The following is a 54,581-nucleotide window of genomic DNA, read 5'->3' on the forward strand; positions in this document are numbered from 1 at the left end:
ATGCCATCCACCTTCAGGCCCTTCTCCTTCTGGAACGCCTTGCAGATCCTCTCGCTGTCGTCGCCGTAGTCACTGTCGACCGCGATGCTCCAGCCGCGGTCCTTCATCTGCTGCTGCCACTGACGTACCCGAGGGTCGTTGAACGTAGGGTTCGTCAACGGAGGCGGTTTGTAAGGTGGCGGTGCCGGCATAATTGGCCTCTCCTATTCCATATCGGACTGGACTGCTGGTCTGGTCAGCGGACGACTGACGCTATCCGTGCAGTCCCTCACAATCGCGGCCCTACCCGTCGCAACCAGCACCGATGCTGGTGATCTACCTAAAAACCGAATTCTGACTTACGTTTGATCGCATTTGACGAAATTGGTTCGAACAAAGGGACCCGGCTACGCGAGGGGAGGCAGGGCGGAGCGCGGGTCGACGCCGGAGAAGTGCAGGCCGATCACGAACGCCGCCGTGGCCTCCAGCAGGCCCGCCCGGTCGAGGCCGCCGGCGTCGGCCGGCACGCAGCCGAGGTCGGCGACCAGGGTCCGTACCCCCGCCAGGGCATCCGGGTCGTCGCCGCAGATCGGCACGGTCAGCGGGCGGCCGTCGAAGTGCGGTGGCGTCATCCGCCACACGCTGTCGGGGCACAGGTTGAACGCCTTGACCACGTGGGCGCCGGTCGCGTCGGCGATCTGCCGGGCGACGGACGGGCCGTTCCCGGTGGCGAGCGTGACGCCCGGATGCACGATGCCGTTGACGCAGTCGATCACCGTTCGCCCGCGCAGGGCATCCCCGACCTGTGCGAGGACGTCCTTGACGCCCTCGTACGCCACGGCGAGCAGCACGGCGTCACCGAAGCCCGCCGCGTCGCCGAGGCCGCCCGAGCGCACATCCGGCCCGATCCGTGCCGCGAGCCGCGTCGCCTTCTCACCGTCGCGCGCGCCGATGAGCACCTCGTGCCCCGCTCGCGCCCACTGGGTGCCGAGCGCGTCGGCCATGTTCCCCGATCCGAGAATCCCGATTCGCATGGACGCGACACTAGGGATTCCGATAGGCACCATTCGGTACCCGGCCGATGCGATAGGACGTAGGGATGACCGAGGAGCTCCTCGCCGACTGCCAGACCCGGCTGGCGCTCGACCTGCTGACGAACACCTGGAACGCCGTCGTGGTGCACGCGCTGCGCGACGGGCCGATGCGGCCGGTCGAGCTCCGCAAGGTGATCGGCGGGATCAGCGGCAAGATGCTGACCGAGACGCTTCGCCGGCTGGAGCGCGCCGGTCTGGTGGCCCGCAGGACGTACGCCGAGGCGCCGCCGCGCGTCGAGTACGCGCTCACCGAGGCCGGCCGCGGCCTGCTCGAGCCGATCGACGCGCTCGGCCGCTGGACCGAGCGCTACGCCGACGTCGTCGTGGAGGCCCAGGAGCGCGCGGCGGACCCGGTCTACCGGCCGCTGGTCACCCCGTAGTACTGCTCGTCCTGGACCTGGGGCGTGGAGGTCACGGTGAACGGTGAGGTGACCTTCGCCGTGACCGCGCCGTTCCGCGTCACCGAGACGCTGTTGGTGCCCGTCGTCAGCGGGAACGTCTGGACGTGGACGCCCGCCGGCGCGCTGTAGGTGTGCGGGGTGCCCCCGATGGTCGCGGTGACCTTCGCGGCCCCGGTGAGCATGGTGAGCACCTCGACCTGGTCGCGCGCGGGCGTGCTGCCGGAGCGCAGTGCCATGAGCCTGGTCTCGGCGACCTTCGGCCTGGCCGCGGCCGGCTGGGTCCGGTGCGTGACGTACACGACGTCCTTGGTGATGGCCGGGTACTTCCCGGTCTTCAGCCGGGTGAGGTAGTACGACGACAGGTCGAGATAGGTCCACCCGTGCTTCGCCGAGGGCGACAGCTGCGCGCCTTCGGAGTAGTCGTTCCAGGTGGGGATCTGCACCCAGTCGGCGCCGTCGATCGCCGCCTTCCACGTCAGCCGCAGGTTCTCGGTGTTGCCGGCCTCGTCGTACTTGCCCTGGTTCGGCCGTTCGTCCTGGACCGAGACCGGCTGCATCCAGATCTTGCCGAGCCTGTGGGCGCGGCTGATGTTCGCGGCGAGGCCGGTGTTGGCGGCCGGGTTCCGGTTGCCCCAGTTGGAGAAGCCGTAGCTGATGGCGGCGAAGGCGTCGGCGCCCGAACCGAAGTTGAGGAAGCACGGCACGAGCGCGACCTCGATGTCGTACCTGTCGCGCATGATCGTCATCCAGGACGACCACCACGCCGCGCTCTTGCCCTCGGCCTTGAACGGTGAGACGACGAGGCGCTTGTCGGCGAGGTGGTAGACGGCGGGCGACTTGGCGACGCTCGCGACGGCGGCGGCGAGCGCGTCGGCACTGACGTTCGCGAGGCCGTTCATGTCGGGCATCAGGACGATCTCGAAGCCGGGGTCGACCTGCTCGGCGGCCTTGATCAGCAGCTTCACGCGCGACCAGTTGGCGCTGGAGGAGCTCACGGACAGCAGGTCCACGGTGAAGCCGTCGAGACCGGCCGCGGCGGCGCGCCGTACCTCGGTCTTCATGTCCTCCAGCTGCCAGTCGCCGCTGAGGGGAGCGCGGCCGATCGGGCGGTCGCGGAGAAGTCCGCCGTACGCGGCGTGCTTGCCGCTCTCACCGGTCGGCGACAGGTAGTTCTTCGTGTAGTAGTCGCTCGCCGCGGCCTTGTTGTCCAGGGAGATCGGGTACGGCGTGAAGTAGTGCGCGAACACCTTGTGCTTCGAGGAGCGCAGGACGCTCTGCGCGGGCAGCCGGAACGGCAGCGGCCCCGGGTTCGCCGCCGCGGCCGTCGCGCCGGCGGCCGTCTGCGACGCCCGCTGTGCCGGAGAGCAGGCGGTCCCCGCGATCCCCATGGCCACGATCGCCGCCGCTGCGGCCGGCAACGGAGATCTCAAACGCATCGAACGACTCCTCGGTCGGGGTGCTCGCTTCATGATCATCGGAGCGTAGTGGGCCGCCATGCGGCGATTTCGGGAGTTACGGCAAGAAGGGTGCTTTGTGCGCTGTGTGTGACGAACCTGGACGGTTCTGTCGGGAGAAGTAGCCTTGAGGCGTGCCGCAGACCACCGCAATCCAGGCATCTGACTTCGCTTCACCGACGGCGTTGAGCGAGGCGCTGGACCGGCATGCGTACCTCGCCGACGAGGGCCTCGCCACCGCCTGCTTCCTCGGCCTGCGCATGAGGCGTCCTCTCTTCCTCGAGGGCGAGGCCGGGGTCGGCAAGACCGAACTCGCCAAGACGCTCGCGGCCGTCCTCGGCGTCCCCCTCATCCGCCTGCAGTGCTACGAGGGCCTCGACGCCGCGCAGGCGCTCTACGACTGGGACTTCCCACGCCAGCTCCTGCACCTGCGGGCGGCGGAGGCGGCGGGCGTGACCGACGTCGAGCGCCTCGAATCGGAGCTGTACGACCGGCGCTTCCTCGTCGCCCGGCCGCTGCTGCGGGCACTGGAGACCTCCTCGGCGGACCGCCCGAGCGTGCTGCTGGTCGACGAGATCGACCGCGCCGACGACGAGTTCGAGGCCTTCCTGCTGGAGGTGCTGAGCGACTTCACGATCTCGATCCCGGAACTCGGCACCGTACGGGCCGAGCACCCGCCCGTCGTGATCGTCACGTCGAACCGCACCCGCGAGGTCCACGACGCGCTGAAACGCCGCTGCCTCTACCACTGGCTCGAGCACCCGGCGTTCGACCGCGAGGTCGCGATCATCCGGCGGAGGCTCCCGGAGGCCTCCGAACGGCTCGTCCGCCAGGTGGCCGGCGCCACCGCCCGGCTGCGCGGCCTGGACCTGCTCAAGACCCCGGGCGTCGCCGAGAGCCTCGACTGGACCGAGGCCCTCGTCGCGCTCGGCGCACGAGACCTCGACCCCGACACCGCCGCCGTCACGCTCGGCGCCGTGCTGAAGTACCGCGAGGACACCGAACGGGTCGTCAAGGGCCTCGACGTCCTGCTCAACGGATCCTGACCATGGCCGAGCCGGAGTCCCCGCGTGACGTGGTCGGGACGCTGACCGGCTTCGCCCGTACGTTGCGCGCGGCCGGGGTGAACGCCGATCCCGAACGGCTCCAGGCGATGATCGGCGCGCTCGACCGCCTGGACGTGACGGACGCGCGCGACGTGTACTGGGCGGGCCGGCTCACCCTGTGCGCCGACCCCGCCGACCTGCCGCGCTACGACCGGTGCTTCGCCGCGTACTTCACGGGGGAGTCCGCCTCGGTCCGCCGGATGGCCCGGCCGCCGGTCGTCGCCGCGCGGCCGGTCGCGATGGCCGAGGCCGCCGGGCAGGAGGCGCGCGGCGACCCGAGCGTCGCGGCGGCCAGCACGGCCGAGGTCCTGCGCCGGCGCGACGTCGCCCGGCTCAGCGCCGAAGAACGGGACGAGGTGCACCGGCTGATCGCGCTCCTCGACGACGTCTCGGCGCGCCGCCGCTCCCGGCGGTTCACCCCGGCCCATCGGGGCCGCCTCGACCCCGGCCGGACGGTCCGTTCGATCCTGCGGCGGGGCGGGGAGATCTCCCAGCTCCATCACCGCGCGCACCGGACCCGCCCGCGCCGGGTCGTGCTGCTCGTCGACGTCAGCGGTTCCATGAGCCCGTACGCCGACGTCCTCCTGCGCTTCGCGCACGCCGCCGTACGCTGCGCCCCGCGCAGCACCGAGGTGTTCACCGTCGGCACGAGGCTGACCCGGGTCACCCGTGAACTGCGGCAGCGCGAACCCGACGCGGCGATGGGGGCGGTGTCGTCCGCGATCCCCGACTGGAGCGGCGGCACCCGGCTCGGCGAGGAGCTGAAGGAGTTCCTCGACCGGTTCGGCCAGCGCGGCATGGCGCGGGGCGCGGTCGTCGTCCTCGCCTCCGACGGCTGGGAACGCGGGGACGCCACGCTGCTGGCCGCGCAGATGGCGCGGCTGCGCCGGCTCGCCCACCGGGTGGTGTGGGCGAACCCGCACAAGGGCCGGCCCGGGTACGAACCGCTCACGGCGGGGATGGCGGCGGCGCTGCCGTATGTTGACGATTTCGTGGCCGGGCACAGCTTGGCGGCGCTTGAGGAACTGGCGGGAGTGATCGGCGATGCGTGACGTGCTCGAGGAGATCCGTACCTGGTATGCGGTGGGGGAGACGTTCGGTCTGGCGACCGTCGTCGACACGTTCCGCAGCGCGCCTCGCCCGCCGGGCGCCGCGATGGCCGTCTCCACCGGGGGAGAGGTGGTGGGCAGCGTCTCGGGTGGCTGCGTCGAGGGCGCGGTGTACGAACTGGCGCAGGAGGTCCTGGAGACGGGGCGGCCGGTCGTCCAGCGCTACGGCGTCAGCGACGACGACGCCTTCGCCGTCGGCCTGACCTGCGGCGGGCAGCTCGACGTGCTGGTCGAGGCGGTCGGACCGGCGACGTTCCCGGAGTTCGCGGAGGTGACGGCCTCGGTCGACCGGCACGAGCCGGTCGCGGTCGCCACCGTCGTCGCCGGGCCACGGGAGCTCGGCGCCCGGCGCGTCGTCTGGCCCGACCGCGTGGCGGGCTCCCTGGGGCTCGACCGCCTGGACGCCGCCGTCGACGACGACGCCCGCGGGATGCTCGCCCAGGGGATCACTGGCATCCGCCGCTACGGACCGGATGGCGAACGCCGCCGCGACGAGCTGTCCGTCTTCGTGCACTCCTTCGCGCCGCCTCCCCGCATGCTGGTCTTCGGCGCGATCGACTTCGCGGCGGCGGTCGTCCGGATGGGCCGGTTCCTCGGCTACCACGTGACCGTGTGCGACGCCCGGCCGATCTTCGCCACCGCCAAGCGCTTCCCCGAGGCGGACGAGGTGGTGGTGAAGTGGCCGCACCGCTTCCTGGCCGACACGGAGGTGGACGAGCGCACGGTGATCTGCGTGCTCACCCACGACCCGAAGTTCGACGTGCCGCTGCTGGAGGTGGCGCTGCGCACCCCGGCGGCCTACGTGGGGGCGATGGGCTCCCGGCGCACCCACGACGACCGGGTCAAACGGCTCCTGGACGCGGGCGTCACCAATGACGAGATCGCGCGGCTGCGCTCGCCCGTCGGCCTGGACATCGGCGCCCGTACCCCGGAGGAGACCGCCGTGTCGGTCGCGGCCGAGCTCATCCGGCTCCGCTGGGGCGGCAGCGGGCTCCCCCTCAGCGAGACGGACGGACGGATCCACGGGGGCTAGGCGTACATCAGCACCCGTACGGTTACGGGCGTACGCGAGGTCGGGCGTCCGGTCGCGGGCCGCCGGGCGGTCGAGAACCTCAGGTCCGGACCGGTCGGCGGCGTGCCCGCGGTGGGTGCGCCGGCGTGGTCGGGACGTGAGGTTCCTGCCCGTGGTCGCCAGGTCGGGTCAGAGCCGATCCGGCAGCGGTGTGGCGACGAATACCCCGTCGGGATCGAATTCCTTCTTCACCGCCGCGAGACGCTCGGCGTTCGGGCCGTAGGCGTGCGCCGTCTGGTCACGGTGTTCCCCTGCCAGCATGTTGGGATATCCGCCCGGTAGCGCGAGCGGTTCCAGCAGGTCCGCGGTGGTGTCCGCCCATCGCCGGTGCGCCGCCTCGTCGCCCTCTCCCGGCCGCCAGGACGCCAGGATCTCCACCATGAAGTGCTCGCGGCGCAGGCCGAACGCGGTGCTCGTCACCGGGACTCGGGTCGCCGCTCCGTGGAAGTGGTGGAGGCTGAGCGCGCTGAGCGGCGACGTTCGCGCCGTCGCCGCGGTGACGAGCGCCTGCGCCACGTCGGGCGTGAGCGCGGCCAGGTTGCGGGTGCGGCACGCGTAGTGCCGTCCGTCGCGGGCGAACGCCTCGTCGCCACGCCGAAGCGGTTCACCATAGTCCATCGTGGTCACACTCGACATGATCGGCTCGCCGAGGTCTTCGATGCGCTTGATCCAGTGCGCGCCCTCGTCGGGTGTGCTGCTCCAGGTCGGTTTGACGAACAACACGGGTGTGCCGTCCGGCGCGCTGATGACGCCGGTCTGCGCGGTCAGTTCGTCGGATGCCGACGCGACCAGTTCACCGAACCCGGCGAGCACATCGGGGGCCTGGGTGAACGGGAAGAGGATCGTGCCGCCGTAGACGAGCGGGATCGGCTGCAACCGGATCACCATGGACGTGACGACGCCGAAGTTGCCGCCACCGCCGCGCAGGGCCCAGAACAGCTCCGGCCGGCTGCCGTCGCTCGCGGTGACGACGGTGCCGTCGGCGAGCACGACCTCGGCGCTGAGCAGGTTGTCCGCCGCCAGTCCGGCAATGCCGCACAGCGGACCGTAACCGCCGCCCAAGGTGAGGCCGGCCATGCCCACCCCGCCGACGGTGCCGGTCGCCGCCGACTTCCCGGCCGGGGCGGCCGCCGCGATCAGATCGGCTGCTGTGGCGCCACCACCGACCCGCGCCACATCGCCGTCGATCAGCACGGTCCGCAGGCCACGCAGGTCGATGACCAGGCCGTCCTGCCGCACGGCTCGGCCGGCCCAGTCGTGGCCACCGCCCCTCACGGCCAACGGCAACCCCTCGGCGGCTGCCTGTCTGAGGGCGTCGCGCACCTCGTCGATGTCATGGCAACGCCGCACCACGGCAGGTCGTGCGGAGACGGCCCCGTTCCAGATGTCGAGTTCTTCCATGGCCGGTCAAGTTATCAGAGTCGGACTCTGATCTAAAGAGTCCTCCTCGACTGACTAGACCATCGGTCCGGTTGCTGGAATGTGTATCTTCTTACCCGTGCCGAAGACCACGCGCAGCAGCAGCCGACGAGCGGACTACGCAGCCCAGACTCGTCAGGCGATCATCGACACCGCGCGCAGCCTGTACGCCGAGACCGGGTTCTTCGCCACCAAGGTCGACGACATCGCGGCCGGAGCCCGAGTCGCGCCGGCCACCGTCTACGCGGTCTGCGGCGGCAAGCACGGGTTGCTGCGGACGTTGATGGAAGGTTGGCTCAACGCCCCGATCATCGAGACCACCTATCAGCACGTCGGTGCCCTCGACGACGGTGAGGAGATCCTGCGGCTGACCGCCGCCGGTACCCGCGAGGTGCGCGAGCAGTGGGGCGACGTCATGCGGGTGGTGCTCGCGACCGCGCCACACGACGCGCATATCGCCGAGTCGCTGGCCGCGGCGACCGACAGCTACCGTGAGGGCTTCGCCCTCACCGCTCGCCGCCTCGCCGACATCGGTGCGCTCAATGACGGTGTCGACGTCGCCGACGCCACCGACATCCTGTGGTTCTACTTCGGATACTCCTCGTACTTCACCCTGGTCGAGGAGAATCGCTGGAGCCTGCGGCGCGCCGAGAAATGGCTGCTGGACCAAGCTCGTGCCGCTTTGCTGTGACGAACGGACCGAGCCGTCGGTTCCTTCGATGAGCACGGGCTGGGCGCGCGACACGATCTGCGGATCCCTGACTTCGGCATATCCACTTCGCCGCGCCGACCGCCCTCACGCGCCTGCGGCCGGTCTCGAGTGCGCATAGGTGTGCCGTCCGGTGGGGCTGGCCCCACCGTCCAAGAGTCGACCTGGCCCTACTGCGCGGGCGTGGATCACGGCCGAGACTCGGAAGAGTCCAGACGAACGGGGAAGAAGGCCGATCGATCATGTCGCAGAACACCCGGAAGACCGTGATGCGCCGACTCGTCGTCGCGTCGCTGATCGGGGCCGCCGTGGCCGCTGGAACGGTGGCCGCTCCCGAACGTGCCACCCACGGTGTGCTCCCGCCCGTGGCCGGCCACCGCTGACCGATCTCGCGGCATACCGTGCCGTCTCTCCGCGTGCCGATGAGGCGTGACCGGGGCCACGCGGATGGATACGCTCCCCAGATGGGGATCAGGCACGCTGGCGCACCGGCGGGGCTGTTGCTCGCCGCGGGAGAGGGGCGCCGGCTCGGCATACCGAAGGCACTGGTCGAGATCGACGGCGTGCGGCTCGTCGACCGCGGGGTGCGCATGCTCCATGAGGCGGGCTGTACCCCGATCGTGGTGGTCACCGGCGCGGCCGCGGTCGACGTGGCCGGTGCGGTCGTCATCCACAACCCGGACTGGCGGACCGGCATGGCGTCGTCGCTGCGCGCCGGGCTGTCCGCGCTGGCGCCGGACTGCCCGGCCGTCGTCATCGCGCTCGTCGACCAGCCACGGGTGACTGCGGCGGCCGTGCGCCGGCTGCGCGCGGCGCACGAGTCCGGAGCGCGGGTCGCGGTCGCCACGTACGACGGCCGGCCGCGCAACCCGGTCCTCATCGCCCACGAGCACTTCGCGGAGGCCGCGGCCGGTGCCTCGGGAGACGTCGGCGCCCGCGGCTTCCTGCGCGCCCACCCGGAGCTCGTCGTCGCCGTCCCCTGCGACGACGTCGCCGCCGCGGACGACATCGACACCCCCGAGGACCTCCAGCGCCTCAGCTGAGACGGAGGTCGGATCGAGACGTCGGCGACGTCAACCGCCGGCGGGACTCGCGCGTCCTACCGAGGCACGGGGGGCCGTGTACGGTTCGGACAAGATCGCCAGGGCGCTATGCGCTCCGGCTGGGAAGGTAAGCAGCCCGCTATGACGTCTGCCTGGCCGGAGGAACCCGGCTACCACTGGGTGACCCACAATGACACCGCCGCCTCCCACCTGTTGAAGGCCGAGAACGCCCTCAACCAGATGCCTCCCGACCCGGCGCTGGCACAGGTCCACGCCACCCTCGCCCAGGCGGAGGCCACCCTCGTCGTGGTGCACACGCTCCGCGACATCATGGCCAAGATCCGCGAGCAGACCATGGCGATCGACGACCTGCGGCAGTTCATGGGCGTGGACGACCTGGGCGAGGACCGGCGCGTCGACGAGGCCGCCGCGCTGCACCCCGGCGCGGTGGCGGACCGGTAGGCCGACCGGATCCGGTCTGGGATCGCGGTCGACGCACTGGTGGGCCCGCCGATCTGTTCGCGCGCCGTGCCTCAGGGCCGGTGGCCCGCCGATCGGCCGATCGGTCCGTGCGTGGAGTCGTGCCTGGGGGGCCGGTGCGCCTGCCGATCGGCCGATCGGTCCGTGCGTGGAGTCGTGCTTGCGGGGCCGGTGCGCCTGCCGGTCGGCCGGCGCCGGGCCCTGAGGCCGACGGGCCGGTGGGCTCTCCGGTCAGTCGATCAGCTCGCGTACGGTGTCGCGGTCGACGGCGCCGCAGTCGACCGCGGACCGCAGCCGGGCGGTCAGCGCCGCGACGGTCGCCGGGTCGTCGCCGCCGTCGCCCTGCCCGGAACGATGGGCGCGGAGCCGTTCGACGGTGTCGTCCAGGCCGTTCAGCAGGTAGGCGTACACCGCGGCGTACCGGCTCGGCAACTGCGCGGCGTGCTCGTCCCAGCCCTGGTAGAAGCCGTGTAGCAGGGAGTAGCGAACCAGGCCCGCGTGCAGCCGCCATGCCTTGTGCACGTCCTTGGCCTCCTCGCCGGCCGGGACGACGTTCGCCGACCCGTCCGACAGCCGTACGCCGGTGCCGGAGAGGGCGACCTGCATGACGTGCCGGGCGTGGTCGCAGGCCGGATGGTCGAGGCGCTGCTCCGACGGGGGCAGCCCGAGGGCGGCCGTGTAGCCGCGCACGCCGAAGTGGGCGACGCTCAACCGCTTCCCGGCCTCGCCGAGGATTTCCGGCAGCTGATTGACCGACTGCGGGGTCTCGATCTGAACCTCGTAGCGCAGCAGTCCCTCCGGCAGGCCGATCTCCTCCTCGAACCGGCCGAGGAAGTCGCCGAAGATCCGCACATGCTCGGACGACACGATCCTGGGGAACGTCATCACGAAGCCGCCCGGCAGCCGGCCGAGCCGCTCGGCCAGGCCGGTGAGGAAGCCGTCGAGGGTGCGCATGGCCCGCTCGTGCCCGCCGTCCGCGAACGACTTCACCCGCAGCCCCCAGTAGTACGGCAGGGACCGCGTCTCGTACGCCTGGGCGACCGCCTCGACGGCGGCGGCGACGTGCCCGTCCTCCTCGGCGTCGTCGCGGACGCCGTACCCGTCGGCGAAGTCGATGCGCAGGTCCTCCACGGGATCGCGGGCGAGCTTGGCGGCGACCCGCTCGCGTACGGTGTCGCCGAGCGCCGCGTCGATGCCGAACGCGGTGGCCGCCACCGCGCCGCTGGGCGCGTGCGCGTCGAGCAGCCGCAGCGCCTCCTTGCCGAGGTCGGCGGCGGTCGTGGCGGTGAAGCGGTCCGCCGGGACGGACACGGTGTGCACCGGCCGGCGCTGCTCCGGCTCGCCGGGGTACTGGCGTTCGTACTCGGCTCGCGCCTCTTCGACACGGGCGCTCAGGTCGTCGACGGAGGACAGGGTCAGCTTCACGGAGTTCCTTCCCAAAGACACCGCGTCACACGTTACCGATCCGGGCCCGCCCGGCAGCGTTCGATCGCCGGCCGAGCGGACCCGGTCCGGCCGCACGTCTCGGAAGTCTGATCACCGCCCGCGCCCACCGGTTCCCGCGAGCACGCGGAACCGGTGTCACCCGCGTCGACACCGCCAACGGGTCCGCCCCGGTTCTCCGGGGATCGGAGTCGGTCTCTGCCGATGCCGTCGATGGGTCCGACCGGATCGCCGCGAACGCGCAGAACCGGTTCCCCAGGCGGGGCCGGTCCGGTTCCCCGTACGCGGAACGGGCGGTCAGGAGCCGACGATGCCCCAGGAGCCGCTGAACTCGGCGCCGGGCTTCAGCGTGATGAGGTCCGTGCCGGTGACGAAGGCGTTCGGCGGGCAGGTCATCGGCTCCGCGCCCAATCCCGCACGCCGCATCTCCGCGGGCGTCTCGTCGGCGGTGTAGATCTCCAGCCACGGGTGCGCCTCGTCGGCCCAGAGCGCGACCGAGTGGGTGCCGTCCTCCAGGCGCATCCACGCGCGCCCGTCCGCGTCACGGCGCAGCCCGGTGTACGGGTTGTCGATCTCCGTGGCGCCGAGCGGACGTCCCTCCCGGAAGTCGTACGGGGTGCCGGCCACGTCCCGGGCGGCCGGCTCGGGGATGGCGCGGTCGTCTACCTCGAGATACCGGTCGGCGGGAATCGTGAGGTCGCACTCGTCCAGCGGGCGGCCGAGGGTGAGGTAGGGGTGCGCGCCGTGCCCGTACGGCGCGGGCCGCGAACCGGCGTTGCGCGCCGACACGCGTACGGTCAGGCCCCGCTCGGCGTCGAGGGCGTACTCCAGGGCGAGGTCCAGCCGGAACGGATAGCCGGTGTGACCGAGCAGCCGGTACGTGAGGCGCACCCGGTGCGGCTCGTGGCCGGCCACCGCCCAGGACTCCTGGCGGATGAGGCCGTGGATCGCGTTGTCGCGTTCGTGCTCGTTGACGGGCAGCTGGTACGTCTCGCCGCCGAACTCATAGCGTCCCCGGTCGATGCGGTTCGGCCACGGCGACAGCAGCTGCCCGGAGGCCGCGGGCGGCATCTCGTCCGGGCCGTGCGTGAGGATCAGCGGCCGGCCGTCCAGGGAGAGCGCGCGCAGCGCGCCGCCCTGCTCGGTGACGACGGCGGCGTACGGCCCGGCGGCGATCTCGTACTGGTTCCCCGAGAGTGTCATGCGTCGATTGTCGTCGACTCCGGAGGCGACGTCGCACCTGCCGCCAGGTGCCGCCGCGCGGACCGCCAGATCTCCTCGGGGTCGAACTCTCCGGCCGTCCACATCGTGGCTCTGATCGAGCCGCGCACCCGGTACCTGCGCATGATCTCCACGTGGGCCGGCAGTTTCACGAAACCGCGGAGAGCCCTGCCGTCGGCCCACACGGACACCGAACCCACCCGCCGTTCCCGCGGTAGCGTCCAGAGCCACATGCCCACCGCGCCCTCCAGCTCCGGCCAGTACCGGCGCAGGCGGTACCCGGCACGGGCGATCCCCGGCAGATCGAGCAGCCGGTCGGCGGTGAAATCGGTGACGCTGACCAGCACCGATCCGCCCAGATCGGCGGCGGGGCCGGCCTTCCACGCGGAACGCAGCAGGTCCATGAGGCCCGAGCGTATTGATCACGACCGGCCCACCAGAAGAGCCAATGACGACGAACCGCGCTGGGCCGCTGCGCGTGGGACGGGGGAGGGGCGACGGTCAGCCGTCCGGACTGCGGTCGGCGTCCGGGCGCGGGGCGCTCAGCGCCAGAGCGGCGCGGCAGCCGGTGAGCAGGCCCCAGGCGACATCGGCGCCGGAGGTGTGCCTGATGTCGATGAGGCGGCGTGCGGCGGGCTCGAGGGGCTCCTGGCCGGCGATGCCGCGCAGCACGGCGGCGGTCTCCACGCTCGCCTGACCGCGCGCGGCGCACTGCAGCAGGGTCGCGGCCAGGGCGGTCGTGCGCTCGCACGCGTACGCGGTGACGGCGGCGCCCAGCCAGTCGGCGAGCCAGACGGCGCGTCCGCCGCCGGGCACGGCCCCGCCGAGCAGGCGCAGTGCGAGCAGGAGGCCGGCCAGCGCGTCGTCGCCGCTCGGCGTCAGACCCGGGCCGAGGCCGACGATCCGCTCGGCCGCGTCGACGGCATGGGCGAGGTCGCCGTCCGCGCAGCTGTCGGCGAGGACGCCCGGCACCGGGTGGCCGCTGAGGCCCCATGGTCCGGTCAGTTCGCCCAGCGCGTGGGCACCGTGCGCGAGCCGGGCCAGCGACAGCGGCCCGAGCACGGGGGTGGGGTCCCACCAGCGCCGGATCCGTACCCGCAGCCGCGTGGTGACCTCCACGCCACCGTCCCCGACGAACGCGACGTCACCCTCGCGGACGCCGCGGAACGGCTCCTGACGGGCCGGAGTGGCCAGGACCACGGCGTTCGGCGGCCGTACGGCGTCGGAGGTGACGAGCGCGAGGATGATCGGCTCGGTGGGGCCGTCGACGCGGAGATAGGCCGCTGAGGGGAACACGGCGACCGCGCGGGCGGCACGCCGCGGGCCGCCGAGCATGGCACGGACACCGAGGCTGGCGGCGCCGGGCAGGCTCAAGGCGGGCGGGGTACGCGGGCCACGCCGCCGCCCGGCGGTGGTGGACACCCTCATCCGGACCTCCCGCGATGCGCTGGGTCGGATCGTCCCGGGGCCCGTCCGCGCCGCACGGGATTCCGGGGATCGCCCCCGGCCACGGTCGTGAACGTAATCCGGCGCGGGCCACGGCCGTATGGATAATTCTGCCAACGATGGTTGCCAGCGTTCGTATTTCTCGTCATCGTGTGATCGTTACCGGCGGGAAACTTCGGCAGATGGGGCGGCCATGTCGTCTTTTTCGGTACCTCGTCCTCCGACTCTTCAAATCGACGGCGCCGGCACCCTGACCTACGGACTGTCCGTCGGGGAGATTCTGGGCCTGTCCACCCTCGCGGACGCCCGGCTCGTCGCCGGGGCCGGCGGGCTCGGCCGCGTCGTACAGCGCCTGAACGTCATGGAGGTCCCGGACGTCCTCGCCTGGGTCAAGCCCAACGAGCTCCTGCTGACCACCGGCTATCCGCTCCGCAACACTCCGGAATCCCTCGGCCACCTGGTCGCCGACCTCGACACGTGCGGGCTCGCGGCCCTCGCGGTCAAACCCGGCCGCTACCTCGACCGCCTGCCGGCCGAGATGATCGACCAGGCCGACGGGCTCGACCTCCCCCTCATCCTGCTGCCCGAGGACGTCGGCTTCGACGACATCCTCAACCAGGTGCTCACCGACATCCTCAACCGGCAGGCCGCGGTCCTGGCGCGCGGCGAGGAGGTGCACCGGGCCCTCCTGCAGATCGTGCTGTGCGGCGGCGGACTCCAGGAGGTCACCGACGAGGTCGCCACTCTCCTGGGCGCCGCCGTGGCCGTACTGGACGGCGAAGGCCGGCGGCTCGCGGCCTCCGGCGACGAGGCGCTCCTGGCCCGGCTGCGGGCCACACCGCCGGACGCCGGCGACCCCACGCCGCCCGACGCCCTCCCGCCCCTGGGGTCGGCCGCCGCCCCGCCCTTCCTCCCGGGAGCCGACGGGCCCACTCCGGCCATCGCGCCGGTCACGTGTGACGACCCGGGAACGGAGGAGTCCGGCGGGCACGTCGCCGCGCCCGTCGTGGCCGGAGGCTTCACGTACGGCCGGATGGCGGCGATCGGAGTGCCGGCACCCGATGCCGGCATCCTCGAACGCGCGGCCACCGTCGTCGCCCTCGTCATCACCAAGCAGCAGGCCGTGTCCGCCGTGGAGAGCAAGTACCGCGCGGACTTCCTGCGTGACGTGCTCACCGGCGACTCTGGTGACGACGAGCACGTCGTCGCCCACAGCGCGAGCTTCGGCTGGGACCTCGGCCGCCCCTCCACCGTCCTCGTCGCCGCCCTCGACCGCGGGACCGCGCGCGGCCCGGAGGAGCGCCTGCTCCAGGACCGGCTCGTCGCCGCCTGGACCTCGGCGGTCAGGCGCCGCGACCGCAGCGGCGCGGTGGCCGGTTTCTCGGGCGAGGTCGTCGCCGTGGTCGCCGCCGACGCCTGCGACGTCCAGGCGCTGGCCAAGGACGCCGCCGCGGTCTTCGCCGACCAGGAGCGGACCTTCTCGGTCGGGGTGAGCCGCGTCGCGCAGGTGTCCGCCGACCTGCCGTCCGCCTACGACCAGGCCGTCAAGGCGGTACGGGTCGGACGGCAGATGCACGGCGACGGGGCCATCGTGCACTTCGACGAGCTCGGCGTCTTCCGGCTGCTCAGCCTGGTGGAGGACACCGCCGAGCTGCACGCCTTCGTCCAGGAGACCCTCGGCGAGCTCGCGGGGGACCAGGACCCGGAGGCGGTCGACCTGCGGCGCACGCTGCAGGTGCTGCTGGAGACCAACCTCAACGTCGCCGAGACCGCCCGCCGTCTGCACTTCCACTACAACACGCTCCGGTACCGCATCGGCAAACTGGAGCGCCTGCTGGGCCCGTTCACCGACGACGCGAATCTCCGCCTCAACCTCACCCTCGCGCTGCACGTCCTGCGCATGCGCGGGATCTGAGGCCACCACGCCCGCGGCGACACCGCAGGTGTAGGTTTCGGCTTCGTCGAGGCCCACGGCTGTTGGGGGATCGGTGACACAAGGGACGGTCTCGACCTCTCTCGCGCGGTTCGTTCTGCACTCGTTGCGGGGGTTCGGCGTCGACGCCGCGGCGTTGAGCCGCCGGGTGGGGTTGCCGGTCTGGGCGCTGGGCGACGACACCGCGCGGGTGCCGACGCCGCAGATGACCAGCGTGTGGCGGCTCGGCCACCTGGAGTTTCCCGATCCCCACCTTGGGCTGCGGGTATCGAGCCGGTGGACCCGGGGACGGCTGTATCTGACCGACTACCTGTTCGAGACGGCCGCGACGCTGGGCGAGGGGTTCACCACCGCCATCGGTTACTCCCCTGTCGTCAGTGACGACGGCAGCACCGACGACGTCGATGTGATCGGCGACGACGGGCAGCTGACGGTCCGGTATCAGGTCCGGAGCCCCTTCCCGGAGACCAACGCGTTGATCCGTGAATTCGCGCTCGGAGTGCTGTTGCACCGAGCCCGGGACACACTCGGGGCGGAGGTCTCACCGGTGCATGTGGGTTTCTGCGGGGATCCGCCCCGCAGTCACCGCGACCTGGTCGAGGCGTTCGGGACTCCTCGGGTCGATTTCGGCCAGGACCGGACCACGATGACCTTCGCCCCGGCCGATCTGGAGCAGCCGCTGCCGGGCGCCGATCCCGTTCTGGCCCGGATCCTGCGCGCGCATGCCGATGCGATCACCGCGGCGCCCGGCCGTGTGCCGGGATGGCGTGATCTCCTGCGGGAGGCCATCACCGCCGATCTGCCTGGCCGGACGGTGTCCCTGCACGCGGTGGCGGGGCGGCTGGCGATGAGCCCGCGCAGTCTCCAGCGCCGTCTGGAGGAGGCCGGCACGAGCTGGCGGCAGGAGGTCGACGCGGTACGGCGCGACCAGGCCGCCCGGCTGCTGCGGGAGGGGACATCGCGTGCGGCCATGGCCGCACAGCTGGGGTACTCCGACGTTCGCGCCCTGCGCCGCGCGGTCCGGCGCTGGAACCTGACCACCTGACCGAGGTTGGCGCGCGGGGTCCCTCTGTTGGCGCGTGCGGTCCTCCCACGCCGGTGCGGTTCGCGGCAAGACTCCGAGCCACAAGATCATCATTCGGGCGTCTCCCGGGAAGACGGAAGGAGGTGCGCAATGAACGTCAGAATCACCGAGTGGCCGTAACCCGCGATTCGCCTCAGCGGCGGCCGACCCCCTACCTCCGACGGCGGTCGGCCGTATCCAGCGAAGACGAAAGGAGGCGCACGATGAACGTCAGAATCACCGAGTGGCCGTAATTTTCCGGATGAGCGAGCGGCGGTCGGTCCTCGGCTTCGGCTGGGGTCGGCCGTCTTCAATGTGCTGCGGAGATTGAATGAGTCGTCCGACTGACGAAGACCGGCCGGCGGTCTATCGGGATCTGTTCGCGCTGGTCGAATACCGTGCGGTGTTCGCCGCGAGCACGCTGTCCTGGGTCGGGGATTATCTGTGCAGGGCCGCGGTGGCGCTGCTGGTGTTCGATCGCACCGGCTCGGCACTGGCGTCGGCGGCGACCTTCGCCCTGGGGTATCTGCCCTGGCTCACCGCGGGCCCGTTGCTCGCGACGGTGGCCGAACGATACCCCTCACGCTCGGTGATGATCTCCTGCGATCTGGCCAGGACGGCCCTCATGGGACTGATCGCGATCCCGGGCGTTCCCGTGCCCGTCATGCTCCTGCTGCTGTTCGTGAGCGGCCTGTTCGGGCCTCCGTTCGAGGCGGCCCGCTCCGCCCAGCTCCCGCAGATCCTCACCGGCGACCGCTACACGCTCGGCGTCGCTTTCAACAACTCCATCTTCAACCTCGGCCAGGTCGTCGGGTACGCCGCCGGAGGGGTGATCGCCGGATACAGCCCGAACGTCGCGCTGCTGCTGAACGCCACCACTTTCGCCGGCTCGGCATTCCTGCTGCGCCGTTACGTCAAGCTCCGCCCGGCGACGCTCGCGGCCGCACGCCGCTCCGGCCTGTGGCGGGAGACCCGGCAGGGATACACCGTCGTCTTCGGCGACCCCGTCATGCGGGTGATCGCGTTCATCATCTTCGGCGTGGTCTCGTTCGTGATCGTGCCAGAGGGCCTGGCCGCCGCCTGGGCGTCCGAGCTCGGTGGCGGTGGCGCGACCCAGGGTCTCATCATGGCCGCCCACCCGCTCGGTGTCGCCATCGGCGGCCTGCTGCTGACGCGGCTGCTGCGGCCAGGGACCCGACGCCGGCTGATCCGCCCGCTCGCGGTCCTGGCCCCCCCTCAGCCTGATCCCCGGGTTGCTCGATCCGCCACTCGCGGGAGTGCTGGTCATGGTCACCGCGTCCGGCGCGGCCATGTCCCTGCTGGTGCCCGCCGCACATGGACTGTTCCAGCAGGCGGTCCCGCACGAATACCGGACCCGGGCGAACGGTGTCATGAGCAGCGGGGTCCAGATCTCCCAAGGCGTCGCCATCCTGGCCACCGGCGCCCTCAGCGAGCGCTTTCCCACCTCGGCCGTCATCGGCGCCTGGTGCACGGCCGGAGCCCTCCTGATCGTCCTCGTCACGTTCCGGCCGATCAGCCGCCCCGAGACACCGAGCCTCGCCTCCACCACGGCCGAGGAGACGCCATGAAATGCCCCGCGGTCCGCGCGCCCGGAGCAGGAGACCACACTTAGACCTCGGAGACGAACTGTCGACCACCCGAGGGGACTCCATGGCGATCGGCTGGAAACTGCACGGCGACGGGCGCACACCCCCGCCGGGCGAGGTGGTCGCGCCGGACGAGCGCCTGTCCTGGGGCCGTACCGTCGGCATCGGCGCCCAGCATGTGATCGCCATGTTCGGCGCGACCTTCGTGTTCCCGGTCGTGATGGGCCTCGACCCGAACCTCGCGATCATGATGTCGGGCATCGCCACGATGATGTTCCTGCTGATCACCGCCGGGAAGGTGCCCAGCTACCTCGGCACCAGTGCGTCCTTCGTCGGCGCCGTCGCCTCCATCCGCGCGGCGGGCGGCACCACCGCGAACGTGACCGGCGCGATCCTCGTCGCCGGCGCGGTGCTGGCCGTGGTCGGCCTGGTCATCCACGTGCTCGGTGCCGGGATCATCCACCGGATCTTCCCGCCGGTCGTCACCGGCGCGGTCGTCATGCTGATCGGCTTCAACCTCGCCCCGGTCGTCGCGAACGTCTACTGGCCGCAGGACCAGTGGGTCGCGCTCGCCACCCTCGCCGTCGTCGTCCTGTGCGCCGTCGTGCTGCGCGGGTTCTGGGCGCGGATCGCCGTCCTGATCGGCCTGGTCTTCGGCTTCCTCCTGTCGTGGATCCTCGACAAGGCCGCCGGCCGGATCACCGCGCCCGACGGCACCGGCAAGGTCACCTCCCACTTCCGTGTCGACCTGAGCAAGGTGAAGGCGGCGGACTGGTTCGGCCTCCCGCACCTCCACGGCCCCGATTTCAAGACCTCCGCGATCCTCGTCGCGCTGCCGCCGGTCATCGCGCTCATCGCGGAGAACACCGGCCACGTCAAGGCCGTCGCCGCGATGACCGGCGCGGACCTCGACCCGTACCTCGGCCGCGCCATCGCCGCCGACGGCCTCGGCACGATCCTGGCCACCGGGGTCGGCGGCGCGCCCACCACCACGTACGCCGAGAACATCGGCGTCATGGCCGCGACCAGGATCTACTCGACCGCCGCCTACTACGTCGCCGCCATCGTGGCGATCCTCGTGGGCCTGTGCCCGAAGTTCGGCGCGCTGGTCGCCGCGACCCCCGGCGGCGTCCTCGGCGGCATCACGGTCGTGCTGTACGGGATGATCGGCCTGCTCGGCGCGAAGATCTGGATCGAGAGCCGCGTCGACTTCGGCGACCCGGTCAACCTCGTCCCCGTGGCGGCGGGCATCATCCTGGCCATCGGCAACGTCACGCTGAAGATCACCAAGGACTTCCCGCTGCAGGGCATCGCCCTCGGCACCATCGCCGTCCTGCTCGGCTACCACGTCCTCAACGCCGTCCAGCGCACCCCACGCGACACCGGCGCCGGCGTCATCGCCCCCGGCGAACGCGACGTCATGCCCGGCGGCCGCCCCGGCGAGCCGGAATAGCGCCCGACCCGCCGGCCGGGGGCGACGGCCGCCGACCCGCCGCGGTCGGTGGCCTCGGTAGGGTGCGGGGGGAGCAAGGCCGTCCAGGATCGGAGCGCGAGATGTCGGTCATCGACAAGGTGTCGTGGATTCGGATCGAGGGCGGCAGGATCCTCAGCACGCGCTCGTACGGCAAGGACGTCTTCTACCTTCCCGGCGGCAAGCGCGAGGCGGGGGAGAGCGACGCTCAGACGCTGACGCGAGAGATCGAGGAGGAGCTCACCGTCGCGATCGTGCCGGAGACCGTCGCCCACCTCGGGACGTACGAGGCCCAGGCGCACGGTCATCCCGACGGGGTCACGGTCCGGATGACCTGCTACACCGGCGACTACCAGGGCACGCTCGCGCCCAGCAGCGAGATCGAGGAGGTCGTGTGGCTGTCCTACGCCGACCGCGACCGCGTCTCTCCGGTGGATCAGATCATCTTCGACGACCTGCGAGCCGCCGGACGGCTGACCTGAGCGACCGTACGGGGTGCGGCGACCGCCGGGCGATCAGGTGACCGTCAGCTCCCACAGGCCCTTGGCCAGCGTGGTGAGGCCGCCGGCCAGGGCGAGCAGCAGCACGATCCGCCGCGCACCGCGTTCCGGTATGTGATCCCCGAGCGCCCGCCCGGCGACGGCGCCGCCCGCGAGGGCGGCCGTGACCAGCAGCCAGGCGGGGCCGGTGAGCCGCGGCACGCCTTTGACCAGGAGGGACAGGGCGTTCACGGCGACCCCGTAGAACTGCGCGTTCGGGACGAACTCCCGTACCGTCCAGTCGGCGTTCACCGCGTACAGCGATAGCGCCGGGCCGCCGACCCCGGCCGAGGAGTTCATGAAACCGCTCGCGGCGCCGGCGGCGACCGCACCTCCGGAGCCTCTCAGCGCGGGCACCCGCGTGCCCGCGATCACGAGCAGCACCGCCGCGGTCACCAGCGCGCCCATCCCGGCGAGCAGCACCTGCTGAGGCAGGCGAGCGGCGACCCAGGCCCCGGCCGGCACCGTGCAGGCGGCCGCGGCGACCAGCGGCACCATCGCGCCCAGCCGGACCCGCCGCCATCCGTCCACCAGCCCGATCACACTGATCACACCCGAGGCGGCGTTCGACAGCAGCACTCCCTGGGAGGGGCCGAGAAGCAGCACGAGCGCGGGCGCCGCGACCAGCGCGAATCCCATCCCGGCCAGCCGCTGGACGGACGCGCCCAGGAGGACGATGCCGCCCAGGAGCAGATCGGCGGTCCAGCCACCCGTCACGACGGATCCTCATCACGAAGCACGGTCGAGAGCCTCCACCAGCGGTACGCCCTGGTTCAACGCGTTTTCGAGGCATGGGCGCATCGTGATCACGAGGAAGCCCAGGGCCTGTACCGAGTCGGGCGCCGGTGGAGTTCACCGGCGCCCGACTCTCGCCTGGTATCAGTCGTCCCAGCCGTCGCTCCAGCCGTCATCCCAGCCGCCGCCGCCCCAGCCGCAACCACGACCGCCCCCGCACCCGCGGCGGAAGCCACCGTCCGCGATCGCGACATTGTCATTCCTGTTGTCGGCGTGGACTCGCACGGTGACCCGGTTGATATTCCGGTTCACGTTGACGTTGCCGCTGCGGGCGTGATGCCGGTGTTTCCAGGTTGGGACCTGCGCCGATGCGGGTGAACTCGTGAGCATCAGGCTTGTGGCGGCTGCGAGCGCCAGCCCGCCGACAGCGCTAATCTCCTTGAGCATGTTATCTCCTTGATGCCGGAAGTAGCCCTTAAGGCCCTGTGCGCCCCTTTTGGGCGCTATAGCTTTGATTTCCGGCCTGCGATCCAGGTAGAGCAATTTCTAATTAAGTTCGGAATAAAATGGATAAGAGTGGTGAAGTGCAGAGTCGGGCGTAAACTCTGGAATTTGGCATCTGTCCGTAAGTGGGTGCGCGCGAGGGCGGCCAGGGCGACATCGCCCCGGCGGGCTCGCGGAGACCTCGCTCGCCCGCCGCGTCGTCCGCCGGCTTGCGCAGATCGTGGTCGACTGTTAGAAGTCAGAGTCTTGGGTCGTGACTGGCGCTGAGGTGGAGCACCACCGGGGAGCGGCCCGGAAAACGTCGTGCCGTGCGCCTGGGCCGAGTCGTGACGACCGTTCAGGAGCAGCCGATGTCCCAGACGCAGACCGCCCGTCTCATGGATGGCGCGGGCCTCGCCCGCCGCATCGTCGAGCACAGCACCGCCAGAGCCGCACAGATCACCCGGGAGAGCGGCACGACGCCGTGCCTGGCGACCGTCCTGGTCGGCGACGACCCCGCGTCGGTGACCTACGTCCGCATGAAGCGCAGCCGGTCCGAGAAGGCCGGCATCGTCTCGCGGCACGTGGCCCTGCCCGCCACCACGACGACGGCGGAACTCGTGGCCGCCATCACCGCCCTGTCGCAGGACCCGGAGGTGCACGGCATCCTGCTCCAGCACCCCGTCCCGTCGCACATCGACGAGCGAGCCGCGTTCGAGGCCATCGCCCCGGAGAAGGACGTCGACGGGCTCACGCTGAGTTCGTTCGCCGCGCTGAGCTTCGGGCTGCCGGGCTTCGTGCCCTGCACTCCCGGCGGCATCATGCGGCTGCTGGAGGAGTACGACGTCGACCCGGCGGGCCGGCACGCCGTCGTGGTCGGCCGCAGCGCCATCCTCGGCAAGCCGGTCGGCATGCTGCTGCTCGCCGCGAACGCCACGGTCACGTACTGCCACTCGCGCACGACCGACCTCCCGTCGATGGTGCGGCAGGCCGACATCCTGGTCGCCGCCGTCGGCCGGCCGCGTTTCATCCGTGGTGAGGACATCAAACCCGGAGCCGTCGTGATCGACGCCGGGTACAACCCCGGCAACGTCGGCGACGTGGACTTCGAGTCCGCCGCGACCCGCGCCGGCCTCATCACCCCGGTCCCCGGCGGCGTCGGCCCCATGACGATCGCCGTCCTGCTCGCCCAGACCGTCGACGCGGCGGCCCGGCAACTGGGCGACCTGAGATCCGATCGCTGAGTCCTCTCACCTCGTCGGTGTTCGCGGGGTCGGCGACTTGTCGTTGCCGTCCGTTCCGGCGAAGCTGTTCAATCTGGGGGATTCGCGCACCTCCCGGGTGGTCATGTTCCGCACGGTGGCGCTTATCCTCGACCGGATACTCGAACACAGGGGGAGACGTGCCTGACCTGTCGACCTTCGCGGAGGCGGCCGTGTCGCCGGCCGAGCTCCGCGGCTTCCTGCGCGGGCTGCCGCCGGTGGACCAGGTGGGGGCGGAGGAGCGGGCCGCGCGGCTGGCGACCCGTTCGATCAAGACGTCGGCGAAGGCGTACGCGATCGACCTGGCGATCTCGATGGTGGACCTGACGACGCTCGAGGGTGCGGACACGCCCGGCAAGGTGCGGGCGCTGTGCGCGAAGGCGGCCCATCCGGACCCGGCCGACACGAGCGCGCCGAAGGTCGCGGCGGTCTGTGTCTACTCCGACCTCGTGGGTGAGGCGGTCCGGGCACTGGACGGCACGGGGATCGGCGTCGCGAGCGTCGCGACGGCGTTCCCGTCGGGGCGGGCGCCGCTCGACGCCAAGCTCGCCGACACCCGCCGGGCGATCGACGACGGCGCGTCCGAGATCGACATGGTGATCGACCGGGGCGCGTTCCTGGCGGGCGGCCACCAGAAGGTGTTCGACGAGATCGTCGCGGTCAAGGCCGAGTGCGGCGACGTGCACCTGAAGGTGATCCTCGAGACCGGTGAGCTGGTCACGTACGACAACGTGCGCCGCGCGTCCTGGCTGGCGATGCTCGCCGGGGCCGACTTCATCAAGACGAGCACGGGCAAGGTCAGCCCGGCCGCGACCCTGCCGGTGACGCTGGTCATGCTCGAGGCCGTGCGCGACTTCCGGGCGCGGACCGGCCGCCAGGTCGGCGTCAAGCCGGCGGGCGGGATCCGGACGACCAAGGACGCGATCAAGTACCTCGTGCTCGTGAACGAGACGGCGGGGCCGGACTGGCTGACCCCGGAGTGGTTCCGGCTCGGGGCGTCCAGCCTGCTCAACGACCTGCTGATGCAGCGCCGCAAGCTGACGACCGGCGTGTACGGCGGTCCTGACTACTTCACCCTGGACTGAGGCAGATGACTTTCGAGTACGCCCCCGCGCCGGAGTCACGGGGCATCGTCGACATCAAGGCGTCGTACGGCCTGTTCGTCGATGGGGAGTTCGTCGAGGCGAAGAGCTCCTTCAAGACGATCAACCCGGCCACCGAGGAGACCCTCGCCGAGGTGGCCGACGCGAGCGCCGACGACGTGGACCGCGCGGTCGCGGCCGCCCGCCGCGCGTACGACACGGTGTGGGGTCCGATGCCGGGCGCGGAACGGGCGAAGTACCTGTTCCGGATCGCGCGGCTGATCCAGGAGCGGTCGCGGGAGCTGGCGGTCCTGGAGTCGATCGACAACGGCAAGCCGATCCGCGAGTCGCGGGACGTGGACCTGCCGCTGGTCGCGGCGCACTTCTTCTACTACGCGGGATGGGCGGACAAGCTCGGCCACGCCGGGTTCGGCCCGGACCCGCGGCCGCTGGGCGTCGCGGGGCAGGTCATCCCGTGGAACTTCCCGCTGCTGATGCTCGCGTGGAAGATCGCACCGGCGCTGGCCTGCGGCAACACCGTCGTGCTGAAGCCGGCGGAGACGACGCCGCTGACCGCGCTGGCGTTCGCCGAGATCTGCGTCCAGGCGGAGCTGCCGCCCGGTGTGGTGAACATCGTGACCGGGGCGGGGGAGACGGGCCGCGCGCTGGTCGAGCACCCCGGCATCGACAAGGTCGCCTTCACCGGCTCGACCGAGGTCGGCCGGCAGATCGCCCGGTCGGTGGCGGGCACGGCGAAGAAGCTGACCCTGGAGCTGGGCGGCAAGGCCGCCAACATCGTCTTCGACGACGCGCCCCTCGACCAGGCCGTGGAGGGGATCGTCAACGGGATCTTCTTCAACCAGGGGCACGTGTGCTGCGCGGGTTCGCGGCTCCTTGTCCAGGAGTCGGTCGCCGAGGAGCTGCTCGACCGGCTGAAGGCGCGGATGACGACGCTGCGGGTCGGCGACCCCCTGGACAAGAACACCGACGTCGGCGCGATCAACTCCGCCGCGCAGCTCGCGAAGATCCGCGAGCTGTCCGACGCCGGCGAGGCCGAAGGCGCGACCCGCTGGTCGCCGGCGTGTGAGCTGCCCGAGCGCGGCTTCTGGTTCACCCCGACCGTGTTCACCGGTGTGGCCGCCTCGCACCGGATCGCCCGCGAGGAGATCTTCGGTCCCGTCCTGTCGGTGCTGACGTTCCGTACGCCGGCCGAGGCGCTGGAGAAGGCCAACAACACGCCGTACGGCCTGTCGGCGGGGATCTGGACCGACAAGGGCTCGCGGATCCTGTGGATGGCCGAGCGCCTGCGGGCCGGGGTGGTCTGGGCGAACACCTTCAACAAGTTCGACCCCGCCTCCCCGTTCGGCGGGTACAAGGAGTCCGGTTTCGGGCGCGAGGGCGGACGGCACGGGCTGGAGGCCTACGTTCGATGAGCGAGCGGTTGAGTGTTCGCAAGACCTACAAGCTGTTCATCGGGGGCGCGTTCCCCCGGTCGGAGTCCGGCAGGACCGTCATCGTGAACGATGCCAAGGGAAGGTTCCTGGCCCACGCCGCGCGCGCCTCTCGCAAGGACGTCCGGGACGCGGTGGTGGCCGCCCGCAAGGCCCAGTCCGGCTGGGCGGGGCGGACCGGCTACAACCGAGGGCAGATCCTCTACCGCGTCGCGGAGATGCTGGAAGGGCGCCGCGGCCAGTTCCTCGAGGAGGTCCGCGCGGCCGGTCTCGGCAAGGCGGCGGCCACCGCCGAGGTGGACGCCGCGATCGACCGGTGGGTCTGGTACGCCGGGTGGGCCGACAAGTTCGCGCAGGTGACGGGGTCGGCGAACCCGGTCTCCGGGCCGTTCTTCAACTTCTCCACGCCCGAGCCCACCGGCGTCGTCGGCGTGATCGCGCCCGACTCGCCGCTGCTCGGGCTGGTCTCGGTCATCGCCCCGGCGATCGTGACGGGCAACACGGCGGTCGTCGTGGCCTCCGAGCCCGCACCCCTTCCGGCGATCACCCTGGCCGAGGTCCTCGCCACCTCGGACCTGCCGGGCGGCGTCGTCAACCTCCTCACCGGGCACCGCGCCGAACTGGCCCCCTGGCTGGCCTCCCACCAGGACGTCAACGCTCTCGACCTGACCGGCGCTCCGGAGGACCTGGCCGCCGACTGCGAGCGGGCGGCGGCGGACACCCTCAAGCGGGTGCACCGCCCGGCCGCCGACGACTGGAACGCCGACCCGGGCACCGGCCGGATGACCGCGTTCCTGGAGACCAAGACCGTCTGGCACCCGGTCGGCATCTGATCCGCTTCGGGCCGGCCGGGCCCACTCCGCGCCGCGGGAGCGGCGCGGAGTCGGCCTCAGCCCGCAGCGGCAGCGCACGCTGCTCGAGCAGGCCATCGCCCGCTCCTGACCCCCGGCCCCTAGTTGTCCTGCCAGTGGTCCTTCGGGGTCGGTTCGGAGGGCTCGTCCGGGTCCTCGTCCGCCGAGGCGATCGTCTCCCAGAAGGCGGCGTGCGCCTGCTCGTGGAGGATCCCCAAGGACAGCATGCGCTCGCGGGAGACGGTGCCGGTGTCATCCGGTTCGAGCGCGGCGCGCCGCCGTTCGTACGCCCTCATCAGCTCACGATGCTGCCGCGCCTGGGTCCGTGCGAGACGCACCAGGTCGCCGGGGTCGCCGAGGTCGGCGAAGGCCAGCCTGAGCTGCGCCGGGTCGCGGAACTCGGCCTGGGGCACCTCGGGGGCCGACAGCCAGTCCTGTAGCGCCCGCTCGCCCGCGGGGGTGAGGTGGAAGAAGCGGCGGCGTCTGCCGCCCTCCTCGGTCTCCTCGGTCAGCAGGCCAAGCTCCGCCAGCCGGGGCGGATCGCGGTAGAGCTGCGCGTGGGGGATGGGCCAGAAGGGGACGATGGTCTCCTCGACGCGCGCCTTCAGCTCGTACGGGGTCATCGGGCCGTGGCGGGCGATCAGGCCGAGCACGACGTACGCCGACATGCTCAACTCCACACGAACCTCCCGTTGACACCGTCTCACTGAGACCATACTTTCATCTCGCCGATACCGTATCAATGAGACTATCGAGGTGCTCGTGTACGTCCATCCCGAACTGGCCGACGTCTTCGCCGCCCTCCCGGAGCGGCCGGCCGACCCCTACGCCGACGTCGAGGCGCTCCGCGCCGGCTTCCGCGCGCTGATGGCCCCGCAGATGGGCCCGGATCCCCGCGTCATCGTGGAAGGCGCGGTCATCCCGGGGCCGGACGGCAACACGATCGACCTGCAGGTCATCCGGCCGGCCGACGCCGCCGAGGGCGAGGTGCTGCCCGGGATCCTCTACATCCACGGCGGCGGCTTCGCGTACGGCGAGCTGGACGGCCCGAGCCCGATGGCGCGCGACGCCTGCGCCGAGGCCCGCGCCGTCGTCGTCAACGTGCACTACCGGCTCGCGCCGGAGCACCGCTTCCCCGCCGGCGTCGAGGACTGCTACGCGGCGCTGCGGTGGATGGCGGACGGCGCCGCCGGGCTCGGCGTCGACCCCGACCGGATCGGCGTCGCGGGCGCGTCGGCGGGCGGCTGCCTGAGCGCCGCCATGGCGCTCATGGCGCGGGACCGGCAGGGGCCCTCCGTCGCCTACCAGTGCCTGCTCATCCCGTGCCTCGACGACCGGGAGACCACCGCCTCACGCCGCAAGGTCACCGACCGGAGGATCATCAACGGTCCGAGCCTCCGCCGCACCTGGGACAACTACCTCGGCCCGGACCGCGGGGAGGCCTCACCGTACGCCGCGCCGGCCCGGGCGGAGGGCCTGCGCGGCCTGCCGCCGGCGTACGTCCTCACCTGCGGGATGGACCCCCTCCGCGACGAGGGCGTGGACTACGCCCGGCGGCTGATCGAGGCGGACGTGCCCGTCGAGCTGCACCACGTGCCCGGTGCCTGGCACTTCTTCGAGGGGTTCGCGCCGGAGAGCGCGATCGCCAAGGCGACGACCGCGCACTGGCTCCGGGCGCTGCGCACCGCCCTGCACCCCTGACCGGAGGCCTACTGGAAGAACTCGGCCGGCAGGTGATCCCGCATCGGGGCGGGCTGGAAACCCTGCTTCTGGATGGTGCGGAGCATCTTCTTGAAGTCGGCGGTCATGTTCGGGTTGAAGTGCACCAGCAGGATGTCGCCAGGGTGCAGGCGACCGGCCCGCTGGTAGGCGATCTGGCCGTTGCTGACGACCTCCCGCCAGAAGAAGATCGCCTTCATCCCGCAGTCCCGCGCGGCGCGCAGCGTGTCGTTGTCGGTCGCCCCGTACGGCGCGCGGAACAGCGTCGGGCGCGCGCCGTACTGCGTGGTGTAGATCGCGGCAGAGTCGCAGATCTCCTGCTTCTGCCGCGCGTAGGACAGCCGCGGCATGTACGGGTGCGTCATCGTGTGATCCCCGATGAGCGCGCCCGCCTGCTGCAGTTCGCGGAAGTAGCCGTAGTTCTTCTTGACGGCCATGTTCGCGAGGAAGAGCGTCACCGGGATCTGCCGGTCCCGGATCAGCTGGACGAAGTCGGCGTCCTTCTCCCAGCCGTCGTCGATGGTGATGAAGACGATCTTGCCCTGGACCGGGATGTTGCTGATCACCGGAGGCAGGCCGTGGCGCGACCGGGGGAGCCCCGAGGGCGTGCCGGACGGGGCCGAGCCGCTCGGCGTGGGCGAAGGGGAGGCGGACGGCGACCCCGAGGCCGACGCGGGCGGGCCGGTGGTCGGCGTCCCGCTCGGAGCGCCGCCTCCGGGGCCGTGCGACGCCATCGGTGCTGCGGTCCGCTCGTGCGGATTGCCCGGGTGGCAGGCCGCCACGCCACCCGCGGTGAGCACCGCGAGGGCGGCCGCGGCGAGGGTGCGGAGCTGTGGGCGAAGGACCATCGGATATCCCCCAGGAGCGATGGTGGACATTAATCAAGCTGTCCGGATTCGGCGGTCGATCAACCTGATTTAACGAAACGCGAACGTGGGATGGATCACCCCGCCGCCTTGCCGCCGAGGGAACGGGGCAGGTAGTTCTCCAGCGCTGCGGGACGCAGTCCCGCCTGGCGGATCCAGGTGAGGAGGCGCTCGAAGTCCCGGGCCAGGCCGGGCCGGAAGTGCATCAGGATGATGTCGCCGGCCCGCAGATCCGAGCCGCCGTCCATCCGGGCCAACTTGCCGGACAGGCCGTTGTAGAACTCGATCGACCAGACGACGACCGACTTCATGCCGCAGTCACGGGCCGCGGTCCGCGTGACCTGGTCGTACGAGCCGCCGGGCGGCCGGAAGATCTCCGGTCGCCTGCCGTACTGGTGGGCGTAGATGTCGGCCGAGTCGCAGATCTGCCGGTGCTGGGCCGCGGAGGACAGCCGTCGCATGTCGTTGAACGGCGCCGCGTGGTCCATCGTGTGGTCCTCGATCGGCGCGCCCGCGTGCTGCAGCGCCCAGAAGTACTCGTAGCCGGTCCGGGCCGCCTGGTCCGTCAGGAAGACCAGGATCGGCACTCGCTGGGTACGGACGATGTCGACGAATCGGGTGTCGTGCTCCCAGCCGTCGTCGATCGTGATGAAGACGACCTTGTCCTGGGTCGCGATCCGGTCGACGACCGGTGGCAGGCCGTCGCCCTTCCGCTCGTAGGACACCTGCCAGCTGCCCGGCTTCGGAGCCGGCCACCGGGGCGGTGCCAGGACCTGCGCCATCGCCGGGTTTTCCGCCGCTTGCGCGGCGGGGGTGTTCATCCGTGCCCGGACGTCAGGCCACAGGCCGGAGACCACTCCGAGCAGCGCCGCCAGCACGCACGACGCGATCAACCGTATTCCGCGCATCCATCCCCAGCTTCCCCTCAGTGGATCTTAAGTCTCTTCATAGGGGTTGATGCAGGGATGTGGTGGCCAGGTTCGGGCAATCCGTCGACGAATCCGGTCGATTTGGCGTGATCGTTCGGTCAGCCGCGTACGCCCAGGGCGCGGACGAGCGTGGCGCTGAGCGCGGAGACCGTCTCGTCCGGCAGCGGCTTGGCCGACGGGCCCTCGGCGAAGTAGCGGAGGAATGCCTGCTGGAAGCAGGCGCCGACCAGCAGGGCGGCCGCCGCGTCGGGGTCCGTGTCGGGCGCGATCCGCCCCAGGTCGCGCTCGGCGCGCAGATAGTCGGCGAACCGGCGGACGGCGTGCTCCGGTCCCGCGCCGTACTTGCGGAGCGACTCGCGCTGGGCGGCCATCAGCTGCGGCTCGGCCATCAGCGAGCCCAGCATCGGCAGCGCGTCGAGGTAGAAGTCCACGGTGGCGCGGGTGAGCTCGGCGATGGTCTCCTCGACGCTGCCCGCGCCGGGGCGGGCGTCGACGCGGGCGAAACCGGGCATCCGTTCGCGCAGCACGTAGAGCAGCAGCTCCGTCTTGTCGGTGAAGTGCTTGTAGAGGGCCGCTTCGGAGAGCCCGGCCGCCTTCGCGATCTCCTTGGTGGTGGTGCGCGTGACGCCGCGCTCGCGCATGAGGCCGGCGGCGGCGTCGAGGATGCGATCCCGGGTTCCCACGATCCCCCTTTGTCGATCGGACATTCTCACATTATCGTGGTTAGTGAGCACTCACCAACCTGCTAGGGTCCCCGGTTAGTGAGTACTCACTGACCGAGGCTGCAGGGGAAAGGCGACGAGCGATGCGACTTACGATCTTCGGGGCGAGCGGAGGCACCGGCACGCAGCTGGTGCGGCAGGCGCTGGAGCGCGGACACGAGGTGACGGCGGTGGTCCGCGATCCCGCGCGGCTCGACGTCGCCTCCCACGACCGGCTGAAGGTCGTGACGGCCGACGTGATGGATCCGGCGGCCATCGAGCCCGCCGTCGCGGACGCCGACGCCGTCGTCTCCGCGCTGGGCCCCCGCGAGTCCGGCCCGACGACCGTGTCCCAGGACGGCGCCCGCAGCATCATCGCGGCGATGGGCAAGGCCGGCGTCCGCCGCTTCATCATGATCAGTGCGGCCGGGATGGTCATCGACGCCGGGGACGGCCCGGTCACCCGCTACATCGCGAAACCGATCCTGAAGCGGGTCCTCCGGCACGGCTTCGCCGACATGGGCCGTGCGGAGGAGGAGGTCCGCGACAGCGGCCTCGACTGGACGATCGTCAGGCCGCCGATGCTCACCGACAAGGAGGGCACCGGGCGCTACCGGACCGCGACCGACCTCAACGTCCGGGGCGGCATCCGGATCTCCCGCGCCGACCTCGCCACCGGCATCCTCGCCCTGCTCTCCGACGACGCGACGGTGCGCCGGCACATCGGGATCGCGAACTGACGGAACGGGCCGAGGCGCACGCCGGTCCCGCGGTGCGCGACGGCCCCGTCGCCGAGGGATCGGGGACGGGGCCGTCGGTCAAGCTCTCAGAGAACCGGTCAGCCGACGCCCAGCAGGTCGACGACGAAGATCAGCGTCTCGCCCGGCTTGATGGCGCGGCCGGCGCCGCGGTTGCCGTAGCCGAGGTGCGGCGGGATGACCAGCTTGCGGCGTCCGCCGACCTTCATGCCGGCGACGCCCTGGTCCCAGCCCTGGATGACCTTGCCACCGCCGAGCGGGAAGCTGAACGGCTGACCGCGGTTCCACGAGGCGTCGAACTCCTCGCCGGTCGAATGCGACACGCCGACGTAGTGGACGGTGACGGTCGAGCCGGGCGTGGCCTCGGGACCGTCGCCGACCGTGATGTCGGTGATCTGCAGGTCGGCGGGCGGGGCGCCCTCGGGGAAGTCGATCTCGGGTCGCTCAAGCGCCATGGGATGTCTTTCAGTGTCGGAGATATCGAGTCCCCCAGCGTATCCACTGGTGAGCCGAGGAATGCGGGCGCGGGTGTGCCCGTTGGCATTCCTTGTGAACATTGAGGTCTTCTCCGATGTGGTGTGTCCCTGGTGCTATCTGGGCCGGGCGAGGTTCGCGGGCGCGGTGGAGGGGTTCGACGGCGAGGTCACCGTGACCTGGCGGCCGTACCAGCTGGATCCGGACGCGTCCGCCGGCGGGCTCGTCGAGCAGAGCCTGGCCGAGAAGTTCGGCGGTCCGGAGCGGGTCGCCGAGATGCACGAGCGGATGCGCGGGCTGATGGCGGCGGAGGGCCTGCCGTACGCGCCGGAAAAGGCGCTGCAGGCCAACACCCGCGACGCGCACCGGGTCGTCGCGATGGCCGGTGAGGCCGGGGTTCAGGACGCCGTCGTCGGCCGGTTGTTCCGCGCCTACCACGCCGAGGGGCGCGACCTGAACGACCACGGCACGCTCGCCGAACTCGCCGCCGAGGCCGGGCTGCCCGGCGTGGCCGAGCGCCTCGCCGCCGGGGAGGGCGAGGCGGCGGTCGCCGCACAGCTCGAGGTGGCACGGACCATGGGCATCACCGGCGTCCCGTTCTTCGTCTTCGAAGGCACCTGGGCGGTGTCCGGGGCGCAGTCGCGGGAGTTCTTCGAGAGCGCGCTCGCCGAGGTCGCGTCCAACGTGGCCTGAAGGCTCCTGAGGCTCCTGCGAACGCTGAGGCGATTTCAGGTCATGGTAACCCTCTGACCTGGTAAAACGCTTTGGCGTTCCGTTTTCCGGACGGATACATTCCGACATACGGATACCTCCGAATTCCCCGGGAGATCCCCCTTGGAGCCGCAGGGCCTTCGCCGCAGCCTGTCGCTGCGCGACCTCATCGTCTACGGACTGCTGTTCATCGGACCGCTCGCGCCCGTAGGCGTCTTCGGCGTGCTCGACGCCAAGAGCTCCGGTGCGGTCGCCCTCGTGTACGTCGTCGCGACGATCGCCATGGGCTTCACCGCCCTGTCGTACGCGCAGATGTCGCGCCGGGTGCCGAACGCCGGGTCGGTGTTCGCCTACGCCAGCGCGGGGCTCGGCCGGCCGGCGGGCCTGCTGGCCGGCTGGATGGCGATGCTCGACTACCTGCTGATCCCCGCCGTCGCCTACCTGTTCTGCGGGATCGCGCTGCACTCGCAGGTGCCCTCGATCCCCGCCTGGGTCTTCACCGCGGTCGCCTTCGTGGGGACCACGGCCCTGAACCTGGCCGGCGTGCGCCTCGCGGCCCGCGTCGGGTTCGTCGTGCTCGTCGTCGAGATCGTCCTCCTCGTGGTCTTCATCGTCGCCGCGATCGTGATCATCGCCATCCACGGGCCGGCCCGGCCGTGGACGTCGCCGCTCACCGGCGTCGGCGGGACGACCGCGAGCGCCGTCATGGGGGCCGTCTCGGTCGCCGTGCTGTCCTTCCTCGGTTTCGACGGGATCGCCTCCTTCGCCGAGGAGAACACCGGGAACGAGCGGCAAATCGGCCGCGCGGTGCTGTTCTGCCTGGGCCTGGCCGGACTGCTCTTCTTCGCGCAGACCTACCTCGCCGGGCTCCTCATGCCCATGAGCCCGCAGCACCTCGCGTCGGCGCCGGCCGAACAGGGCACCGCCTTCTACAAGATGACCGACTCGGCGTTCGGGCCGTGGCTCCACCTGACGTTCGTCGTCGTCAAGGGCATCGGACCGGCGTTCTCCGCGATGTCCGCGGTGGCGGCGGCGTCCCGGCTGATGTACGGGATGGCGCGCGACCACGGCCTGCCCGGGGCGCTCGCCAAGGTCGATTCCCGCCACCGCGTGCCTCGGGCCGCGCTGCTCACCACGGCGGGGGTCGCGGCCGTCGTCTCCCTGTGGGCGGCCTGGCGTTCGGACGGCCTGGACGTGCTGGTGTCCGTCGTGAACATGGGCGCCCTCGCGGCCTTCACCCTGCTGCACGCGTCGGTCATCGGCCTGTTCGTCGTGCGCCGCCGGAGCCGGGCGTGGCTGCCGCACCTGCTCGTGCCGGTCGCCGGCGCCGCCGTCTCCGTCTGGATCATCGTGTCGGCGACCACGATGGCGAAGGTCGTGGCCGCCGTCTGGCTCGCCGCGGGCCTGGTGCTGGCGTTCGGCCGGCGCCGTCGCCGCGTCAGCCCATCGCCTCGGGACGACGATGCGCGAGCACGGGGAGGATCCGCCGTACGCGCTCGGTGACCGCGTCGTCGGTCTCCACGACGCGCACGGCCGGGAACGGCCCCAGGTCGGCCTGGATCGTGCCCATCGGGTCGACGAGCAGGCTGCGGCCCACCCCGGTCGGCCCCTCCGCCTTCGGCGGGTCCGGGGACTTGTCGACCGCGGCCGTCCAGACGGTGTTCTCGATCGCGCGGGCGCGGACGAGCGTGACCCAGTGCTCCTCCTTGAACGTGCCCTGGGCCCAGGACGCGATCACCACCAGCAGCTCGGCGCCGCGGTCGACGAGCGCCCTCGCCAGCTCGGGGAAGCGCAGGTCGTAGCAGGTGATCAGGCCGATCCGGACACCGCACAGCTCGACCACCACGGGAGTGTCACCGGGGGCGATCAGGTCCGACTCCCGGTACCCGAACGCGTCGAAGAGGTGGATCTTGCGGTAGGCGCCCGCCGGCGCGCCCTCCGCGTCGAGCGCGACGGCGGTGTTGTACACCCGCCCGTCGGGCGCCGGTTCGAAGACGCCCGCGATCACGGCCGTACGGTGCTCGCGTGCCGCCTCGGCCAGGGCGGTCACCCACGGGCCGTCGAGCGGCTCGGCCGCCGCGGTGATGGCACTGCCGAACCGCACCTGCGTCGCCTCCGGGAAGATCGCCAGATCGGCGTCCGGGGCGGCGGCGAGCGCCTCGCGGACCCGCTCCAGGTTCTCCTTCGAGTCGTCGCCGACGGGGATCTGGCACAGGGCGATCCGCATCACGGCCTCCTCATCTCGTCCTCCCCCCACCGTACGAGATCCGGGACCGCGCGCCCGCGTTCACTACCCTGAGCCGGTGAACAACGATCCACTCGTCGCCCGCATGCGGGGATTCGGCACGACGGTCTTCGCCGAGATGACGGCGCTGGCGATCCGCACCGGCGCGATCAACCTGGGCCAGGGCTTCCCGGACACCGACGGCCCCGCCAAGCTGCTCGAGACCGCGGCCGAGGCCATCACCGGCGGTGCGAACCAGTACCCGCCCGGCCCCGGGCTGCCGGAGCTGCGCGAGGCCGTCGCCGCCCAGCGGGCGGAGCGGTACTCCCTGACCTACGACCCCGCCGACGAGGTCTTCGTGACCGTCGGCGCCACCGAGGCGATCGCGGCCACGATCCTCGCCCTCGTCGAGACCGGGGAGGAGGTCGTCGTGTTCGAGCCCTACTACGACTCCTACGCGGCGATCATCGCGCTGGCCGGCGGCGTGCGCCGGCCGGTGACGCTGCGACCCGACGCCGGGCGGTTCACCTTCGACCCGGACGAGCTTCGCGCCGCCGTCACGCCGCGCACCCGGGTCCTCCTCCTCAACTCCCCGCACAACCCGACCGGCACGGTCTTCGGCCGCGAAGAGCTGGAGGTCATCGCGGAGGTGTGCCGGGAGCACGACCTCATCGCCGTCACCGACGAGGTCTACGAGTACCTCACCTTCGACGACGGCACCGCGCACGTCCCCCTCGCCACGCTGCCCGGCATGCGCGAGCGCACGGTGGCGATCTCCTCGGCCGGGAAGACCTTCTCCGTCACCGGCTGGAAGGTCGGCTGGATCACCGCGCCTCCGCAGTTCGTACGGGCGGCGCAGACGGTCAAGCAGTTCCTCACCTTCACCGCGAGCGCCCCGTACCAGCGCGCGGTCGCGTACGCCCTCCGCGAGGAGCGCGAGTGGGTCGAGGCGCTCCGCGGGTCGCTGCGGGCCAAGCGAGACCGGCTGAACGCGGGGCTGGCCGGCGCCGGGCTCACGACGTTCCGGCCGCAGGGCACGTACTTCGCGCAGGTCGACGTCCGGTCGCTCGGCTTCGGAGACGGCCGGGAGTTCGTCCGCGCCCTGCACGAGCGGGCCGGGATCGTCGCCATCCCGACGCAGGTCTTCTACGACTCGGACGCCGGCGACCCGTACGTCCGGTTCGCCTTCTGCAAGCGCGACGAGGTCATCGACGAGGCCGTCGAGCGGCTCCGCCGGCTGTAACCGGGGATACGCTGGTCTTCCGTGTCCGGACATCGCATCCCGCAGCCGCAGTTCCCCGACGACGACGGCGGCACACCGCCCGCCGTCGCGCGGGCCCTCGGCGACTACGCCGCGGGCCGCGCCGGTGAGCAGGCCGTGCTGGCGGTGCTCGCCGACACCCGCCTCCTCGTCCCGGTCGTCGCGGTGCTGACCGAGGACGAGACCGTCGACGGCCTGCGGCGGGAGAAGGAGAGCGAGATGGCCCTCCCGACGCTCGTCGGAGCCGACGGCAGGCGCGCCGTCCTCGCCTTCACCTCCACCGACAGCCTCGCCCGCTGGCGCCCGGACGCCCGGCCCGTCGCGGTGCACGCCCGGCAGGCCTGCCAGGCCGCCGTCGACGAGTCCGCCGACGCGCTCGTCCTCGACGTGGCGGGACCCGTGCCGTACGCGATCGAAGGGGCCCGGCTGTACGTCCTCGCGAACGGCGGCGCGATCACCGCCCCGCACGAGGATCCCGACGTGCTCATGGCCGTGCACGCCGCCGTCGACGGCCTGCCCGGCATCACCGGCGTGCGCGTGGAGCCCGGTGAGCGGGCCGAGCTCGCCGTGCGCCTCCGGCTGGCCGACGGCGCCGGCGCCCCGGACGTGCGCGCCGCCGCCGACCGCCTCGCCGAACGGCTCCGCGGCCACGTCGCCGGAGGCGTCGAGATCGGGCTCGTCCGCGGATAAGGTGCCGGGGTGACCACCCCGGACTGGGCCGAGCCGGTGATCCGGCGACGGCTCGGCGTCATCACGGCCGCCGTCGCCGTTCTCGCGCTGGTGACCTGGCGGATCGGCCCGGCCCCCGACCTTCCGGCGTTCGCCTACCTGGCCGTGGCCGGTGTCGTCCTGACGTTCATCGACGTCGCGCTGAAACGGCTGCCCGACCCGCTGACGCTCCCGTCGTACGCGGTGGGCCTGGCGTTGCTCGGCCTGGCAGCGCTCTTCACCGACGAGGGCGGCGCCCGCCTCACCCACGCGTTGCTCGGGATGGCGGCGCTGTTCGCGCTCTACGCGGTGCAGTGGTTCATCGCGCCGAGCCAGATCGGCCTGGGCGACGTGAAGCTCGCGGGCGTGCTGGGGCTCTACCTCGGCTGGCTCGGTCTTCGCGCGTGGGTGGCCGGGGTGTGCGCCGGATATGTGCTCGCCGCCGTCTACGCGACCGCGCTGCTGGTGAGCCGGCGGGCGAACCTGAAGTCCGAGATGCCGTACGGGCCGTTCATGCTCGCGGGCGTGCTGGCGGCCGTGCTCGGCCACGCCTGAACGGGCCATTTCGCGCCCGAAGTATGAATGATGTCCGGGTGCCGGAATATCATTCCTCGCTGTTTGCCTTTTCCCGACGTGAGTCGCGATTCCCTGTCGGATCGGAAGGGGTATTCAATTTTGCGGTACGCCCTTGGCGTGCTCCGAAATAAACCCGTCCTACCGGGCCGAACAGATATGGGGAAACAATTGACTCCTCGCGCTAACGGGCGGACAAAGAGCCCGATCACCGGCCTTCGTTCGTGGATCGTGCTGATCACGGCCGGATCGGCCGGGGTGTTGACGGCGGCGACGTCGTGGGACCCGGCGCCGGCCGCCGCGGCGGACGCCGCCCGCCCGGCACAGCAGAACGCCGTCCCGCACGTTCAGCCGTCCCCGAGCACGAGCGCCGTCACGGACGGCGGCGGGACCAACGTCAACATCGGCCCCGATAGAGACGACAACAACCGGCGCTTCTTTGACCGCGGATTCTTCGACGGGCCGTTCAAGACCCGCCGGCACCTGGAGTTCACCGGGGCGATCGGATTCCCGGAGGTCGCCCTCGGCTGCTTCTTCGACCCGGACTTCCGCGGCGCCGACCGGCAGGGCCGCCGGGCCATCTGCGTCGAGACGGCCGGCCACCCGCCCATCTTCGCGCACACGCGAGTCCGCGGCCGCCATTTCTTCGACGACCGCTTCCGGCGGTTCCGCCGGGTCCGCCGCGACCATTGAGCCGACCGCTCGCACCCGGGTCGTGTCCGAAAGGTCATCGATGAACCTTCCGGACACGACCTCATTTTCCGGTGACTGATATTCACCGTCATGGATGAGTGGTGATTCGTGCCCTCGCCGTCGTTCAGGGGCAGAATGCGGCCATGGGTACGGCTCACGACGGTACGACGGCGGACGATATCTCCGGCCGATATGTCCTTCCGGACGCTTCGGTCGGCGGAGAGGGACTTCGGGCTGCGGACACGTGCGCTTGACTTCCGCTCCCTCGGCTGTGGCCGGGGATTCCTACCACGGTCGGTTGACCGTCTCGGTGGGTTCCTGCTTCACCGCGCTGTGCCGGGACGGACCCCGGTCTTACTTGCGCTCCACAGGCTGTCACCGCCAGTCCGGCGGCCAAGCCGATGTTGACGGCCGCGTTGATGTCTCGATCCAGGGCGGTTCCACACGCCCCGCAGGTCCACTGCCGGACGTGCAGGGGCTTGGGACCGTCCTTGATGCCGCAGGCCGAGCACACCTGGGAAGTGGGCTCGAACCGGCCGATCCGCACAAAGGTGCGGCCGTACCGTGCGGCCTTGTACTCCAGCATCGAAAGGAACCGAGCCCATCCGGCGTCGTGGACGGATTTGGCCAGGCGCGTGCGGGCGAGTCCGTTGACCGCCAGGTCCTCCACAGTCCCTGGGCGCGGGCGTCCTTGCGGATGCGCAACGCGTCGTTGAATACGACGCGAGCGCACCCGAACGCACTGGCCAGCGCCCCACGCTGCGGCCCGTTCGGGTACAGGCGGAAGCTGTACCGAAGCTGCATGACCAGCACCGTACTACAGTTTGTAATGATTGAGCAACGGAACGTAATTATTGGCCGATGGGCGAGTTTCCTGCTTCGCCAGTATTCGGGCTTCGTGTCGAAATACCGTCACGACGTCTTCAGCGATCGCTATCCGCATGGGGTCCGTCTCCGGGGCGAAACCGAGTTGGTGGAGTGCCTCCTGTAGCACTATCGGCGCGTGCGCAGCGCTTGTGATCCGGCTCTGCTTCGCTGCCCCGGCCGGTGAAGCACTGCCGACGATCCCGGTAGCCTTCCGTGGGGATGAAAGGATTCACCACATGCTGCGCTGGCTGACCGCGGGGGAGTCTCATGGCCCGGCCCTCGTCGCGATTCTGGAAGGGCTGCCCGCCGGTGTGCGCGTGACCTCGGATGACATCGCCGAGGCGCTGCGCCGCCGCCGGCTCGGTCACGGGCGGGGCGCCCGGATGAAGTTCGAGCAGGACCGCGTGACGATCGTCGGCGGGATCCGGCACGGCCGCACCCAGGGCGGCCCGGTCGCGATCGAGATCGCCAACACCGAGTGGCCCAAGTGGGAGACGGTCATGTCGGCCGACCCGGTCGACCCCGACGAGCTGGCGGCCCAAGCGCGCAACGCCCCGCTGTCGCGGCCCCGTCCGGGCCACGCCGACCTCGCGGGCATGCAGAAGTACGGCTTCGACGACGCCCGGCCGATCCTGGAGCGGGCCAGCGCCCGCGAGACCGCCGCGCGGGTCGCGATCGGCGAGGTGGCCAAGGCGTTCCTGCACCAGGTGGCGGGCGCCGACGTCCTCAGCCACGTGGTCGCGCTCGGCGAGATCGGCACCCCCGACGGCGTCTTCCCCGGCCCGGACGACCTCGAGCGGATCGACGCCGACCCGGTGCGCTGTGCCGACCCGGAGACGAGCGCCGCGATGGTCGCCCACATCGAGGAGCTCCGCAAAGCCGGCGACACGCTCGGCGGCGTCGTCGAGGTCCTCGCCTACGGTCTGCCGCCGGGCCTGGGCAGCCACGTCCACTGGGACCGGCGGCTCGACGCGCGCCTCGCCGGGGCGCTCATGGGCATCCAGGCGATCAAGGGCGTCGAGGTCGGCGACGGTTTCACGACCGCGCGCCGCCCGGGTTCGCGGGCGCACGACGAGATCGAGAACACCCCCGAGGGCATCCGGCGGCGCACCGGCCGCGCCGGGGGCATCGAGGGCGGCATGACCACCGGCGATCCGGTCCGCGTACGGGCCGCGATGAAGCCGATCTCGACCGTGCCGCGCGCGCTGGACACGGTCGACGTCACGACCGGCGAGCCGGCCAAGGCGATCAACCAGCGCAGCGACGTCACCGCGGTGCCCGCCGCCGGGGTCGTCGCCGAGGCGATGGTGGCGCTGGTGCTGGCCGAGGCCATGGTCGAGAAGTTCGGCGGCGACTCCGTCGAGGAGACCGCGCGTAATGTACAGGGCTACCTCTCATCTCTGGTGATCAAGTGAATTCCAAGGTCGTCGTCATCGGACCGCCCGGATCCGGCAAGACCACGGTGGGGCGGCTCCTCGCCGAGCGCCTCGGCGTCCCGTTCCGCGACACCGACCACGACGTCGAGGTCACGGCCGGCAAGCCGATCGGTGAGATCTTCGTCGACGACGGCGAGGAGCACTTCCGCGCGCTGGAGCGCGCGGCCGTCCAGGACGCCCTCGCGACACACGACGGCGTGATCGCCCTCGGTGGCGGCGCGATCCTGGACCCCGGCACCCAGGCCGACCTGGGCGGTGCCCGGGTCGTGTACCTCGAGGTCGGGCTCTCGGACGCGGTCAAGCGGGTCGGGCTGGCCTCGGCGCGGCCGCTGCTCGTGCTCAACCCGCGCAGCCAGTTCCGCAAGCTGATGGAGGAGCGGCGTCCCATCTACGAGCGCCTCGCCGTCCTCACGGTGGCCACGGACGACCGGGAACCGGCCGACATCGTCGACGAGATCGTCAAGGGGCTGTCGTGACCCGCGTCCACGTCGGCGGCGACGCGCCGTACGACGTCGTGATCGGCACCGGCGTGCTCGGGCAGCTGCCCGCGCTGGTCGGCGAGGCCCGTACGGTCGCCGTCGTGCACCCCGAGGGGCTGCCGGAGATCGCCCGGCCCGTGTGCGGGGTGCTCGCCGAGGCCGGCTACGACGTCCACGCGTTCCCCGTCCCCGACGGCGAGGCCGGCAAGGACGTCGCCGTGCTCGCCGGACTGTGGTCCGGCTTCGCCCGGCTCGGGATGACCCGCACCGACGTGGTCGTCGGCGTCGGCGGCGGCGCGACCACCGACCTGGCCGGGTTCGCCGCCGCGACCTGGCTGCGCGGCGTCAAGGTCGTGCTGGTGCCGACCACGCTGCTCGCCATGGTGGACGCCGCGGTCGGCGGCAAGACCGCGATCGACATCCCCGAGGGCAAGAACCTGGTCGGCGCCTTCCACCCGCCCGCCGGCGTCCTGTGCGACCTGACGACGCTCGTCACGATGCCGCGCGAGGACTACGTCAGCGGCCTCGCCGAGGTGATCAAGGCCGGCTTCATCGCCGACCCGAGGATCCTCGAGCTCGTCGAGGAGGACCCGGAGGCCGCGGGACGGCCCGACGGGCCGCACACGCTGGAGCTCATCGAGCGCGCCGTCGCCGTGAAGGCCCGGGTCGTGTCGGAGGACCTCAAGGAGAGCGGCCTGCGCGAGATCCTGAACTACGGCCACACGCTCGGCCACGCGATCGAGAAGCTCGAGGAGTACCGCTTCCGGCACGGCGACGCGATCTCCATCGGCATGGTGTACGCCGCCGAGCTGGCCCGCCTGGCCGGCCGCCTCGGCGACGCGGACGTCGAACGGCACCGGGCGATCCTGACCGCCGTGGGCCTGCCCGTCTCCTACCGTCCCGACGTGTGGCCGGCGCTGCGCGACGCCATGCGCGTCGACAAGAAGACGCGCGGCGCGCGGCTGCGGTTCGTCGTCCTCGACGGCGTCGCCGCGCCGGGCCGGCTGGAGGACCCGGACGAGGACCTGCTCGTACGGGCGTACGAGCGGATCACGCTGAGATGAGGACGGCGAGTGGCCGATGAGTGACGTCTTCGTCCTGAACGGGCCGAACCTCGGGCGGCTGGGCAGCCGCGAACCCGACGTGTACGGCGCGGCGAACTTCGCCGACCTGACGGAGCTCTGCCGCGACACGGCGCGGCGCCTCGGCCTGCACGCCGAGGTCCGCCAGACCGACGACGAGGCCGAGCTGGTGTCCTGGCTGCACGAGGCCGCCGACGGCAGGATCCCGGTCGTCCTGAACCCCGCGGCGTTCACGCACTACTCGTACGCAATGCGCGACGCCATCGCCCAGCGCACCGCCCCGCTGATCGAGGTGCACATCTCCAACCCCGCCGCGCGGGAGGAGTTCCGGCACACGTCGGTCGTCGCCGCGGTCGCGACGGGTACGATCGCCGGCTTCGGTCTCCTCTCGTACGTCCTGGCTCTGCAGGCGATCGCCGAGCTCCTGGCGGAGAGCGCGGACTGACCGGGGCCCGCTCGCGGGTCTGTCCCCGGCCGACTCCGGTACGGTAAAACTGAATCTCATTCGGTTACTGGTCGGTTTGGTCTGATTGGGGTGCGGCGCATGCGCATCGGGATGTCCCTCAACTACGCGGGCGGTTTCAAGGAGACCGTCGACGAGCTCGCGGACTATGAGAAGGCCGGGCTCGACATCGTCTTCGTGCCGGAGGCCTACAGCTTCGACGCGGTCAGCCAGATGGGCTTCATCGCGGCGCGCACCGAGCGGCTGCAGATCGCCTCGGGCATCCTCCAGCTGTACTCCCGCACGCCGACGCTCACCGCGATGACGGCGGCCGGCCTGGACTACGTCTCCGGCGGCCGGTTCGTGCTCGGGCTGGGGGCGTCCGGCCCACAGGTCATCGAGGGCTGGCACGGCGTCCCGTACACCGCGCCCATCGGGCGGACCCGGGAGATCATCGAGATCTGCCGCATGGTGTGGCGCCGCGAGCGGCTCACCTACGACGGCAAGTACTACAAGCTGCCCCTGCCCGCCGAGGAGGGCACCGGTCTCGGCAAGCCGCTCAAGCTCATCAACCACCCGGTCCGCGAGCGCATCCCGATCTTCATCGCGTCCCTCGGCCCGAAGAACGTCGAGATGACCGCCGAACTGGCCGAAGGCTGGGAGCCGATCTTCTACGTTCCGGAGAAGGCCGGCGACGTCTGGGGCGAGTCGCTCGCCCGTGGCAAGGCCAAGCGCGACCCCTCCCTCGGTGGGCTCGACATCGTCGCGCAGGCGTTCCTGGCGATCGGCGACGACGTCGAGGGCCTGCTCGACCTCGGCCGGCCCATGGCCGCGCTCTACATCGGCGGCATGGGCGCCAAGGGCCGCAACTTCTACAACGACCTCGCCCGGCGCTACGGCTACGAGAAGGAGGCCGAGGAGATCCAGGACCTCTACCTCGACGGCAAGAAGGACGAGGCCGCCGCCAAGGTCCCGTTCGAGCTCCTGCAGAAGACCTCCCTGATCGGCTCGGAGGGCTTCGTCCGCGACCGTCTCGCGGCGCTGAAGGAGTCCGGCGTCACGACCCTCAACGTCGCGCCGATGGCGGGCGACCACGAGAGCCGCGTCAAGCTGATCGAGAGGGTCCGGGAGCTCGCGGCCTCGGTGTGAGCCGAGCCGTCGCGTCAAGCCGGTCGAGAGGGTCCGGGAGCTCGCCGCCTTGGTGTGAGCCGCGAAGGCCGGTCGAGAGGGTCCGGGAGCCCGCTGCCTTGGTGTGAGCCGCGCAGGCCGATCGAGAAGGTCCGAGAGCTCGCGGTCTCGGTGTGACGCCGCGGACGGGCCCGTGGCGTCACGGGCCCGTCCGGGCCGTGTCTTTCGAGGTCACGCCCCGGGCGTACAGTCGGGGACATGCCGGAGGTCCACGAGGCGCGCCGCGCGCGGCTGGCCGGGCTCATCGCCGCCCGCGACGCCGACGCCGCGCTCATCACCCGCCTGGTCAACGTCCGCTACCTCACCGGACTGGCCAGTTCCAACGCCGCCCTGCTCGTCCACGCCGACGGGGCCGCCGTGCTGGCTACCGACGGGCGGTACGCCGGGACCGCGGCGCGGGTCTGCCCGGAGCTCGAATGCGTCATCGACCGGAACACCTCCGGGGCGCTCGCCGCCAAGGTGCCGGGCCGGCTGGCGTTCGAGGCGCACGACGTCACCGTCGAGGCGCGCGACACGCTCGCCGCGGAGCCGGGCGCGCCGGAGCTGGTCGCGCTCGGCCATGCCGTCGAGGAGCTGCGGAAGGTCAAGGACGAGGAGGAGATCGGGCTCCTCGCGGAGGCCTGCGCCATCACCGACCGGGCCTTCGACGCGGTCCTGCCGACGATTCGGCCCGGCGTCACCGAGCGTCAGATCGCGATCGCCCTGGACCGCGCCATGGTCGACCTCGGCGCCGAGCAGCCCGCGTTCGCGACGATCGTGGCGAGCGGCCCGAACGGCGCGATCCCGCACCACGTCCCGTCGGACCGCGTGATCGAGCACGGCGACCTCGTCACCATGGACTTCGGCGCCCGCCAGGGCGGCTACCACGCCGACATGACCCGTACGGTCGCCGTCGGCGCGGCGGGCGCCTGGGAACGCGAGATCTACGACCTCGTCGCGGCCGCACAGGCCGCCGGCGTCGCCGCCGCGCGCCCCGACGCGATCACCAAGGAGGTCGACGCCGCCGCCCGCGATCTCATCGAGGCGGCCGGCCACGGCGACGACTTCCCGCACGGTCTTGGACACGGTGTCGGCCTGGAGATCCACGAGGCACCGCTCATGGGGTATGACAAGACCGGTAAACTGATGGATCGAGTTCCCATCACCGTCGAGCCCGGCGTCTACGTCGCCGGTCGCGGCGGGGTCCGTATCGAGGACACGCTCGTGGTCCGTGCGGACGGTCCGGAGCTGCTCACCAAGACGACCAAGGACCTGCTCGTCATCTAGACGCGGCAGACCGCCGAAGCGGGAGAACGACACACTGTGGCGACGACGAACGACCTCAAGAACGGCATGACGCTGAATCTCGACGGCCAGCTGTGGACCGTTCAGGAGTTCCAGCACGTCAAGCCTGGCAAGGGCGGCGCGTTCGTCCGTACCAAGCTGAAGAACGTCCTGTCCGGCAAGGTCGTCGACAAGACCTTCAACGCCGGCACCAAGGTCGACGTGGCCAACGTCGACAAGCGGGAGATGCAGTACCTCTACCGCGAGGGCGAGGACTTCGTCTTCATGGACACCGAGACCTACGACCAGCCCCACATCCCGGGCGCGACGGTCGGCGACGCGGCCGACTACCTCCTGCCGGAGCAGAACGCCGTGATCGCCTTCAACGAGGGCACCCCGCTCTACATCGAGCTGCCGGCGGCCGTGGTGCTGGAGATCACCGAGACCGAGCCCGGCCTGCAGGGCGACCGCTCCACCGGCGGCACCAAGCCGGCCACGGTCGAGACCGGTGCGACGATCAACGTCCCGCTGTTCATCACGACCGGCGAGAAGATCAAGGTCGACACGCGCTCGGGCGACTACCTCGGTCGAGCCTGATCCGTGGCCGCACGGAGCAAGGCGCGCAAGCGCGCGCTGGAGATCCTCTACGAGGCCGAGGTCCGCGGTGACGCACCGGCCGAGGTCCTCGACCGGCGCATCCGGGAGTCCGAGCATCGGCTCGCCGAACAGGACTTCATGGAGCGCCTGGTCGAGGGCGTCGCCGAGCGTCGCGAGCGCATCGACGAGCTGATCACGACGTACGCCGTCGGCTGGACGCTCGACCGGATGCCGATCGTCGACCGCAACATCCTGCGCCTGGGCGCGTACGAGCTGCTGTGGCGCGACGACGTCCCCGACGGCGTCGCGGTCAGCGAGGCGGTGGCCCTGGCCACCGAGCTGTCCACCGACGAGTCGCCGAAGTTCGTCAACGGCCTGCTGTCGCGGCTGCTGGAGCTGAAGCCGTCACTGTCGTTGTAGACGTCTAGGGTGGGCTGAGAGCCGCTGAGCGGGAGGGGGCAGGCGTGACCGATCGTCCGCGATCGCGGTCGATGCGCACCGCCGTCGTGTGGGAGATCCTGCGCGACGTTCTCGACGAGAGCGCCAAGGAGTCGGGGCGGGACCGCCTCGACGTCGTCGACGCGGGCGGGGGCACGGGCGGGTTCGCCGTGCCGCTCGCCGAGCTCGGGCACCGGGTCACGGTGGTCGACGCCAGCCCCGACGCCCTCGCCGGCCTCGAGCGCCGGGCGGCTGAGGCCGGCGTCGTCGTCCGCGCGGTGCAGGGCGACGCCGACGGGCTGCTCGACGTGGTCGGGCCGGACAGCGCCGACCTCGTGATCTGCCACAGCGTGCTGGAGTACGTCGACGACCCGGCCACGGCGCTGGCCGCCATCGCCCGCACCGTCCGACCCGGCGGAGCGGTCAGCGTGCTGGCCGCCAACCAGGTCGCCGCCGTCCTCCACCGGGCGCTCGCCGGGCACTTCGAGGACGCCCGCCGCGTGCTGTCGAGCGCGCAGGGCCGGTGGGGGGACCGCGATCCGGTTCCGCGCCGGTTCACCTCGGGCATGCTGGCCGAGCTGATCGAGAGCGCGGGCCTGCGGGCGGGGCCGGTGCACGGTGTCCGGGTGTTCTCCGACCTCGTGCCGAGCGGCATCATCGACGGTGAGCGCGGCGCCGCCGACGAGCTCGTCGCCCTCGAGCGCGCCGTGTCCATGCACCCGGTCCTGAAGGACGTCGCCACCCAGCTCCACGCACTCGCGTACCGGCGCTGACGAAGATGAGCAGGAAGCAGCAGCTGCATCGGCCGGGGCCGCCGCCCGGGCCGCCGGGGGACGACACCGGCTGCACGGTCCTGCACGTGGACATGGACGCCTTCTTCGTGAGCGTCGAGCTGCTCGAGCGCCCGGAGCTGCGCGGCCGCCCGGTCGTCGTCGGCGGGGCCGGGCCGCGGGGTGTCGTGGCCGCCGCGTCGTACGAGGCCCGCACCTTCGGCGTGCACTCGGCGATGCCGATGAGCCGGGCCCGGCGGCTCTGCCCGCAGGCGGTGGTGCTGCCGCCGCGCCACGACAAGTACGCCGTCGTGTCGGCGGGCGTCATGGAGATCTTCCGTTCGATCACGCCGCTCGTGGAGCCGCTGGCGCTCGACGAGGCGTTCCTCGACGTGGCGGGCGCGCTGCGCCGCCTCGGCCGGCCCGCCGAGATCGGCCGGATGATCCGGGAGCAGGTCTCCGCGCAGCAGGGCATCACCTGCTCGGTCGGGGTCGCGAGCACGAAGTTCGTGGCCAAGCTGGCGTCCACCAGGTGCAAACCGGACGGGCTGCTCGTCGTGCCCGCCGACGGAGTCGTCGACTTCCTGCATCCGCTGCCGGTCGCGGCGTTGTGGGGCGTCGGGGAGCGCACCGAGGAGATCCTCCGGCGCCTCGGGCTGCGCACGGTCGGCGACCTGGCGCGGACCCCCGTCGACACCCTCCGGCGCGAGGTCGGGGAGGCGGTGGGCGAGCACCTGCACGCGCTCGCCTGGGGTCGGGACCCGCGGTCGGTGACGGCCACCGTTCCCGACAAGAGCATCGGCGCGGAGGAGACCTTCGACCACGACATCGCCGACCCCGAGGCGATCCGGCGGGAGTTGCTGAGACTGTCCGACCGGGTCGGCGCCCGGCTGCGGACCGCCGGGCTGGTCGGCCGTACGATCGCCGTCAAGCTGCGCCGCGGGGATTTCAGCACGATCACCCGGGCCCGTACCCTCCCGGACCCGACCGATCTGGCCCGCGACGTCTACGCCACCGCGTGCGCCCTGTACGAGGTGTCGGGCCTTGAGGGGGTTCCGCTGCGGCTGGTCGGCGTGCGCGTGGAGAACCTCATGCCGACCGGCACGACGCCCCGGCAGCTCGCCCTGGGGGAGCCGGAGACCGGCTGGCGGCAGGCCGAGGCGGCCATGGACCTGGCCGCCCGGAAGTTCGGCGCGGGGGCCGTGCGCCCCGCCGCGCTGGTCCGCGCCGAGCGTGAGCGTGATACTCGCCACGCTCGAGAGGGTCGCGATGACCTCTGAGACCGGCGTGATCATGGTGACTACGGGCAGTGAGCAGGGACATTGAATCATGATCCGCCTATCCCCAGTCGAACGTTTTCTTTCCCCCGGTCGTCAGGGCTCGTATTCTGGGCATATCACCGATAGCCATGTCCCCGTCCGGCGTGGGAATCCCCCTCGCGGGGCTGTCTTTGGGAGGCGCCGTGCCGCTCTCTGACCACGAGCAGCGCATGCTCGACCAGATCGAGCGCGCGCTGTACGCCGAGGATCCGAAGTTCGCTTCGGCGGTCCGCTCGACCGATCCGCAGGTGCATTACAGGCGCAGGATCTGGAAAGCCGCGATCGGCTCCGCACTGGGCCTCTTCGTGGTGTTGGCAGGCGTCATCGTGAACACCATGCCGATCAGCATTGTGATCAGCGTGGCGGGCTTCCTGCTCATGGTCACATGCTGTGCATGGGGCCTGACGAGCTGGAAGCGCATGAACGGCGTCGCCGCCCCTGCGCCGCGCAAGCGCGGGAGAAAGCGGCCGAAAACGGCCAAGAGCGGCGGGTTTATGGAGCGCCTCGAAGAGCGCTGGCGCCGCCGTCACGAAGAGCCCTGAGCCTCCACGAGACCCACGTCACCGCCCGGCGGCCCGCCGGGCGGTGACTCGTTGACGGCCGGTACCGGCCACCCCCGGATCCCCTGATCCCGCCGGGCGCGGACACGGCGCCTGCCCGGCTCGGAGAGCGGGCCCAGGGCACGAGACACCGGCTCGGCTCGGTGCCCGGCGCATGGGACGTCGGCTCGCCTCGGTGAGCGGGTCCGGTCTACGAGACGTCGGCTCAGCTCGGGGACTGCCGGCGGCGCAGCGACAGGGAGTCCAGCCGGTCGAAGGCGTCCAGCACCCGTCCGACCCCGTGCCGCAGGAGCAGGAGCGCGGACGGCGGCAGCAGCCGGACGCGCCAGCGGCGCCGACGGCCCGCCCCGGCGGCGATCGCGGCCCGTACGGCCCGCGCGTCGTCGCGCAGGCCCGTGGCGGGGCCCGGCGTTGGGGCGTACCGCGCGAGTTCCTCGGCCTTGACGAGCCGGGCGAGGGCGTCCGTGGCCGGTTCGCCGAGAGGCCGCGCCTCCATGAGCCGCCGGGCCGTGGCCCGCGGGCTGTCCCCGGCCCGCCAGGGCAGCCCGAAGTCCACGGCGGCGATCCGCAGCTCGTCCCACGCCGCGTGCGCGACGCCGGCGTTGGACGCCGAGCGGTGGACTCGCCCGAGGCGGCGCAACGCCACCGGGACCGCGGTGCCCCTCAGCTCGCCCGATGCCGCGCCGACGTCGGCGTTGGATGCCGACCCGGCCCAGCGGCGGACGCCGGCGAGGCGGTGCAGCGTCGCCGGGGTCGCCAGGAGCAGGAGGACGGCCAGCAGCAGGAGCAGCCGGCCGATCGGCGGGCCGCCATGGTCGGGTGGGGGGAACGCGCCGGCCGCGCCGTTCCGGTCCAGCGGGTCGGGGCGGTGGCGCAGGCCCGTGCCGGGGCCGGTGGTCGAGCGGCCGTCCGGCGTCGACCCGGTCGAGGGGAGCCGGCTCGTGGAGCCCCCGGTCGGGGCGCCGGGGAGGAGCTGTGGCGCGGTGTAGTCCGGAACGGTCGCGCTGCCCTGACCGCCGCCGCCCGACGGGGTCGGTTCGAAGCGCAGCCAGCCGATACCGCTGAAGTACAGCTCCGGCCAGGCGTGGGTGTCCTTGGTCCGGACGATCCAGCTCCCGTCCGACTGCCGGGTGCCCGCGGTGTAGCCCATGCCGACTCGCGCGGGGATGCCGATGATCCGCGCGAGGAGCGCCATGGAAGCCGCGAACTGTTCGCAGTACCCGGTCCGGCTGGTGAACAGGAAGTCGCGGAGCGCGCCGACGTTGCGCGGGGACGGCGCGTCGAGGCTGTAGGTGAAGTTCCCCGGCCGGACGAACCACTGCTGGAGCTTCACGGCGCGGTCGTACGGCGTCGACGCGGAGGCGGTGAGCCGGTTCGCCAGGGCCACGACGTCCGAGGGGATCCCGTGGGGGACCGCGAGATAGCGAGACGCGACGTCGGACGGGATCGGCTCCGTGGACTCGAGCTGCTGGTACGTGGGCGTCGGGCGGACACTCGACACCGTGTAGGTCCGCCCGCCGGCCGAGTCGCGCAGCGAGAAGATCATCAGTGAGGGGGCGTCCACGCGCCAGTCGCCCTTGATCCCCACCTTGGTCGGCGGGTACGGGGTCGGCAGCACGTTCATCCCGCGCACGTGCGAGTCCACGGCGATCCTGGTGCTCACCGTGCGGATCGAGCTGTCGCCGAGGCCCGGCGCCGCGGGCAGGGTCTTGCCGTCGACCTGCGCGTTCTTGTCCCCGTGCATGGGGGAGTACGTCCAGCCGTCGCCGTCGAACCGGTCCAGGGAGTACATCCGCAGGTACTCCGGGGTCAGGTCGTCGGTGGTGCGGTAGGTGAGGACGACGGCGTCGTCCTGCCGCACCAACTGGCGTTTGAGGCTGACGAGCGGGTCCGGGGTCGTGACGGTGGTGAGTCCGCCCGGGCCGTCCCCACCGCTGCCGGGCAGCCAGCGAGGATGAATGTCGGGCACCGCGAGCGGGACGACGATGGCGATCACGACAGCGGTCAGCCCGATGCGCCGTCCGGTGACGGCCAGCGGCCTCGAGTCGGGGCGGTCGTGCGCGAACTTCTCGCCCGACCAGTGCCGGGTGAAGATCGGGCGACCCCAGCCGGACAGCCGGTCCCGGGCGTCGGTCACGAGGAGTGCCAGGTATCCGGCCGCGCCGGGCAGGAAGACCAGCCATCCCGTGCTCTCCTGGCGGAACCTCGCCGGCAGGGCGTACATCGCGAGCAGGGGGAGCCCGGCGGGCGCCGCGCGGCGCAGCCGTACGGCCAGGAGGTCGACGAGGAACGCGATCAGGCCGATGCCGCCGGTGCTCATCAGCTCGATCCCCGGCAGGACCGGCACCGGCGGGGCGTACTGGAACACCTCCTGCCAGCCGTCCTGGAGCAGGGCGGAGAGGTACGAGATCGACGCGGGGGTGGGGATGACGCCGAGCAGCGCCGGGCCGGACGCGTACATCGCCGTCAGGTAGATCAGCAGTGCCACCGGGACGATCGCGAGACAGGCCAGGACCGGCAGCCGCAGCTTGCGGGTGAGCACGCCCGCCAGACCGACGGTCAGCACCGCGCCGAGCCCGCTGCCGAACCACGTCGCCGTCTTGAACAGCGGATACAGCGCGAGCGAGGCGAGCAGCGTCGCCGCGCAGGCCACGATCGTGAGACGTATCCTCATCGCGCCTCCGTCCGGTCCGGTTCACCGCGGAACCCGGAGCCACCGGCCTCGGCCCAGGCCGTCTCCAGGGCGGCGGCCGAGGAGACGGTGACCACCCGCCATCCGGCCACGTGCAGCAGCCGGATGACCTCGGGCGCCGTGCCGCTCTCCCCGACGATCACCGCGACGCAGGCGGCGGCACCGCGCCTGACCTGGGTCATCTCCCGCACGTCCTCCGATGTCAGCCGGCCGAAGACGCCCACGATGAGGCCGTCGCCGGCGTTCGCGGCCTCGCGGAGGGCCGCCACACCCGGCCGCAGCGACCGGCCGGTCGACGTGCGGACGACGGCGAGGAGGTCGAGCAGCGACCCCTCGAACGTCGCCGACGGGGGGAGCACGACGCCCTCGTCCGTGACGTACCGCAGGCCGAGGTTGTCCCGCCCGAGCTGCAGCCCGATGGAGGCGGCCGCCGAGACCGCCTGTTCGAACGTCGCTCCGGGCCCGTCGCCCCAGTGCGCCGTGCGCCGGGTGTCGAGGAAGAGGGTGGCGCTGGTCTGCCACTGCTGTTCCTCGCGGCGCACCATGAGCTCGCCGCGGCGTGCCGTCGACCGCCAGTGCACCCGCCTCAGGTCGTCGCCGTGGCGGTATTCACGGGGGGCGACGTCGTCCTCCCCGGCGCTGGCCACCATGCGGGCCCGGCTCTCACCGCCGCCCGTCCACGAGCCGGTCAGCCGGCCCGGAGGAAGAGGCACGATCGGCGGGGTGACGGTGATGGCGTCCGCGGCCGAGAACGACCGCGCCAGCTCCACGAGGCCGAACGGGTCCGCCAGACGTACGGTCAGCGGCCCGACGTGGTAGCGGCCGCGGACGTCGGCGCGCACCCGGTAGGCCATCTCCCGCGCCCCGTGCGGCTCGATCCGGTCGATGACGAACCGCGCCCGTCCCCCCAGCGTGTACGGCACCTGGTCCTCCAGGAGGAGGATCCCGGTGGGCAGCCGGGAGACGTTCTCCAGCAGGACGTGCACCTGCGCCTCCTGCCCCGCCGGGAACCGGGCGGGGGTCGCCCGGCGCGAGCAGGTCAGCCGGTAGCGGGTCCGGGAGACGACGAGGACGGACAGGAGAGGGAGCGACAGGACCAGCAGGCCGGCGCGGAGCAGGTCGCGCTCGCCCAGCACGAACGAGCAGACGATGGCGGTGATCCCCGCGGCCATGAACGACCGGCCCCGCGTGGTCAGCGCGCTGAGCGTCGTCATGTCAGCGCCGGTGGCCCGGGACCGGGACGCGCTGGACCAGTTCGGCGACGACCTGCTCGGGAGTGCGGCGCTGGACCTGCGCGTCGGCCGTCGGCAGCAGCCGGTGGGCGAGGACGGGGACCGCGAGGCGCTGCAGGTCGTCGGGGAGTACGTACTCCCGTTCGTCGAGGGCGGCGTAGGCGCGGGCGGCGCGGACGAGCTGGAGCGTGGCCCGCGGCGAGGCGCCCAGGCGCAGCTCGGGATGCTCCCGGGTGGCCGTGACCAGGGAGATGGCGTACGAGCGCAGCGCGGGCGCGACGTGCACCCTGCGGACGACCTCGATCATCGACCGGACGTCGGCGGCGTGCGCGACCGGCTGGAGCCGGTCCAGCGGCGACGGCCCGCCGTGCACGTCGAGCATCTCCAGTTCCGCGCCGGGTTCGGGATATCCCATCGCGATCCGGGCGGTGAACCGGTCCCGCTGCGCCTCCGGAAGCGGGTAGGTCCCCTCCATCTCCACCGGGTTCTGGGTGGCGATGACCATGAAGGGGGCGTCCAGCGTGTGGGTGTGGCCGTCCACCGTGACCTGCCGCTCCTCCATGCACTCGAGCAGCGCGGACTGCGTCTTCGGCGAGGCCCGGTTGATCTCGTCGCCCACGACGATGTTCGCGAACACCGGCCCCGGCTTGAACTCGAACTCCCGGCTCTCCTGGTTGTAGGCGCTGACCCCGGTGACGTCGCTCGGCAGCAGGTCGGGCGTGAACTGGACCCGTCGCACCGAGCAGTCGATCGACCGGGCGAGCGCCTTCGCCAGCATCGTCTTGCCGACACCTGGGACGTCCTCGATGAGCAGGTGACCCTCGGCGAGGAGGACGGTCAGCGCGAGCCGTACGACGTCGGGCTTCCCTTCGATGACGGACTCGATGGCCGCGAGGATCTTCTTCGAGATCTGGCCCAGCCCGTCTAGTCCGCCGTCAACACCGTCGTGCGTGGTCACTGACACTTACCCCTCCTCGGCCACCCGAACGGCGAGCGCGGATTGCCGCTCCACCGCCCGCGGACGGGTACTCACCCGATATGTCACCTGTAACTGGGTCATACCAATTCCGTGTGGTACTGACAGTACGTCGTCAGGCCCATTCACGGCGATGTCTTGGGGGTGCCGGGGCGGTCCGCGTCGTCGCCGGTGACGGGCCGTGTTCCCTCGGTTCCACCCTTCCGGCGGCGGGGGGCGTTTCCTCGGTTCCTCGGGCCGTGTTCCCTCCGTTCCTCCACTTCCCCCCACCACCGCCTCCGGGCGCCCTCCAGAGCGCCGACAGGCGGTCCGAACCGGCGCGCCCGTCGGCTCTGACGGCCCCTCTGACACCCCACGACGGCGCCCACTTCTGACCTGGCCATTCGCGCGGCGAGATGCCGTGTGACCGGTGTTTTGGTCGTTGACCGTGGAGGAGAGTGGAGTACAGTGGGGCGCCGTGGGGGACGTGCATCGACCCCCCGCGATGCGGGAGGTGGGGGCCGATGTTCCTCGGCACTCACTCACCGCGCCTGGACGACAAGGGACGACTGTTCCTGCCGGCGAAGTACCGCGAGGAGCTGTCAGGGGGATTGGTGATCACGAAGGGCCAGGAACGCTGCCTCTACGTCTTCCCTGAGGCCGAGTTCCAGCGCATCACCGAGGCGCTTCGCACCGCACCGGTCACCGCCAAGGCAGTGCGGGACTACAGCCGGGTCTTCTTCGCCAGCGCCTCAGACGAGGTCCCCGACAAGCAGGGCCGGATCACCATTCCGCAAGCGCTTCGGCGCTACGCGGGCCTGACCCGCGACTGCGCCGTCATCGGGGCCAACACGCGCTTGGAGATCTGGGACGCCTCCGCGTGGGAGACCTACCTGGACGACCAGGAGCAGCAGTTCTCCGACCTGTCGGAGGAGGTGCTGCCAGGGATTCTTTGACGCACCATCGCCGGTGATCGGATATCCGTTCGGCGAGGTCTCCACCCGCTCCCAGCTGGCGCACCTTCCCCGGTGCCAGATGGCCGTTGCACAACCTTCTTCCTCACGGAGCAGCGGATGGGGACCTGGCCGGACGAAATCCGACGGGGGCCGGCGAAAGCCATTGAGCGGTGAGCCGCCGAGCATGAGGGGTGGCGTCTCCCACGGGGCAGACGGCCACACCGGCCGCCTACAT

56 protein-coding genes, 2 pseudogenes and 1 riboswitch (1 of these 59 running past the window's edge) are annotated in these 54,581 nt (G+C 71.6%); of the genes and pseudogenes, 37 read left to right on the forward strand and 21 right to left on the reverse strand.

The window, feature by feature from the left end; translation table 11 throughout:
- Together ACQP2O_RS15800 and ACQP2O_RS15805 are read right to left on the reverse strand one after the other, a co-directional pair.
- Window positions 1–158 carry the 5' portion of a peptidoglycan-binding domain-containing protein gene (locus ACQP2O_RS15800; RefSeq protein WP_433184890.1) on the reverse strand. The gene continues 64 nt to the left of window position 1, outside the view, so the window shows 158 of its 222 coding nt (coding positions 1–158); the start codon lies at window positions 156–158; the stop codon falls past the left edge of the window.
- A gap of 228 nt (window positions 159–386) precedes the next feature.
- Window positions 387–1,013 carry an NADPH-dependent F420 reductase gene (locus tag ACQP2O_RS15805; protein WP_433184893.1) on the reverse strand — a complete coding sequence of 209 codons (627 nt, stop codon included), beginning with the start codon at window positions 1,011–1,013 and terminating at the stop codon, window positions 387–389.
- A gap of 65 nt (window positions 1,014–1,078) precedes the next feature.
- On the opposite strand from ACQP2O_RS15805, the gene ACQP2O_RS15810 reads away from it, so the two are divergent.
- A complete protein-coding gene (locus tag ACQP2O_RS15810) occupies window positions 1,079–1,453 on the forward strand; it encodes a winged helix-turn-helix transcriptional regulator (RefSeq protein ID WP_433184896.1) in 375 nt (124 codons plus the stop codon).
- Here the strand turns inward: ACQP2O_RS15810 and ACQP2O_RS15815 are convergent.
- Window positions 1,429–2,910 carry a glycoside hydrolase family 71 protein gene (locus ACQP2O_RS15815; protein WP_433184898.1) on the reverse strand — a complete coding sequence of 494 codons (1,482 nt, stop codon included), beginning with the start codon at window positions 2,908–2,910 and terminating at the stop codon, window positions 1,429–1,431. The two genes, ACQP2O_RS15810 and ACQP2O_RS15815, sit on opposite strands and share 25 nt — an antisense overlap.
- 152 nt (window positions 2,911–3,062) lie before the next feature.
- On the opposite strand from ACQP2O_RS15815, the gene ACQP2O_RS15820 reads away from it, so the two are divergent.
- From ACQP2O_RS15820 to ACQP2O_RS15830, 3 genes are read left to right on the forward strand one after another with little or no spacing between them, the layout of a single operon-like run.
- The gene (locus tag ACQP2O_RS15820) at window positions 3,063–3,974 is read left to right on the forward strand and encodes an AAA family ATPase (protein WP_433184901.1); all 912 of its coding nucleotides are present in this window, start codon (window positions 3,063–3,065) and stop codon (window positions 3,972–3,974) included.
- A gap of 2 nt (window positions 3,975–3,976) precedes the next feature.
- A complete protein-coding gene (locus ACQP2O_RS15825) occupies window positions 3,977–5,086 on the forward strand; it encodes a vWA domain-containing protein (RefSeq protein ID WP_433184904.1) in 1,110 nt (369 codons plus the stop codon).
- Window positions 5,079–6,176 (forward strand): XdhC family protein, encoded by a 1,098-nt coding sequence (locus ACQP2O_RS15830; protein WP_433184907.1) that lies wholly within the window; start codon window positions 5,079–5,081, stop codon window positions 6,174–6,176. The genes ACQP2O_RS15825 and ACQP2O_RS15830 overlap by 8 nt, the downstream gene beginning before the upstream one ends.
- Window positions 6,177–6,344: 168 nt before the next feature.
- Here the strand turns inward: ACQP2O_RS15830 and ACQP2O_RS15835 are convergent, their stop codons facing one another.
- A complete protein-coding gene (locus ACQP2O_RS15835; protein ID WP_433184910.1) occupies window positions 6,345–7,616 on the reverse strand; it encodes an FAD-binding oxidoreductase in 1,272 nt (423 codons plus the stop codon).
- 97 nt (window positions 7,617–7,713) lie between these two features.
- Between ACQP2O_RS15835 and ACQP2O_RS15840 the strand changes: the two genes are divergently transcribed.
- The 4 genes from ACQP2O_RS15840 to ACQP2O_RS15855 all read left to right on the forward strand — a co-directional run bounded on the left by ACQP2O_RS15840 (window position 7,714) and on the right by ACQP2O_RS15855 (window position 9,848).
- Window positions 7,714–8,325, forward strand: coding sequence for a TetR/AcrR family transcriptional regulator (locus ACQP2O_RS15840; RefSeq protein ID WP_433184913.1), 612 nt, complete (start codon window positions 7,714–7,716; stop codon window positions 8,323–8,325).
- Between the two features lie 260 nt (window positions 8,326–8,585).
- Window positions 8,586–8,726, forward strand: a complete 141-nt coding sequence (locus tag ACQP2O_RS15845; protein WP_433184915.1) for a hypothetical protein — start codon at window positions 8,586–8,588, stop codon at window positions 8,724–8,726.
- Window positions 8,727–8,807: 81 nt separating this feature from the next.
- Complete coding sequence (locus ACQP2O_RS15850; RefSeq protein WP_433184918.1) at window positions 8,808–9,386, forward strand: nucleotidyltransferase family protein; 579 nt, start codon at window positions 8,808–8,810, stop codon at window positions 9,384–9,386.
- 141 nt (window positions 9,387–9,527) lie between these two features.
- Window positions 9,528–9,848 (forward strand): hypothetical protein, encoded by a 321-nt coding sequence (locus ACQP2O_RS15855; RefSeq protein WP_433184921.1) that lies wholly within the window; start codon window positions 9,528–9,530, stop codon window positions 9,846–9,848.
- Window positions 9,849–10,097: 249 nt separating this feature from the next.
- On the opposite strand, the gene ACQP2O_RS15860 is transcribed toward ACQP2O_RS15855, so the two are convergent.
- The 4 genes from ACQP2O_RS15860 to ACQP2O_RS15875 form a co-directional block, all read right to left on the reverse strand.
- Window positions 10,098–11,291, reverse strand: coding sequence for a DUF6986 family protein (locus tag ACQP2O_RS15860; protein ID WP_433184924.1), 1,194 nt, complete (start codon window positions 11,289–11,291; stop codon window positions 10,098–10,100).
- A gap of 315 nt (window positions 11,292–11,606) precedes the next feature.
- Window positions 11,607–12,512, reverse strand: a complete 906-nt coding sequence (locus ACQP2O_RS15865; protein ID WP_433184926.1) for an aldose 1-epimerase family protein — start codon at window positions 12,510–12,512, stop codon at window positions 11,607–11,609.
- A complete protein-coding gene (locus ACQP2O_RS15870) occupies window positions 12,509–12,934 on the reverse strand; it encodes a hypothetical protein (protein WP_433184928.1) in 426 nt (141 codons plus the stop codon). The genes ACQP2O_RS15865 and ACQP2O_RS15870 overlap by 4 nt, the downstream gene beginning before the upstream one ends.
- A 97-nt stretch (window positions 12,935–13,031) precedes the next feature.
- Window positions 13,032–13,958, reverse strand: coding sequence for an oxamate carbamoyltransferase subunit AllH family protein (locus ACQP2O_RS15875; protein WP_433184931.1), 927 nt, complete (start codon window positions 13,956–13,958; stop codon window positions 13,032–13,034).
- 211 nt (window positions 13,959–14,169) lie between these two features.
- Here ACQP2O_RS15875 and ACQP2O_RS15880 point away from each other — a divergent pair, with 211 nt between their 5' ends.
- The 5 genes from ACQP2O_RS15880 (at window position 14,170) to ACQP2O_RS15900 (ending at window position 20,532) form a co-directional block, all read left to right on the forward strand.
- On the forward strand, window positions 14,170–15,891 hold the full coding sequence (locus tag ACQP2O_RS15880) for a PucR family transcriptional regulator ligand-binding domain-containing protein (protein ID WP_433184934.1): 1,722 nt from the start codon (window positions 14,170–14,172) through the stop codon (window positions 15,889–15,891).
- 73 nt (window positions 15,892–15,964) lie between these two features.
- On the forward strand, window positions 15,965–16,954 hold the full coding sequence (locus tag ACQP2O_RS15885) for an AraC family transcriptional regulator ligand-binding domain-containing protein (RefSeq protein ID WP_433184937.1): 990 nt from the start codon (window positions 15,965–15,967) through the stop codon (window positions 16,952–16,954).
- Between the two features lie 349 nt (window positions 16,955–17,303).
- On the forward strand, window positions 17,304–18,605 hold the full coding sequence (locus ACQP2O_RS15890) for an MFS transporter (RefSeq protein ID WP_433184940.1): 1,302 nt from the start codon (window positions 17,304–17,306) through the stop codon (window positions 18,603–18,605).
- Between the two features lie 38 nt (window positions 18,606–18,643).
- A complete protein-coding gene (locus tag ACQP2O_RS15895) occupies window positions 18,644–20,032 on the forward strand; it encodes a uracil-xanthine permease family protein (RefSeq protein ID WP_433184944.1) in 1,389 nt (462 codons plus the stop codon).
- Window positions 20,033–20,133: 101 nt separating this feature from the next.
- On the forward strand, window positions 20,134–20,532 hold the full coding sequence (locus ACQP2O_RS15900) for an NUDIX hydrolase (protein WP_433184946.1): 399 nt from the start codon (window positions 20,134–20,136) through the stop codon (window positions 20,530–20,532).
- A 33-nt stretch (window positions 20,533–20,565) separates the two neighbouring features.
- Here the strand turns inward: ACQP2O_RS15900 and ACQP2O_RS15905 are convergent, their stop codons facing one another.
- Both ACQP2O_RS15905 and ACQP2O_RS15910 read right to left on the reverse strand, forming a co-directional pair.
- Window positions 20,566–21,306 (reverse strand): TSUP family transporter, encoded by a 741-nt coding sequence (locus ACQP2O_RS15905; protein WP_433184949.1) that lies wholly within the window; start codon window positions 21,304–21,306, stop codon window positions 20,566–20,568.
- 162 nt (window positions 21,307–21,468) lie between these two features.
- Complete coding sequence (locus ACQP2O_RS15910) at window positions 21,469–21,771, reverse strand: hypothetical protein (RefSeq protein WP_433184951.1); 303 nt, start codon at window positions 21,769–21,771, stop codon at window positions 21,469–21,471.
- Between the two features lie 300 nt (window positions 21,772–22,071).
- Window positions 22,072–22,155: riboswitch (ZMP/ZTP riboswitch) on the forward strand.
- A 23-nt stretch (window positions 22,156–22,178) separates the two neighbouring features.
- Here ACQP2O_RS15910 and ACQP2O_RS15915 point away from each other — a divergent pair.
- From ACQP2O_RS15915 to ACQP2O_RS15930, 4 genes are all read left to right on the forward strand, one after another.
- Entirely contained in the window at window positions 22,179–23,051 is an 873-nt protein-coding gene (locus ACQP2O_RS15915) for a bifunctional 5,10-methylenetetrahydrofolate dehydrogenase/5,10-methenyltetrahydrofolate cyclohydrolase (RefSeq protein WP_433184953.1), read from the forward strand.
- A 158-nt stretch (window positions 23,052–23,209) separates the two neighbouring features.
- A complete protein-coding gene (deoC, locus tag ACQP2O_RS15920; protein ID WP_433184955.1) occupies window positions 23,210–24,154 on the forward strand; it encodes a deoxyribose-phosphate aldolase in 945 nt (314 codons plus the stop codon).
- 5 nt (window positions 24,155–24,159) lie between these two features.
- A complete protein-coding gene (locus ACQP2O_RS15925; protein WP_433184958.1) occupies window positions 24,160–25,584 on the forward strand; it encodes an aldehyde dehydrogenase family protein in 1,425 nt (474 codons plus the stop codon).
- Window positions 25,581–26,435, forward strand: coding sequence for an aldehyde dehydrogenase family protein (locus ACQP2O_RS15930; protein WP_433184960.1), 855 nt, complete (start codon window positions 25,581–25,583; stop codon window positions 26,433–26,435). The genes ACQP2O_RS15925 and ACQP2O_RS15930 overlap by 4 nt, the downstream gene beginning before the upstream one ends.
- Window positions 26,436–26,554: 119 nt before the next feature.
- On the opposite strand, the gene ACQP2O_RS15935 is transcribed toward ACQP2O_RS15930, so the two are convergent.
- A complete protein-coding gene (locus tag ACQP2O_RS15935; protein ID WP_433184963.1) occupies window positions 26,555–27,133 on the reverse strand; it encodes a PadR family transcriptional regulator in 579 nt (192 codons plus the stop codon).
- Window positions 27,134–27,209: 76 nt separating this feature from the next.
- Here ACQP2O_RS15935 and ACQP2O_RS15940 point away from each other — a divergent pair, with 76 nt between their 5' ends.
- On the forward strand, window positions 27,210–28,154 hold the full coding sequence (locus ACQP2O_RS15940; RefSeq protein ID WP_433184966.1) for an alpha/beta hydrolase: 945 nt from the start codon (window positions 27,210–27,212) through the stop codon (window positions 28,152–28,154).
- Between the two features lie 8 nt (window positions 28,155–28,162).
- On the opposite strand, the gene ACQP2O_RS15945 is transcribed toward ACQP2O_RS15940, so the two are convergent.
- The 3 genes from ACQP2O_RS15945 to ACQP2O_RS15955 all read right to left on the reverse strand — a co-directional run bounded on the left by ACQP2O_RS15945 (window position 28,163) and on the right by ACQP2O_RS15955 (window position 30,674).
- A complete protein-coding gene (locus ACQP2O_RS15945; protein WP_433184969.1) occupies window positions 28,163–29,020 on the reverse strand; it encodes a polysaccharide deacetylase family protein in 858 nt (285 codons plus the stop codon).
- Between the two features lie 95 nt (window positions 29,021–29,115).
- Window positions 29,116–29,946, reverse strand: coding sequence for a polysaccharide deacetylase family protein (locus ACQP2O_RS15950; RefSeq protein ID WP_433184972.1), 831 nt, complete (start codon window positions 29,944–29,946; stop codon window positions 29,116–29,118).
- A 119-nt stretch (window positions 29,947–30,065) separates the two neighbouring features.
- Entirely contained in the window at window positions 30,066–30,674 is a 609-nt protein-coding gene (locus ACQP2O_RS15955; RefSeq protein ID WP_433184974.1) for a TetR/AcrR family transcriptional regulator, read from the reverse strand.
- A gap of 98 nt (window positions 30,675–30,772) precedes the next feature.
- Here ACQP2O_RS15955 and ACQP2O_RS15960 point away from each other — a divergent pair, with 98 nt between their 5' ends.
- On the forward strand, window positions 30,773–31,408 hold the full coding sequence (locus ACQP2O_RS15960) for an NAD(P)-dependent oxidoreductase (protein ID WP_433184976.1): 636 nt from the start codon (window positions 30,773–30,775) through the stop codon (window positions 31,406–31,408).
- A gap of 98 nt (window positions 31,409–31,506) precedes the next feature.
- Here ACQP2O_RS15960 and ACQP2O_RS15965 read toward each other — a convergent pair whose 3' ends face one another.
- Window positions 31,507–31,881 (reverse strand): FKBP-type peptidyl-prolyl cis-trans isomerase, encoded by a 375-nt coding sequence (locus ACQP2O_RS15965; protein ID WP_433184979.1) that lies wholly within the window; start codon window positions 31,879–31,881, stop codon window positions 31,507–31,509.
- Between the two features lie 82 nt (window positions 31,882–31,963).
- Between ACQP2O_RS15965 and ACQP2O_RS15970 the strand changes: the two genes are divergently transcribed.
- Together ACQP2O_RS15970 and ACQP2O_RS15975 are read left to right on the forward strand one after the other, a co-directional pair.
- Window positions 31,964–32,593 (forward strand): DsbA family oxidoreductase, encoded by a 630-nt coding sequence (locus tag ACQP2O_RS15970; protein ID WP_433184982.1) that lies wholly within the window; start codon window positions 31,964–31,966, stop codon window positions 32,591–32,593.
- 141 nt (window positions 32,594–32,734) lie between these two features.
- Window positions 32,735–34,114 carry an APC family permease gene (locus tag ACQP2O_RS15975; protein WP_433184985.1) on the forward strand — a complete coding sequence of 460 codons (1,380 nt, stop codon included), beginning with the start codon at window positions 32,735–32,737 and terminating at the stop codon, window positions 34,112–34,114.
- On the opposite strand, the gene ACQP2O_RS15980 is transcribed toward ACQP2O_RS15975, so the two are convergent.
- Complete coding sequence (locus ACQP2O_RS15980) at window positions 34,050–34,838, reverse strand: carbon-nitrogen hydrolase family protein (RefSeq protein WP_433184988.1); 789 nt, start codon at window positions 34,836–34,838, stop codon at window positions 34,050–34,052. The genes ACQP2O_RS15975 and ACQP2O_RS15980 overlap by 65 nt on opposite strands.
- A gap of 76 nt (window positions 34,839–34,914) precedes the next feature.
- On the opposite strand from ACQP2O_RS15980, the gene ACQP2O_RS15985 reads away from it, so the two are divergent.
- The 4 genes from ACQP2O_RS15985 (at window position 34,915) to ACQP2O_RS16000 (ending at window position 38,070) form a co-directional block, all read left to right on the forward strand.
- Window positions 34,915–36,078: a pyridoxal phosphate-dependent aminotransferase gene (locus ACQP2O_RS15985; RefSeq protein ID WP_433184991.1), complete on the forward strand. Its 1,164-nt coding sequence runs from the start codon at window positions 34,915–34,917 to the stop codon at window positions 36,076–36,078.
- A gap of 21 nt (window positions 36,079–36,099) precedes the next feature.
- Window positions 36,100–36,786 carry an SseB family protein gene (locus tag ACQP2O_RS15990; RefSeq protein ID WP_433184994.1) on the forward strand — a complete coding sequence of 229 codons (687 nt, stop codon included), beginning with the start codon at window positions 36,100–36,102 and terminating at the stop codon, window positions 36,784–36,786.
- 9 nt (window positions 36,787–36,795) lie between these two features.
- Window positions 36,796–37,359 (forward strand): prepilin peptidase, encoded by a 564-nt coding sequence (locus ACQP2O_RS15995; protein WP_433184997.1) that lies wholly within the window; start codon window positions 36,796–36,798, stop codon window positions 37,357–37,359.
- A gap of 249 nt (window positions 37,360–37,608) precedes the next feature.
- Complete coding sequence (locus ACQP2O_RS16000; protein WP_433185000.1) at window positions 37,609–38,070, forward strand: hypothetical protein; 462 nt, start codon at window positions 37,609–37,611, stop codon at window positions 38,068–38,070.
- Between the two features lie 343 nt (window positions 38,071–38,413).
- Here ACQP2O_RS16000 and ACQP2O_RS16005 read toward each other — a convergent pair.
- A pseudogene (locus tag ACQP2O_RS16005) lies at window positions 38,414–38,740 on the reverse strand (RNA-guided endonuclease InsQ/TnpB family protein); the annotation flags it as partial.
- A 14-nt stretch (window positions 38,741–38,754) separates the two neighbouring features.
- A pseudogene (locus ACQP2O_RS16010) lies at window positions 38,755–38,874 on the reverse strand (helix-turn-helix domain-containing protein); the annotation flags it as partial.
- A 299-nt stretch (window positions 38,875–39,173) separates the two neighbouring features.
- On the opposite strand from ACQP2O_RS16010, the gene aroC reads away from it, so the two are divergent.
- The 11 genes from aroC to ACQP2O_RS16065 all read left to right on the forward strand — a co-directional run bounded on the left by aroC (window position 39,174) and on the right by ACQP2O_RS16065 (window position 48,493).
- Complete coding sequence (gene aroC / locus ACQP2O_RS16015) at window positions 39,174–40,352, forward strand: chorismate synthase (RefSeq protein WP_433185003.1); 1,179 nt, start codon at window positions 39,174–39,176, stop codon at window positions 40,350–40,352.
- Window positions 40,349–40,849 (forward strand): shikimate kinase, encoded by a 501-nt coding sequence (locus ACQP2O_RS16020; protein WP_433185006.1) that lies wholly within the window; start codon window positions 40,349–40,351, stop codon window positions 40,847–40,849. Before aroC ends, ACQP2O_RS16020 begins: the two co-directional genes overlap by 4 nt.
- On the forward strand, window positions 40,846–41,916 hold the full coding sequence (gene aroB / locus ACQP2O_RS16025; protein WP_433185009.1) for a 3-dehydroquinate synthase: 1,071 nt from the start codon (window positions 40,846–40,848) through the stop codon (window positions 41,914–41,916). Before ACQP2O_RS16020 ends, aroB begins: the two co-directional genes overlap by 4 nt.
- A 16-nt stretch (window positions 41,917–41,932) precedes the next feature.
- Complete coding sequence (aroQ, locus tag ACQP2O_RS16030; RefSeq protein WP_433185011.1) at window positions 41,933–42,379, forward strand: type II 3-dehydroquinate dehydratase; 447 nt, start codon at window positions 41,933–41,935, stop codon at window positions 42,377–42,379.
- A gap of 99 nt (window positions 42,380–42,478) precedes the next feature.
- Window positions 42,479–43,525: an LLM class F420-dependent oxidoreductase gene (locus ACQP2O_RS16035; protein ID WP_433185014.1), complete on the forward strand. Its 1,047-nt coding sequence runs from the start codon at window positions 42,479–42,481 to the stop codon at window positions 43,523–43,525.
- Window positions 43,526–43,762: 237 nt separating this feature from the next.
- A complete protein-coding gene (locus ACQP2O_RS16040) occupies window positions 43,763–44,830 on the forward strand; it encodes a M24 family metallopeptidase (protein WP_433185016.1) in 1,068 nt (355 codons plus the stop codon).
- 36 nt (window positions 44,831–44,866) lie between these two features.
- Window positions 44,867–45,424: an elongation factor P gene (gene efp, locus ACQP2O_RS16045; RefSeq protein WP_433185019.1), complete on the forward strand. Its 558-nt coding sequence runs from the start codon at window positions 44,867–44,869 to the stop codon at window positions 45,422–45,424.
- Between the two features lie 3 nt (window positions 45,425–45,427).
- Window positions 45,428–45,844: a transcription antitermination factor NusB gene (gene nusB, locus ACQP2O_RS16050; protein ID WP_433185022.1), complete on the forward strand. Its 417-nt coding sequence runs from the start codon at window positions 45,428–45,430 to the stop codon at window positions 45,842–45,844.
- A gap of 71 nt (window positions 45,845–45,915) precedes the next feature.
- Window positions 45,916–46,635, forward strand: a complete 720-nt coding sequence (locus ACQP2O_RS16055) for a methyltransferase domain-containing protein (protein WP_433191038.1) — start codon at window positions 45,916–45,918, stop codon at window positions 46,633–46,635.
- A 5-nt stretch (window positions 46,636–46,640) separates the two neighbouring features.
- Entirely contained in the window at window positions 46,641–47,912 is a 1,272-nt protein-coding gene (locus ACQP2O_RS16060; protein ID WP_433185025.1) for a DNA polymerase IV, read from the forward strand.
- Window positions 47,913–48,094: 182 nt separating this feature from the next.
- Window positions 48,095–48,493 carry a DUF3040 domain-containing protein gene (locus ACQP2O_RS16065; protein WP_345431217.1) on the forward strand — a complete coding sequence of 133 codons (399 nt, stop codon included), beginning with the start codon at window positions 48,095–48,097 and terminating at the stop codon, window positions 48,491–48,493.
- A gap of 223 nt (window positions 48,494–48,716) precedes the next feature.
- Here the strand turns inward: ACQP2O_RS16065 and ACQP2O_RS16070 are convergent, their stop codons facing one another.
- From ACQP2O_RS16070 to ACQP2O_RS16080, 3 genes are read right to left on the reverse strand one after another with little or no spacing between them, the layout of a single operon-like run.
- Window positions 48,717–51,185 carry a transglutaminase TgpA family protein gene (locus tag ACQP2O_RS16070; RefSeq protein ID WP_433185029.1) on the reverse strand — a complete coding sequence of 823 codons (2,469 nt, stop codon included), beginning with the start codon at window positions 51,183–51,185 and terminating at the stop codon, window positions 48,717–48,719.
- Window positions 51,182–52,417, reverse strand: coding sequence for a DUF58 domain-containing protein (locus tag ACQP2O_RS16075; protein ID WP_433185032.1), 1,236 nt, complete (start codon window positions 52,415–52,417; stop codon window positions 51,182–51,184). The genes ACQP2O_RS16070 and ACQP2O_RS16075 overlap by 4 nt, the downstream gene beginning before the upstream one ends.
- Window position 52,418: 1 nt before the next feature.
- On the reverse strand, window positions 52,419–53,399 hold the full coding sequence (locus tag ACQP2O_RS16080; RefSeq protein ID WP_433185035.1) for an AAA family ATPase: 981 nt from the start codon (window positions 53,397–53,399) through the stop codon (window positions 52,419–52,421).
- A gap of 515 nt (window positions 53,400–53,914) precedes the next feature.
- Here ACQP2O_RS16080 and mraZ point away from each other — a divergent pair.
- Window positions 53,915–54,346 (forward strand): division/cell wall cluster transcriptional repressor MraZ, encoded by a 432-nt coding sequence (gene mraZ / locus ACQP2O_RS16085; protein WP_360878178.1) that lies wholly within the window; start codon window positions 53,915–53,917, stop codon window positions 54,344–54,346.
- Window positions 54,347–54,581: the final 235 nt, after the last annotated feature.

The organism is Actinoallomurus sp. CA-150999, from assembly GCF_050942425.1.
GTDB lineage: Bacteria > Actinomycetota > Actinomycetes > Streptosporangiales > Streptosporangiaceae > Actinoallomurus.

Coding starts and splice junctions, on each gene's coding strand:
- ACQP2O_RS15930 (WP_433184960.1), top strand. CDS start 25,581: ATGAGCGAGCGGTTGAGTGTTCGCAAGACCTACAAGCTGTTCATCGGG.
- ACQP2O_RS16055 (WP_433191038.1), top strand. CDS start 45,916: ATGCGCACCGCCGTCGTGTGGGAGATCCTGCGCGACGTTCTCGACGAG.
- ACQP2O_RS15830 (WP_433184907.1), top strand. CDS start 5,079: ATGCGTGACGTGCTCGAGGAGATCCGTACCTGGTATGCGGTGGGGGAG.
- ACQP2O_RS15955 (WP_433184974.1), bottom strand. CDS start 30,674: ATGTCCGATCGACAAAGGGGGATCGTGGGAACCCGGGATCGCATCCTC.
- ACQP2O_RS15960 (WP_433184976.1), top strand. CDS start 30,773: ATGCGACTTACGATCTTCGGGGCGAGCGGAGGCACCGGCACGCAGCTG.
- ACQP2O_RS15875 (WP_433184931.1), bottom strand. CDS start 13,958: ATGAGGGTGTCCACCACCGCCGGGCGGCGGCGTGGCCCGCGTACCCCG.
- ACQP2O_RS15870 (WP_433184928.1), bottom strand. CDS start 12,934: ATGGACCTGCTGCGTTCCGCGTGGAAGGCCGGCCCCGCCGCCGATCTG.
- ACQP2O_RS15855 (WP_433184921.1), top strand. CDS start 9,528: ATGACGTCTGCCTGGCCGGAGGAACCCGGCTACCACTGGGTGACCCAC.
- ACQP2O_RS16070 (WP_433185029.1), bottom strand. CDS start 51,185: ATGAGGATACGTCTCACGATCGTGGCCTGCGCGGCGACGCTGCTCGCC.
- ACQP2O_RS15835 (WP_433184910.1), bottom strand. CDS start 7,616: ATGGAAGAACTCGACATCTGGAACGGGGCCGTCTCCGCACGACCTGCC.
- ACQP2O_RS15895 (WP_433184944.1), top strand. CDS start 18,644: ATGGCGATCGGCTGGAAACTGCACGGCGACGGGCGCACACCCCCGCCG.
- ACQP2O_RS15945 (WP_433184969.1), bottom strand. CDS start 29,020: ATGGTCCTTCGCCCACAGCTCCGCACCCTCGCCGCGGCCGCCCTCGCG.
- ACQP2O_RS15980 (WP_433184988.1), bottom strand. CDS start 34,838: ATGCGGATCGCCCTGTGCCAGATCCCCGTCGGCGACGACTCGAAGGAG.
- ACQP2O_RS16075 (WP_433185032.1), bottom strand. CDS start 52,417: ATGACGACGCTCAGCGCGCTGACCACGCGGGGCCGGTCGTTCATGGCC.
- ACQP2O_RS15900 (WP_433184946.1), top strand. CDS start 20,134: ATGTCGGTCATCGACAAGGTGTCGTGGATTCGGATCGAGGGCGGCAGG.
- ACQP2O_RS15965 (WP_433184979.1), bottom strand. CDS start 31,881: ATGGCGCTTGAGCGACCCGAGATCGACTTCCCCGAGGGCGCCCCGCCC.
- ACQP2O_RS15910 (WP_433184951.1), bottom strand. CDS start 21,771: ATGCTCAAGGAGATTAGCGCTGTCGGCGGGCTGGCGCTCGCAGCCGCC.
- ACQP2O_RS16035 (WP_433185014.1), top strand. CDS start 42,479: ATGCGCATCGGGATGTCCCTCAACTACGCGGGCGGTTTCAAGGAGACC.
- mraZ (WP_360878178.1), top strand. CDS start 53,915: ATGTTCCTCGGCACTCACTCACCGCGCCTGGACGACAAGGGACGACTG.
- ACQP2O_RS15880 (WP_433184934.1), top strand. CDS start 14,170: ATGTCGTCTTTTTCGGTACCTCGTCCTCCGACTCTTCAAATCGACGGC.
- ACQP2O_RS15865 (WP_433184926.1), bottom strand. CDS start 12,512: ATGACACTCTCGGGGAACCAGTACGAGATCGCCGCCGGGCCGTACGCC.
- ACQP2O_RS15890 (WP_433184940.1), top strand. CDS start 17,304: ATGAGTCGTCCGACTGACGAAGACCGGCCGGCGGTCTATCGGGATCTG.
- aroQ (WP_433185011.1), top strand. CDS start 41,933: ATGAGTGACGTCTTCGTCCTGAACGGGCCGAACCTCGGGCGGCTGGGC.
- aroC (WP_433185003.1), top strand. CDS start 39,174: ATGCTGCGCTGGCTGACCGCGGGGGAGTCTCATGGCCCGGCCCTCGTC.
- ACQP2O_RS15850 (WP_433184918.1), top strand. CDS start 8,808: ATGGGGATCAGGCACGCTGGCGCACCGGCGGGGCTGTTGCTCGCCGCG.
- ACQP2O_RS16040 (WP_433185016.1), top strand. CDS start 43,763: ATGCCGGAGGTCCACGAGGCGCGCCGCGCGCGGCTGGCCGGGCTCATC.
- ACQP2O_RS15815 (WP_433184898.1), bottom strand. CDS start 2,910: ATGCGTTTGAGATCTCCGTTGCCGGCCGCAGCGGCGGCGATCGTGGCC.
- ACQP2O_RS15805 (WP_433184893.1), bottom strand. CDS start 1,013: ATGCGAATCGGGATTCTCGGATCGGGGAACATGGCCGACGCGCTCGGC.
- ACQP2O_RS15915 (WP_433184953.1), top strand. CDS start 22,179: ATGTCCCAGACGCAGACCGCCCGTCTCATGGATGGCGCGGGCCTCGCC.
- ACQP2O_RS15925 (WP_433184958.1), top strand. CDS start 24,160: ATGACTTTCGAGTACGCCCCCGCGCCGGAGTCACGGGGCATCGTCGAC.
- ACQP2O_RS15825 (WP_433184904.1), top strand. CDS start 3,977: ATGGCCGAGCCGGAGTCCCCGCGTGACGTGGTCGGGACGCTGACCGGC.
- ACQP2O_RS16060 (WP_433185025.1), top strand. CDS start 46,641: ATGAGCAGGAAGCAGCAGCTGCATCGGCCGGGGCCGCCGCCCGGGCCG.
- ACQP2O_RS15845 (WP_433184915.1), top strand. CDS start 8,586: ATGTCGCAGAACACCCGGAAGACCGTGATGCGCCGACTCGTCGTCGCG.
- ACQP2O_RS15810 (WP_433184896.1), top strand. CDS start 1,079: ATGACCGAGGAGCTCCTCGCCGACTGCCAGACCCGGCTGGCGCTCGAC.
- ACQP2O_RS15950 (WP_433184972.1), bottom strand. CDS start 29,946: ATGCGCGGAATACGGTTGATCGCGTCGTGCGTGCTGGCGGCGCTGCTC.